This is a genomic window from Pseudomonas brassicacearum, assembly GCF_000585995.1.
Lineage (GTDB): Bacteria > Pseudomonadota > Gammaproteobacteria > Pseudomonadales > Pseudomonadaceae > Aquipseudomonas > Aquipseudomonas brassicacearum_A.
Map to the genome: position 1 here is coordinate 284,496 of NZ_CP007410.1, position 56,935 is coordinate 341,430.

Sequence of the window (56,935 nt, forward strand, 5' to 3'; positions counted from 1 at the left end):
ATCGAGAATGTCGGGGCGCTGAAGAACCTGACCTTTAGCGCCGAAGAACTGGCGCAAATCGATCGGTTTGCCCTGGAGGGTGGGATCAATCTTTGGGAGAAACCTTCGTCGGCTGAATAACACAAACCCCTGTGGCGAGGGAGCTTGCTCCCGCTCGACTGCGCAGCAGTCGTAAAAACCTGCCCACTGTTTTTTCCTGATGCGCCGTGTTGAATGGATTGGGGCTGCTACGCAGCCCAGCGGGAGCAAGCTCCCTCGCCACAGGTGGGTGGTGTGTTCAGCGAAAAAACGGCACATCCCCCAGCACCGTCGCCCGATGCATCACCCGCCGGGCCGGGCGGTAGTCGTCCACGGCGAAATGCTGGGTCACACGGTTGTCCCAGAACGCCACGTCGTTGACCTGCCAGCGCCAGCGAAGGGTGAACTCCGGACGGGTGGCGTGGGCGAACAGCAGTTTCAGGATCACCTCGCTTTCAGTCTCCGACAGTTCGTTGATCCGCGTGGTAAAGCCTTCATTGACGAACAGCGACCGACGGCCGCTCACCGGATGGGTGCGGATCACCGGATGGGACAGCGGTGGGTTTTTCCGTCGCGCTTCCTCCCAGCGCGCCAGGTCTTCGGCGGTGTTGCCAAAACGCTCCAAGGGAAAGGACCGGGTGAAATCGTGGGTCGCCGTCAGGCCTTCCAACAAACGCTTCAACGGCGCCGACAAGGCTTCGTAAGCCGCGATGCCACTGGCCCACAACGTATCGCCACCGAATGCCGGCAGCAACTTGGCGCTGAGCACCGCGCCCATGGCGGGCGTCGGCAGAAAGGTCACGTCGGTGTGCCACACGGCGTTGTCGCGTACATCGGTGACAGCGGTGTCGAGCACCAGGACTTCGGGCTGCTCCGGCACGTTGGGGTAAATGGGGTGAATGTGCAGGTCGCCAAAATACGCAGCGAAACGCGCTTGCTGTACCGGCTCGATTGGCTGCTCGCGAAAGAACAACACCTGATGTTCAAGCAAAGCCTGCTCGATGATATCGCGAGCTTCCAAACTCAGCGGCTGGCGGATATCGATCCCGCTGATCTGCGCACCGAGGGCGGTGCTCAAAGGGGTAACGGTCGGGCGGTTCATCGTCGCGTTCTCGCAGTTGGGCGCCGAATGGTCGGCGTGGTCATTTACTGTCAGTGAGCCTGGCCGTGCCATGGCACCAGTTTGCGTTGCAGGGCGCGCAAGCCTATTTCCATGGCGAAGGCGATCAATGCGATCACCAGGATTCCCAATACCACCACGTCGGTGACCAGGAACTGCGCCGCTGACTGCACCATGAACCCCAGGCCACTGGTGGCGGCAATCAGCTCGGCGGCCACCAGCGTCGACCAACCGACGCCCAGGCCAATGCGAATACCGGTGAGGATGTCCGGCAAGGCGCTGGGTACGATCACATGGCGAATCAACTGGGTCCGTGTCGCGCCCAAGGACTGCGCCGCACGTAACTTGGCCGGATCGACGGTGCGCACGCCGGTGGCGGTGGCGATGGCAATCGGGGCGAAAATCGCCAGGTAAATCAGCAGCACCTTGGACAACTCACCGATGCCGCACCAGATCACGATCAACGGCAGGTACGCCAACGGGGGGATCGGTCGGTAGAACTCGATCAGCGGATCGAATACGCCCCGTGCGACCCGGTTGGCGCCGATGGCGATGCCCACCGGCACGGCCGTCAACACCGCAAACAACAGGCCCAGGCCGATCCGTTCAAGGCTTGCGCCCAGGTGCTGCCAGAGGGTGGAGTCCATGTAGCCACTGGTCGCCAGCAGCCAGCCTTTTTGCAGCACGGCGGACGGCGAGGGCAGGAACAAAGGCTCGATCAGGCCGCTGGCGGTGACGGCCCACCAGATGGCGAGCAGCGCGATCAGGGTCAAGCCGCTGATCCACCGCGTGCTCAAGGTGAGCCTCGAACTGTTGACCGGGCGCTTGGCCGCGGTTGCAGTGACCTCGGCGGGAATTTCATAGCTGCTCATGCGTGCTCCTGTGGCCGTGTGGCGCTGCGTTGGGAGAACACTTTGGCGAGTACATGCTCGCGGGTTTCGATAAAGCGCGGGTCGGACTTGATCGACCGTGCCGATTCCCCGGCGCCGTAGCGCTGGCCGAAATCCAGGCTCAGGCGCTCGACGATCTGCCCCGGATTGGGCGCCAGCAAAATCAAGTCGGTGGCGAGGAAGACCGCTTCTTCAATGTCATGGGTAATCAGGAATACCGGTTTGGCGGTGCGCTGCCAAACTTGCAGCAACAGTTCCTGCATCTGCTCGCGGGTAAAGGCGTCCAGCGCACCGAAGGGCTCGTCCATCAACAGCACGCGTGGCTCGGCCGCCAATGCCCGGGCCAGGCCGACGCGCTGCTTCTGGCCGCCGGAGAGCTGCCAGATGCGGCGTCGCTCGAAACCGGCGAGATCCACCAGGGCAAGCATTTCCCGGGCGCGGGCTTCGCGTTTTTCCCTGGGGATCCCGGCCAGTTCCAGGCCGAAACCCACGTTCGCCAGCACGTCCTGCCAGGGCAGCAGCGCATCGTCCTGGAACACCACACCGCGCTCGGCACTCGGCCCCAAAACAGGCACACCGTCGAGGGTGATCTGCCCGGCGCTGGGCTCGACGAACCCGGCGATCAGGTTCAACAGCGAAGTCTTGCCACTGCCAGACGGGCCGAGGGCGACCAGCAATTGCTGGGGCCCCAGGGTCAGTGAAATGTCCGCCAGCACAGGGGCCGTCGCGCCGGGGTACTGTGCGCTGATGCGCTCCAGCTGTAGCAAGGCCATCGCCGTGACTCCTTCTAGTGTTCGATCACTGGGTGATGTATTTGGCGCTGACAAAAGGCGCGTAGTCCGGCAACACGGATTCGACCTTGCCTTGCTCCTTGAGGAAGGCGGCGGTGTCGGTGATGGCTTTGGTGGTCGGAGCGCCGAGGCTTACGACCTGATCGGCCGCCAGGGGAAAGACGTTGCCTTGCAACAGCAGCGGGATATCACTGGCCTTGGCACCGGATAGCTTCACCAATTTGTCGATGTTGGACGCATCGGCCAGCCAGGCTTGTGGGTCCTTGCGGTACTGGGCGTAGGCATCCAGGGTGACTTTGGCGAAGGCGGTGACAATTTCAGGATGCTTCTGGGCGAAGTCCTTGCGCACGATCCAGGCGTCGAAGGTCGGCGCGCCGAACTGGGCCAGTTCCGCAGACGTGATCAGTACCTTGCCGTTTTCCTTGGCCACACCCAGGGCCGGGTCCCAGACGTAGGTGGCATCGATGTCGCCGCGCTTCCAGGCGGCGATGATGGCCGGTGGCGCCAGGTTGAGGATGGTGACTTTCGATGGGTCGATGTTCCAGTGCTTCAACGCGGCGAGCAGGCTGTAGTGACCGGTGGAAACGAATGGCACGGCGATCTTCTTGCCGATCAGGTCCTGCGGGGTGTTGATCCCGGAACCGTTGCGGGACACCAGGGCCTCGGCGGCGCCGATCTGGGTGGCAATGAGGAAGGTTTCCACCGGGACCTTGCGGGTGATGGCGGCGGTCAGCGGGCTGGAACCGAGGTAGCCGATCTGCACATCGCCCGAGGCGATGGCGGTGATGACGTCGGCGCCGTTGTCGAATTTGCGCCAGTCGATCTTGGCTTGGGTGGCTTTTTCATAGGCGCCGTCGGCCTGGGCGACTTTGGCCGGGTCGACGGTGGTCTGGTAGGCGACGGTCAGGTCGGCTGCCTGGGTAAAAAAGCTGGTGACGGCCAGGGAGGCGGCCGCGAGAAGGCGAAGGGGGAAACTCAATGTCATGGGAAGCTCCTCAACAGGCCGCCGGATGTTCGGCGTTTGAGGAGACTAAATGATCTAAGAATTCAAAAATAAATAACTTTTTCGAATGAGCTTATTTGCGAAAAAAACATCCGGAAACGACTAAGACCTCCGTGGCGAGGGAGCTTACTCCCGCTGGACTGCGCAGCAGGCCCATTTTACGGCTGCTGCGCAGCCGAGCGGGAGCAAGCTCCCTCGCCACAAGAGTATCCCCGCCAAAAAGGGATGTTCAGTTACTGATCGCCAGGATGCTCGCCTGATACGAACCTACAAACACATCGAAATCCCCCACCTCGTTCTGCTCCAGCTCAGCTTGCTGGACCAGCGACTCGCGCGCGGCAGTTTCAAATGCCGTCTGCTCCTGGGCAGGCAAAGGCTCGGCGCGGAAGAATTCGGCGTGGACCTTGCTTTGGCGCAAGGAGAACTGGGCAAAGCTCTCCTGATGCTCGGCCATGGCGGCCAGCACCTGGGCGGAAGGCGTCAGGGATGGATCGCGGACTTTCGCCAGTTGCGCGTCCAGTGCCTGGCGGTGAGCATCGCCACCCTGGCTTTGGTCGAGCAACGAGGCCAGTGGTGCGATTTTTTCCAGCAGTTCGATCGCCCAGGCCTGCATGTCCACCGCTTGGCCTTGGCGCTGCAATTGCAGGCCGGGCTTGCGCCCTTCCTTGACCACGGTCAGGAAGTTGCTCGTGGCGTTGCTGCATTCGTTGTTTTCCAGCTGCGGGCTGTCATTGAGGCCGCAATACAGCAGGAATGCATCGATAAATCGCGACTCGGTGAGGTCGATGCCCATCGGCAGGAACGGGTTGATGTCCAGGCAACGCACTTCGACGTACTGGATACCCCGGGCCATCAAGGCCTGGATCGGACGCTCGCCGGTGTAGGTCACGCGTTTGGGGCGGATGTTGGAGTAGTACTCGTTTTCGATCTGCAGAATATTGGTGTTGAGCTGTACCCACTCACCGTTCTGGTGAGTGCCGACTTCCACGTAGGGCGCGTAGGGCGTTGCCACCGCTTTGCGCAGGCTGTCGGTGTAGCTCGTCAGATCGTTGTAGCACGGCGTCAGGCCGGCCTGGGCGTTGCTCTGGTAACCCAGGTCACTCATGCGCAGGCTGGTGGCATAGGGCAGGTACAAGGTGTCCGGGTCCAGCTGTTCCAACTGGTGCGGGCGGCCACGCAGGAAACCGGCGTCCAGGGCCGGCGAGGCACCGAACAGGTACATCAGCAACCAGCTGTAGCGACGGAAATTACGGATCAGCGCGATATAGGCGGAAGACTGGAAGTCACGGTCGCTGGCCTCGACGCCTTCGGCCTGCCGGAGCAAGGGCCAGAGCTCTTCCGGCAGGGAAAAGTTGTAGTGGATCCCGGCGATGCACTGCATGGTCTTGCCGTAGCGCAGGGCCAGGCCTTTACGGTAGACGTACTTGAGCCGACCGATATTCGAGGTGCCGTAATACGCGATCGGGATGTCTTCCTCTTCCGGCAGCGGGCACGGCATCGAAGGACTCCACAGGTACTCGTCGCCGAGTTTGCTGTAGGCAAACCGGTGGATCTTGTCGAGGCTGCGCAAGGTATCGGCCGGGTCGGCCAAGGCCGGGGTGATGAACTCCAGCAGCGACTCGGAATAGTCCGTAGTGATCTGTTCGTTGGTCAGCGCCGAACCCAGGGCCTTGGGATGCGGTGTCTGCGCCAGGCGCCCATTGTCCGTGACACGCAGGCATTCACGTTCGATACCGTGCAGGCACTGCTCGAGCAGGGAGAGGTTGGCGCGCTCGCCGAGCAGGGCCAGGCGGCGGTTTAAAAGGTCGCTCAAGTTGAATTCCTTCACGCGTCAGTCGCCCCAATATGGGGGTGGGCAAGACGGTCTACAAGGGTGAAGTTGAAACTGGCGTTTTCGCCTGGTTTTATGCGGGTAAAGACTGATCGCCGCACTCCCTGTGGGAGCGGGCTTGCTCGCGAAGAGGCCTTATCAGCCAGCATTGAAGTCGCCTGACACGCCGCTTTCGCGAGCAAGCCCGCTCCCACAGAAAATCTCGACACCGCATTCGCAGCGTCGAAATTAACTCAAATCGATGACAGGGAGCTATAGGACAGCGAACGTGCCTTGCGCTTTTGCGACCAGTTTGTAGCCTTGCAGCACCTCGGCCTCGACCACCAGCGTGCGCCGGCCCGGGTGGATGACCCGGGCGGTGCACAGCACTTCACCGTCGGACACGGCGCGAATGTAGTTGATCTTGCATTCGATGGTCGCGCTCTGCTGGTCAAAGCCGTGGACGCTGGAACAGGCCAGTCCCATGGCAATGTCCACCAGGCTGAACAGCGCGCCGCCGTGCAGCTTGCCGCCACGATTGCGCAACGGCGGCTCAAGGCCCAGGGCGACTTGCGCCACCCCGTCCCCCAGGCTCTGCAGACGACAGCCGAGCAGCTTGAAAAACGCGCTCTCCACCCACCCGGCCGGCACGTCCATCAGCGCTTCTTCAACTGCTTGGCGTTGGCGAACAACGAGGCCATGGCGTTATTCGTCGGGGCCGCAGCAGTGGTTTCCTTGCGCGGCGCGGTGTTCTGCGACTGGCGCGGGGTCGAGCCAGGGCGAGCGCCACGGGCACCGTCGACTTTTTCACCCGGCGTGTCGCTCATGCGCATCGACAGGCCGACGCGTTTGCGTGGGATATCGACTTCCATGACCTTCACTTTCACCACGTCACCGGCCTTGACCGCTTCGCGCGGGTCCTTGATGAACTTCTCCGACAGGGCGGAGATGTGCACCAGGCCGTCCTGGTGCACGCCGATGTCGACGAAGGCACCGAAGTTGGTGACGTTGGTCACCACGCCTTCGAGGATCATGCCGGGCTGCAGGTCCTTGAGGTCTTCGACGCCGTCCTGGAACTCGGCGGTCTTGAACTCAGGGCGGGGATCGCGGCCGGGTTTCTCCAGTTCCTGGAGGATGTCGGTCACGGTGGGCAGGCCGAAGGTTTCATCGGTGAACTTCTTCGGGTCCAGGCGCTTGAGGAATGCAGCGTCGCCGATCAGCGAGCGAATGTCGCGGTCGGTCTGGGCGGCGATGCTCTGCACCAGCGGATAGGCTTCAGGGTGGACTGCCGACGAATCCAGGGGGTTGTCGCCGTTCATGACGCGCAGGAAACCGGCGGCCTGTTCGAAGGTTTTTTCGCCCAGGCGCGGGACTTTCTTCAACGCGGCGCGGGTCTTGAACGCACCGTGTTCGTCGCGGTGGGTCACGATGTTTTGCGCCAGCGTGGCGTTCAGGCCGGAGATACGTGCCAACAGCGCCACCGAAGCGGTGTTCACGTCCACGCCCACGGCGTTCACGCAATCCTCCACCACGGCGTCCAGGCCACGGGCCAGTTTCAACTGGGAAACGTCGTGCTGGTACTGACCGACGCCGATGGATTTCGGATCGATCTTCACCAGTTCCGCCAACGGATCCTGCAAACGACGGGCAATGGACACCGCGCCACGGATCGACACGTCCAGGTCCGGGAACTCCTTGGAGGCCAGTTCCGACGCCGAATAAACGGAAGCACCGGCTTCGGAAACCATGACCTTGGTCATTTTCATGGCTGGGTATTTTTTGATCAGCTCGGCGGCCAGTTTATCGGTCTCCCGGCTGGCGGTGCCGTTGCCGATGGCGATCAAGTCCACCGAATGCTTGGCACACAGGGCGGCGAGCACGGCGAGGGTCTGGTCCCACTTGTTGTGCGGCACGTGGGGGTAGACCGTGGCGTGGTCCAGCAGCTTGCCGGTGGCGTCCACCACCGCGACCTTGCAACCGGTGCGCAGGCCCGGGTCCAGGCCCAGGGTGGCCCGTGGGCCGGCCGGCGCGGCCAGCAGCAAGTCGTGCAGGTTGTGGGCGAATACGTTGATTGCCTCGGTCTCGGCGTTATCGCGCAACTCGCCCAGCAGGTCGGTTTCCAGATGGGTGTAGAGCTTGACCTTCCAAGTCCAACGCACCACCTCGGCCAGCCATTTGTCGGCGGCGCGATTCTGGTTCTGGATGCCGAACTGCTGGCCGATCATGCCTTCGCACGGGTGCATGGCCCCTGGCAGCTCTTCACCGACCTTCAGCGCGGAGCTGAGAATGCCTTCGTTGCGACCACGGAAAATCGCCAGGGCCCGGTGGGAGGGCATGCTCTTGAGCGGTTCGTCGTGTTCGAAGTAGTCGCGGAACTTGGCGCCTTCCTCTTCCTTGCCGGCGATCACCCGGGCGCTGAGGGTGGCTTCCTGCTTGAGGTAGTTGCGCAGTTTTTCCAGCAGGTTGGCGTCTTCGGCGAAGCGCTCCATCAGGATGTACTTGGCGCCTTCCAGCGCCGCTTTTACGTCCGCCACACCCTTTTCGGCGTCGACGAAACGCGCGGCTTCGGTTTCCGGGGCCAGGGTCGGGTCGTTGAACAGACCGTCGGCCAGCTCGCCGAGGCCGGCTTCCAGGGCGATCTGGCCCTTGGTGCGGCGTTTTTGTTTATAGGGCAGGTACAAGTCTTCGAGACGGGTCTTGGTGTCGGCCAGCTTGATGTCACGCTCGAGTTGCGGGGTCAGCTTGCCCTGCTCCTGGATGCTGGCCAGGATGCTGATGCGCCGTTCGTCGAGTTCTCGCATGTAGCGCAGGCGCTCTTCCAGATGACGCAATTGAATGTCATCGAGGCTACCGGTGACTTCTTTCCGGTAACGGGCGATAAAAGGCACCGTGGAGCCTTCATCGAGTAGCGCGACGGCCGCTTCGACCTGTTGTGGGCGTACACCGAGTTCCTCGGCGATGCGGCTGTTGATGCTGTCCATAAAACCACCTGACAAATTGTGAAATCAGGCTCGCCACCGCGCAAACGGGGCTCGGCGAGACTGGTTGAGCGGCCTGGCATGCGCCGCTGCCTGGGTCAAAAGGCTGCCTGTTGACCCGCGAAATTCAAAAAGTGCTGCCACACCAGGAGGAAAAAAACGATACGCCGGGATAACGATCCGACATTCCCTGGCACAAAAGGCCGCGCATTATAACCGGCGTTCCGTCCTTCGGGGGCGTCGTGGTCTGTAGGCTCGATACCCGGATTTGTGGAGATAGAGGAAAAATCTGCTAACAATGCACACGGTGCGTATAACGGCAGCTAGGCCATAATGCGCGCCGAGATCAAAGGAGCTTCCTATGAGCAGCACTGCACAAACTGCTGAAGGCGAAAAAATTCTTATTGTTGACGACGATCCAGGGCTGAGCAGCCTGCTGGAGCGTTTTTTCGTCAGCAAGGGCTACCGCGCCCGCACCGTACCGAACACCGAGCAAATGGATCGGCTGTTGGCCCGCGAAGTTTTCAACCTCGTGGTGCTCGACCTGATGTTGCCCGGTGAAGACGGCTTGACGGCCTGCCGTCGCCTGCGCGGCGCCAATAATCAGATTCCGATCATCATGCTCACCGCCAAGGGTGACGAGCTGAGTCGTATCAAGGGTCTCGAACTGGGTGCCGACGATTACCTGGCCAAGCCGTTCAACCCCGACGAGCTGATGGCCCGGGTCAAGGCGGTACTGCGTCGTCAATCGGCTCCGGTGCCTGGCGCGCCGGGCAGCGAAGACGAAAGCGTGACCTTCGGCGACTATGAACTGTCCCTGGCCACTCGCGAGCTCAAGCGCGGCGACGAGATCCACATGCTCACCACCGGTGAGTTCGCCGTGCTCAAGGCCCTGGTGATGAATGCCCGTCAGCCGCTGACCCGCGACAAGCTGATGAACCTGGCCCGTGGTCGTGAGTGGGATGCACTGGAGCGCTCCATCGACGTGCAGATTTCCCGCCTGCGCCGGATGATCGAGCCCGATCCTTCCAAGCCGCGGTATATCCAGACGGTATGGGGCGTGGGTTATGTATTCGTGCCGGATGGCGCCGCCAGCAAGTGATCGGCGATTTGTAGGAGCGGGTGGCCTGGCGGGTTGAATGCGTTCTTCCAGGCGACTCGCGGTCCGTCATTGTGCGAGCATCGCTCGCTCCTGCAAGTGTGTAGCGGTTATCCATGAAAACCCCCGTTTGGTTCCCCCAGAGTTTCTTCTCCCGCACCCTCTGGCTGGTGCTGATCGTCGTGCTCTTTTCCAAGGCACTGACGCTGGTCTACCTGCTGATGAACGAAGACGTACTGGTGGATCGGCAGTACAGCCACGGCGTTGCCTTGACCCTGCGGGCCTATTGGGCGGCCGACGAAACCAATCGAGCGAAAATCGCCGAAGCGGCGACTCTGATCCGGGTGGTCGGTGCCGGTGTGCCGGAAGGCGAGCAACATTGGCCTTACAGCGAGATCTATCAACGGCAGATGCAGGCGGAGCTGGGCGCCGATACCGAAGTGCGACTGCGCATGCACTCGCCTCCGGCGTTGTGGGTGCGTGCCCCAAGCCTGGGTGATGGCTGGCTGAAAGTGCCGTTGTACCCGCATCCGTTGCGCGGTCAGAAGATCTGGAACGTGCTTGGCTGGTTCCTGGCGATCGGCCTGCTGTCGACGGCTTCGGCGTGGATCTTCGTCAGCCAGCTCAACCAACCGTTGAAACGCCTGGTCTATGCGGCCCGCCAACTGGGTCAGGGGCGCAGCGTGCGCCTGCCCGTCAGCGATACCCCCAGCGAGATGACCGAGGTCTACCGCGCCTTCAACCAGATGGCTGAAGATGTCGAACAGGCCGGACGCGAGCGTGAACTGATGCTCGCCGGCGTCTCCCACGACCTGCGCACACCGCTGACCCGCCTACGGCTGTCGCTTGAGTTGATGGGCGAGCACACCGACCTGACCGACGAAATGGTCCGCGACATCGAGGACATGGACGCGATTCTCGACCAGTTCCTGGCGTTCATTCGCGACGGTCGTGACGAATCGGTGGAGGAGGTGGACCTCAGCGAATTGGTACGGGAAGTGGTTGCGCCCTATAACCAGAACGATGAAAAAGTGCACTTGCGCCTGGAGCCGATCCAGCCCTTCCCGCTGCGTCGGGTGTCGATGAAGCGCTTGTTGAACAACCTGATCGGTAATGCCTTGAACCACGCCGGTACCGGCGTCGAGGTGGCGGCCTATGTTTCCGGCGACACCAATGCGCCTTATGTGGTGCTGAGTGTCATGGACCGTGGCGCCGGCATCGATCCGTCGGAGCTGGAAGCCATTTTCAACCCCTTCACCCGGGGCGACCGCGCCCGAGGCGGGAAGGGGACGGGGTTGGGCCTGGCCATCGTCAAGCGCATCGCCTCGATGCACGGCGGCAACGTCGAACTGCGCAACCGTGTGGGTGGCGGGTTGGAAGCGCGGGTGCGGTTACCGTTGGGGCTGATGCTGCCAAGGGATGCGGTGTAATCGATCCGAATGCAGGGCACCTGTGGGAGCGAGCTTGCTCGCGATGGCGGTGTTTCAGTCAACATCGATGTGGCTGATCCGACGCCATCGCGAGCAAGCTCGCTCCCACAGGGTTTGTGTTGAGTCAGCCCTTGCCCTTGGTCCGGGTCATGTTCGGCCCGCCATTCTTTTCCAGGTGTTCGATGATGATCCCGGCCACGTTCTTGCTGGTGGTGGTCTCGATCCCTTCCAGGCCTGGCGAGGAGTTCACCTCCATCACCAGTGGCCCGTGATTGGAGCGCAGGATATCCACGCCGGCCACGGCCAGGCCCATGACTTTTGCAGCGCGCAGGGCGGTCATGCGTTCTTCCGGGGTGATCTTGATCAGGCTGGCGCTGCCGCCGCGATGGAGGTTGGAGCGGAACTCACCGGGCTTGGCCTGGCGTTTCATCGAGGCGATCACCTTGTCGCCGACCACGAAGCAGCGAATGTCCGCGCCACCGGCTTCCTTGATGTATTCCTGGACCATGATGTTCTGCTTCAGGCCCATGAACGCTTCGATCACCGACTCCGCTGCCGTTGCGGTTTCACACAGCACCACGCCGATGCCCTGGGTGCCTTCCAGCACTTTGATCACCAGTGGCGCGCCATTGACCATTGCGATCAGATCGGGAATGTCGTCGGGAGAGTGGGCAAAGCCGGTCACCGGCAAGCCGATCCCACGCCGCGACAGTAATTGCAGCGAGCGCAGCTTGTCCCGGGAGCGGGCAATGGCCACGGACTCGTTGAGGGGAAACACCCCCATCATTTCGAATTGACGCAACACCGCGCAGCCATAGAACGTCACCGAGGCGCCGATCCGCGGGATCACCGCGTCGAAGCCTTCCAGCGGCTTGCCACGGTAGTGGATCTGCGGCTTGTGGCTGGCAATGTTCATGTAGGCGCGCAGGGTGTCGATCACCACCATTTCATGGCCACGTTCGGTGCCGGCTTCAACCAGGCGACGAGTGGAATACAGACGCGGATTACGCGACAGCACAGCGATCTTCATGCAACACCTGTGGCAGAGGTAGTGGACACCGGGAACACCGGTTTGTCTTGAACGTATTTGATACCCGGATTGACCACCAACTGGCCGTCGATCAGGGCTTTGGAACCCAGCAAGAGGCGATATCGCATGGATTTGCGGCAGGCCAGCGTGAACTCGACCCGCCAGATCCGATCACCCAGTGCCAGCGTGGTGCTGATCACGTAGCGGACCTGAGCGTGGCCGTTGGAGCTTTTTATCGTCTTGCGCGCCACCAGCGGGGCTTCGCAGCGGCGATGACGCAACTGCACCACCGTGCCCAGGTGCGCGGTGAAACGCACCCATTTTTCACCGTCGCGCTCGAATGGCTCGATGTCGGTGGCGTGCAGGCTGGAGGTACTGGCACCGGTGTCGATTTTTGCCCGTAGGCCCGCGACTCCCAGATCCGGGAGCGCCACCCACTCGCGCAGACCGACAACGGTCAAATGGTCAAAAGTTTTCAATAAAAACAACCTGCGATCAGTACATCGGATCGTTGAGTCCGCGAATCGCGGTATTCACGCAGAATAATCACAAAATGGCGACAGTTATCTACACGCCTGTGTCCGCCCGTTACCAATATCGCCCCATGCCCGTGAAAGTGTTCCGGCAGGCATTCTATCTGTCGGGCCGAATTCGTGTTCCCGACAAAAACGGTAGTACAGTTCTGACCATTGGCAGGAAAGAGGAATTGCAGTGGCACAAAAACAGGAAGAAGACGACAAGGTTCGTCTCGATAAATGGTTGTGGGCGGCGCGTTTCTATAAGACGCGTGCCTTGGCCAAGGCCGCCATCGAAAGCGGCAAGGTCCATCACCGGGGCGAGCGCTGCAAGCCGGGCAAGGAACCTCGTATCGGCGACGAATTTGTCATCCGCGCCGGGTTCGATGAAAAAACCGTGGTGGTAGAAGCGCTGTCGATCGTGCGTCGCGGCGCCCCTGAAGCACAGGCCCTGTATCGCGAAACCGAAGCCAGTATCGCCAAGCGCGAAGCCGCCGCCGCGCAGCGCAAGGCTGGCGCCCTGGGTGTCAGCACCGATGGCAAGCCAAGCAAGAAGCAGCGCCGGGATCTGTTCAGGTTTCATGGCAGCAATAGCGAATAAAAAGGCTGGCGCAAGGCCCGTGGCGAGGGAGCTTGCTCCCGCTGGGCGGCGTAGCGGCCCCAGAATCTGACGGTCGCTGCGCAACCGAGCGGGAGCAAGCTCCCTCGCCACAATGACCATTCAGATCGAGTCATCGGTCTCTTCCGGTCAGACAAACCCTCGCCTTGCTTGGAACCCACCGGCAATGCCCATAAAATGCCCACGATCAATTGTCATCACTTCAGATACCAGATCCTATGACTGATTTACCGGATACCGACTACACCCAGCGTTTCATCTTCGATGACAGTGACACTCGTGGCGAACTGGTGGCGTTGGAGCGTAGCTATGCCGAAGTCCTCGCCAAGCACCCCTATCCAGAGCCGGTCGCGCAGATGCTCGGCGAATTGATGGCAGCTGCTGCGCTGCTGGTCGGCACCTTGAAGTTCGATGGCTTGCTGATTCTCCAGGCCCGTTCCGAAGGCCCGGTGCCGTTGCTGATGATCGAGTGCTCCAGTGAGCGCGAGATCCGTGGCCTGGCCCGTTATGACGCCGAGCAGATCGCACCCGACGCGACGCTGGCCGACATGATGCCCAATGGCGTGCTGGCCCTGACGGTCGATCCGACCCAAGGTCAGCGCTACCAGGGAATTGTCGACCTCGACGGCGCGACCCTGGCCGATTGCTTCACCAACTACTTCGTCATGTCCCAGCAGACCAACACCCGTTTCTGGCTCTATGCCGACGGGCGGCGCGCCCGTGGTCTGCTGCTGCAACAATTGCCCGCCGACCGGCTCCGTGACCCGGAAGAACGTGACGCCAGCTGGCAGCACGTCACCGCTCTGGCCGGCACCTTGAGCGCCGACGAGCTGTTGAGCCTGGACAATGAAACCGTGCTGCATCGCCTCTACCACGAGGAGGCCGTGCGCCTGTTCGATGGCCAGCCGTTGCGCTTCCAATGCAGCTGCTCCCGTGAACGTTCCGGCAATGCGCTTGTCAGTCTGGGTCTGGAAGATGCGCAGCAACTGGTGATCGAGCATGGCGGTGCCATCGAGGTCGATTGCCAGTTTTGCAATGAGCGCTACCTGTTCGACGCGGCAGACATTGCACAATTGTTCGCCGGTGCGGGTGTCGACACACCGTCAGATACTCGTCACTAAAACGGTTCAGCGCAGGTAAATCTCCTGGCAAACGCCGGATTTACGCCGTACTGACGGGAGGGCCCTACTATTTTTGGGCTTTTCTGGCATAATCCGGCCCACTTTTTTCGGGTAGTAGTGCGCGACTTCCTACTACAAAACGTTTGGAGCACTCGGCCACGGGCCGACGGGGAACCTCATGACGCAAGCCAATAACGCCGTGTACACCGATCTGAGTGTCGATGATCTGGTCAAAGAAGCCCTGAGTCGCGGTGAAGGCGAGCTTGCCGATACTGGCGCGCTGGTTGTGCGTACCGGTCATCGTACCGGTCGCTCGCCAGTTGACCGCTTCATCGTAGAAGAACCGACCACCCAGGACGCTATCGCCTGGGGCCCGATCAACCGCAAGTTCCCGGCCGACAAGTTCGATGCCTTGTGGAACCGCGTTGAAGCCTATCTGGGCGAGCGCGAGCGTTTCGTCTCCCACGTGCATGTAGGTTCTGATCCTGCGCACTACCTGCCGGTCAAGATGACCACCGAGACTGCCTGGCACAACCTGTTCGGCCGTTGCCTGTTCATCAACCCAGAACAGTACAACGCCGGCGGCAAGGATGAGTGGCAGATCATCAACGCACCGAATTTCGTCTGCGAGCCTGAGCGTGACGGCACCAACTCCGACGGCACCGTGATCATCAACTTCGCGGCCAAAAAAGTGCTGATCGCCGGTATGCGTTACGCCGGTGAAATGAAAAAAGCCCTGTTCTCCGTGCAGAACTTCTTGCTGCCAGCCGTTGATGTGCTGCCGATGCACTGCGCTGCCAACATGGGCGAAGAGGGCGACGTGACCCTGTTCTTCGGTCTGTCGGGCACTGGCAAGACCACCCTGTCTGCCGATGAGAGCCGTTACCTGATCGGCGACGACGAGCACGGTTGGGGCGTGGGCGTGGTCTTCAACATCGAAGGCGGTTGCTATGCCAAGTGCATCGACCTGTCCGAGAAGAACGAGCCGGTCATCTGGAAAGCCATCCAGCACGGCGCCGTACTGGAAAACGTTGTCCTGGATCCGGTTACCAAGAAAGCCGACTACGCCGACGACAGCCTGACCCAGAACAGCCGCGCCGCCTACCCGCGTGAGCTGATCGAAAAACGTGCTCCAAAAAACCTCGGTGGCGAGCCTAACGCCGTGATCTTCCTGACGTGCGACCTGACCGGCGTATTGCCGCCGGTGTCGATCCTCAGCGAAGAGCAAGCCGCCTACCACTTCCTGTCTGGCTACACCGCACTGGTGGGCTCGACCGAAATGGGTTCGGGCAGCGGCATCAAGTCGACCTTCTCCACCTGCTTCGGCGCGCCGTTCTTCCCGCGCCCTGCCGGTGAATACGCAGAACTGCTGATCAAGCGCATCCGTGGCTTCGGCTCCAAAGTCTACCTGGTCAACACTGGCTGGACTGGCGGCGGCTATGGCGTCGGCAAGCGCTTCAACATCCCGACCACCCGTGCGGTGATCGCGGCGATCCAGAGCGGCGCGCTGATCGGTGCAGAAACCGAACACCTGGACATCATCAACCTGGACGTGCCGCTGGCTGTTCCAGGCGTTGAGACTGGCCTGTTGAACCCACGCAACACCTGGGCCGACAAGGCTGCGTACGACGAAGCTGCCAAGGCGTTGGCCGGGTTGTTCACCGAGAACTTCAAGAAGTTTGATGTGAGCGATGCGATCAAGGCTGCAGGGCCACAGCTGTAAGGCTCGGTTAGCGAATGAAAAAACCGCCCTTTGTGGGCGGTTTTTTTATGGGCGGCTAATCAACGCAACCGCTGCCGCACCACCTCCAGCAACTCGCTGCCATCCTGGGTCAGCAGATAAAGCGCATGAACGATGTTGGGAATGTCTTTCACATCGGCGTGTTTGAAGCATAGGCAGTGAAGGGGTTCGAGCAGGTCGCTGGACGCGCGGATTCGTTGGGCGGCGGCGTCGCAGAGGTCGTGGAGGTTGGCCTCGGTGTCGATGGCCAGAATCGGTGTGCTGTTGAGTCGCTGGTATCGATCGATGGGCGGATTGTCTTCCTACAAACTGGCTGTAGGGCAGGCTTAGGATGCGGCAGGTCATTTCCGACGGGCTAGTCATCTCCCGTTACGAGAGTTCATGAAAAACAAGCGGTGAAGCGAGTTCCACGACGAAGGCATAAGTACTTTAATCTGTCATGGCGTCAGGGGCTCGTCGGGAGGCCGCTTCCAAATCCATCAACCCCCGGCCATAGGCCTCACTGTTGGCATAGATGCCCGTGCGGTTGGCTGTCGCCAGCAAATGTTCGCGCACTTGCTGCGGGCTGAGTTGTGGGTAAAGGCTCTGTAGCGCAGCCAGTGCGCCGCTGACCAGGGCCGCAGCGGGAGACGTGCCGGCGGTTTGCACGTAACGGCCGTCCTTGCCCACTGTGAGCAAGCCGGCCTGGGCACCGGCATCGCCGCCGGGTACGGCGATGCACCAGGCGGCAGCGACGCCGCAATAATTGGATTTGCCATTGATGGCGCTGCCGTCGTTTTTGAGTGCAACCACCGCGATCCATCCTTTTTCCAGTTCAGGCAAGGCCACCGGTAACCCCGGTTCGGCCAAAGGCTCACGCTTGAGTTCGTTGCCTGTCGGGAAGACAAACACAGCACCGTCTGAGACCAGTTTTCGAGCAACGGCCAGGGAGTCGGGCATTACTTGGTTGTAACGCGCCTCGTTGATTTCGGTGGCGGGGATGGCGTTGGCCCACGAGTTGTTGAACAGCCGGGCGCCCTTGTCGAAACCGTTTTGCCACGATTGTGCGATCTCGCTATCGAAGGAAAATGGCTCGTTGTCGTCGCCAAAGCGAAAGGGGATCAACTGAGCGTTGAACGCGATGCCGTGCATGCCCTGGTTGTCCTTGTTGGCGGCGAGGATGCCGGCCATTTGCGTGCCGTGGCCGATGCGGTCAATTGTGCCTGGACGGTTTTCGACGTAATCGAATCCGGGATCGCTCAGTCTGCCTTCGAACTCCTTCAGGCGGGTGTCGAGCCCCGAGTCGATCAGTGCGACGACCACATCCTGTCCGGTGCCTCCACGGGAATATAACGCCGAAGCCTTTACGACGGCCAAGCCCTGCTGAGCGTGATACTCCGGTGTTTCGAACACGGCAGGTTCCACGCCGGATTGTTCAGCAATGGTCAGGCAGCCGGCCAGCAATGAGGCTGACGCTATCGCCAGGGCGCGTAGCACGCACGGAAGATGGGTGTGGCATTGTTCGGTCCTTGAATGGAGTATTGAGCGTCAGGCTTCCTGGCCTTGCTCATGAATTGACGGCACACCTTAACCCGCAAACGAAGTCGGAACGAGGCATCAAAGTGCCCGGATTTGTATCTCCTCGTGGCAAAGCAAAAGGGCGTTGAGGCTGTATCATCCGGTATCGTTTTTTACCCCGACCTTTTCTCGACGCGCTGCGCCGTCCCGCTAGGCTTTGGGTCTCGCAGCAGTCAAAGGAGCGACCGCTTATGCACAGCACCCTGGAACAGGTTTTCGGTTATCCACAGTTTCGCCCCGGTCAGGAAACGGCCATCAGCGCAGTACTGGCCGGTCGGTCGGCGGCGGCCATTTTTCCCACCGGTTCCGGCAAGTCCCTGTGTTATCAATTGCCAGCCCTGCTATTGCCGCACCTCACCTTGGTGGTCTCGCCCCTGCTGGCGCTGATGCAGGACCAGTTGGCGTTCTTGCAGCGCCACGGCATCGCGTCGGCCAGTATCGACTCGGCCCAGAGCCGTGACGAAGCCAATGACGCCATGGCGCGGGCTCGCTCGGGTGAGTTGAAGATTCTGATGATTTCCGTGGAGCGGCTGAAGAACGAGCGCTTCCGCAACTTCCTGCAACAGGTGCCGATCTCGTTGCTGGTGGTGGACGAGGCTCATTGCATTTCTGAATGGGGGCATAATTTTCGCCCGGACTACCTCAAGCTTCCCGACTATCAGCGTCAGTTCGGTATTCCCCAGGTATTGCTGCTGACGGCCACCGCAACACCGAAGGTCATTGCCGACATGCAGGCGAAGTTCGCCATTGCCGCCGACGATGTGGTGACGACCGGTTTCTATCGGCCCAACCTCAATTTGCTGGTCGAGCCGGTGCGCGGTGCGGACAAGCGCGCCCGGCTGGTGCAATGGCTGGGCGAGCGTCCCGGGCAGCCGAGCATCGTCTACGTCACCTTGCAGCGAACCGCCGAGCAGATAGCTGAGCACCTGAGCCAGCACGGTATCGGGGCCGAGGCCTATCACGCCGGCTTGCCCCATGAGCAACGCGAAGCCATCCAGCGGCGGTTCATGGGTGGGCAGTCCAATTGCATTGTCGCGACCATCGCTTTCGGCATGGGCATCGACAAGAGCGATATCCGCAACGTGGTGCATTTCGACCTGCCCAAATCCATTGAAAACTACAGTCAGGAGATCGGCCGGGCCGGACGGGACGGGCAGCCATCCGATTGCCTGGTACTGGCCAATCGCGACAGCCTCAACGTGTTGGAGAACTTTGTGTATGGCGATACGCCCGAGCTGGAAGGCATTCGCTGCGTGCTCGAAGAGCTGAAGGCCGCTGCTTCCGATGGGCAATGGGAGTTTTTACTGAGCCCCCTGGCGGACCAGAGCAACATCCGGCAACTGCCGCTCAAGACGTTGCTGGTCCAGCTGGAGCTGCGTCGGCTGATCGCGCCGCGTTATGCCTATTTCGCGGAGTATCGCTTCAAGTTCTTGACCGAGCCACAAGCGCTGCTTGAGCACTTCGAAGGTGAGCGAAGGGACTTCGTCTCGGCCATCATCCAGACCTCCAGCCGTGCCCGGAGCTGGGCCACGGTGAATTTCGACGGGATGTACCAGCAATATCACGCTGAACGGAATCGCGTGGTCAAGGCGCTGGATTATTTCCAGGAAAAAGGCTGGATCGAGCTGGAAAGCAAACAGATGACCGAGGTGTACAGCGTGCTGGAAGCCGGCCTTGATGCGCAGGTCTTGAGTGCCGAGCTACACGCCTACTTCACTCGGCACGAACGCGGTGAAATCGCGCGGATCCATGCCATGCTCGAGCTGTTTGCCACTGACCGTTGCCTCGGCTATCGATTGGCGCAGTATTTCGGCGATGACAACGCGCCGCAGCAGTGCGGTCATTGCTCGGTGTGTCACGGAAAAGTCGCTCAACTGCCGGAGCCACCTTCGTTGCCGGCACTTGTGGATAAAAGCTTCGAGACACTGTGTGGTGATTTTATCCACAGGCATGAGGAGCACACTGGTAACCCACCTTCTGCCGAGCGGTTGACCCGGTTTCTGTGCGGGATCAGCGTGCCGTTGTTCACCCGGTTGAAGGCGCGAAAGATCCGTGGATATGCCGCACTGGAGGAGTATCCGTACGCTGAGGTTCGCCATTGGGCTCAGGCGCAGCTGTGAGCTGCATCCATCTGATGAATGCCCTTCATCACACGAATAAATTTCAAAAATATTCGAGGGCTGACTAAGGTGAAGGCTGTCTTTGGATCGCCAATAAGAGAGCAAACATGAGCCAGACACCCTTCGATATCCAGCGCGCCGCCGTGGTCGGTGCAGGCACCATGGGGCGAGGCATTGTGATGTGCCTGGCCAATGCCGGCGTGACGGTGCTGTGGGTCGACAACAACCCGCAGATGCTCGAGCAGGCGCTGGCTGCCGTGGCCGAAACCTATGGCCATAACGTGCGCCAGGGCCGTATCGACCAAAGCGAAGCCGATGCACGGATCGCACGGGTGACGCGCGCAGATGATTACGCGGCGATCCGCAATGTCGATCTGGTGATCGAAGCGGTTTACGAAAACCTCGAACTCAAGCAGAAGATTTTTCGGGAGTTGGACGGTCTGCTCAAGCCCGAGGCGATCCTGGCGAGCAACACCTCGGCGCTGGACATCGATGCAATCGCCGCGGCTACTCGCCGGCCTACCCAGGTGCTGGGCCTGCATTTCTTCAGCCCGGCGCACATCATGAAGCTGCTGGAAATCGTTCGTGGTGCGCAAACATCCAAGGCGGTGCTGGACGCAGCCCTCGCACTGGGTAAGCGCATGGGCAAGGTCAGCGTGGTATCGGGCAATTGCCATGGTTTCATCGGCAACCGGATGCTTCACCCTTATGTGTTGGAGGCTCGCAAGATGTTGCTGGAGGGGGCGTTCCCCCATCAGGTCGATGCGGCGTTGCAAGGCTTCGGCTTCGCCATGGGACCGTTCCGCATGTACGACGTCGTCGGGATCGACCTGGAGTGGCGCGCCCGAGAGCTGGCGGGAAAAGGCCAGGATGCGCCTGAGGTGCAGGTGGATAACCGGCTGTGCGAACTGGGGCGGTTCGGCCAGAAAAGTGGCAACGGGTACTATCACTACGAACCCGGCAGTCGACAGGCTGAACATGATGTGGAAGTCGACGCGCTGGTGCAGCGGGTCAGCGAAGCGCTGGGCTTCCAGCGTCGCGAGATTGGACCTGAGGAAATCCTCGAGCGTTGTTTGCTGGCGCTGGTCAACGAAGGCGCGAAGATCCTGCAGGAAGGCATTGCCGAGTCGGCCCACGATATCGACCTGGTCTATCTCAACGGCTACGGTTTTCCCGCCGACAAGGGTGGCCCGATGGCCTGGGCCGATGGACAGGGACTCGAGGATATCCATGCCCGCCTGCTGGAGCTCGAAACGAAGCAGGGGGACCAATGGAAGCCCGCGCGTCTGATCGGCGAGCTGGCCGCGCAGGGCAAGGGCTTCGCGCATCGGTAGACCCAGTCCTGCGCCACGTACGAACCAATGATCAACCGTAAAGGACAGCTAATGCCCCAACGTAGTGAATACCCGCACCTGCAAGCCATCACCACGCGCTGGCATGACAACGATGTGTACGGTCACGTCAACAACGTCACCTACTACAGCTTTTTCGATACGGCGGTGAACACCTATCTGATCGAGGTCGGTGGCCTGGATATCCATGATGGAGAGGTGGTGGGGTTCGTAGTGAGTTCGGCCTGCGACTACTTTGCGTCAATCGCTTTTCCTGACCGGATTGAAATCGGGCTGCGGGTTGGAAAGCTGGGCAGCAGCTCGGTGCAATATGAACTGGCGGTGTTCAAGGCGGACGAGGAGGAGGCCTGCGCGGCCGGGCGCTTTGTGCACGTGTTCGTGGACCGGGCGTCGAATCGGCCTGTAGCGATACCCGATCGGCTGCGCGGGGCTTTGGAGCGGTTGGTGGTCTGAAACGAAAAATCGCAGCCTGCGGTCAGGCTCTGGGAAGAGCTGCCGCAGGCTGCGATCTTTTATCGCTGATGCTTAAAACCAGCGATTAGTCGCGATAGCGATGATGATGCTTGCGATGCCCGTAGGCATGGCCACGACCCGGGTGGCCGTCACGGTAGTAGCGACGGTCCCCACGGCGACCTTCATAGCGACGGTCATCGTCATCGTCCTTACCCATGTAGTTACCCAGTGCGCCGCCGGCGCCGCCGCCCGCTGCAGCACCGATCAGGCTGCCGGTGCTACCGCCCACGCTACGACCGACCACGTTACCGCCGGCTGCGCCCAGCGCACCGCCGATTGCCGCTTCGCCGCGGCTGTGTTTGTCCGCGCCTACCGCACTACCGCCCGCGCCGCCCAGGGCCGCGCCGATGGTGGAACCGGTGTTGCCGCCCAAGGATTGGCCGACGACCGAACCCAAAACCCCGCCCAATGCGCCGCCAACACCTGCTTCGGCAGTGCCGCCAGCAGAAGCGACGCCACTGATCAGGCCAAGGGACAACAAGAGAATGGAGGAGAACTTCATAGAGGAGCCTCAAAGGGATGACGGCGCGATCCTGAGGCTGGCTTCGCTTGGTTACAATCGAAATCCGACGAGTAACACGACTTGTGCACAATTCGATAAGTTATTGTTTTTTGTAAGGAACTTAAGATGTTTTCGCCGGTCTTTAGCTACTTCGGACAGGCCGTTTTCTATGGAAAACGGCCTTTTTTGTGGGCGTATGAAAAGCGTGGGGTAAGGAGACAGGCTCCCTGGCCCCAGGCACTGGCTCAGGCCGATTTGGCCAGGATCAAGCCAGTCTCGCTCGCAGCTTCCAGGCGGATCGCCACGAATTTCGAGGTGGGCGTGTGGCTACCGTCGCCGGTACTTTCCAGCGGCACCAGCGGGTTCACTTCAGGGTAATAGGCGGCGGCCTGCCCGGCAGGAATGTCGAACGCCAGCAGGGTAAAGCCCTTGACCCGACGCTCACGACCATCGTCCCAGAGCGAGACGATGTCGGCCTTCTGCCCCGGTTTGAAACCCAGGCGAATGATGTCTGCTTCGTTGACGAACAACACGTCACGCTGGCCCTTAACGCCGCGATAGCGGTCATCCAGGCCATAGATGGTGGTGTTGTACTGATCGTGGGAGCGCATCGACTGCATAATCAGATCGGGCAACTGGCCGGTGGCGCGGGTGCGTTCATGCACCAGGTCGCCGGGTAGCAGATTGGGCTTGAAGTTGGCGCGACCCGACGCAGTGGCCCAGCGACGCGAACCGGCGCTGTTGCCCAGGTAAAAACCGCCAGGATTTTGGAGCTTTTCGTTGAAACTCTTGAAGCCGGGAATGGTGTCGGCAATCAGGTCGCGGATACGGCTGTAGTCGGACACCAGCCAGTTCCAGTCCACCGGGCGGCTGCCCAGCGTCGCGGCAGCGATACCGGCGATGATCCATGGCTCGGAGCGCATCTGGTTCGACAGCGGCTGCAGCTGGCCCATGGAGGCGTGGACCATGCTGAAGGAGTCTTCGACGGTCACCGCTTGCGCGCCCTCGGTCTGCAGATCGATGTCGGTCCGACCCAGGCACGGCAGGATCAAGGCCTCTTTACCGTGAGCCAAGTGGCTGCGGTTGAGCTTGGTGCTGATCTGCACGGTCAGGTCGCAATTGGACAGTGCCTGGAAGGTCCGGTGGCTGTCCGGTGTGGCTTGGGCGAAGTTGCCGCCCAGGGCGATGAACACTTTCGCCTCACCGTTGGCCATGGCGTGGATTGCCTCGACCACGTTGTGGCCGTTTTCGCGCGGCACCTTGAACTGGAAGCGCCGCTCCAACGCATCAAGGAACGCCGTTGGTGGACGTTCGTTGATACCCATGGTGCGGTCGCCCTGCACGTTGCTATGGCCGCGTACCGGGCACAGGCCGGCGCCTGGCCGGCCGATGTTGCCGCGCAGCATCATCAGGTTGGCGATTTCCTGGATGGTCGCCACTGAATGGCGATGCTGGGTGATGCCCATCGCCCAGCACATGATCACATTCTTGCTTTTGGCATACATGCGCGCCGCTTGCTCGATTTCGACCAGGGGCAAGCCCGATTGCTCGACGATCTGCTCCCACGACGTATCGTCGACCACGGCCAGGTAATCGAGCACGTTGACGCTGTGTTCGTTAAGGAACGCATGGTCGAACACTGCCGCCGCGCCAGCGTTCTGCGCTTCACGCTCCCATTGCAGCAGGAATTTCGCCATGCCCCGCAATATCGCCATGTCGCCGCCCAGGGCCGGACGGAAATACGCGGTATTGGTCGGTTTATCCCCGTTGGTGAGCATTTCGAGCGGGTGCTGCGGATGCTGGAAACGCTCCAGGCCCCGCTCCTTGAGCGGGTTGATGCACACCACCTGGGCGCCGCGTTTCACCGCCTCGCGCAGCGGCTCGAGCATCCGGGGATGGTTGGTGCCGGGGTTTTGGCCCCAGACGAAAATTGCATCGGCGTGTTCGAAGTCGTCGAAGGTCACCGTGCCCTTGCCCACGCCGACACTCTGGGACAGCGCCACGCCGCTGGCCTCGTGGCACATGTTCGAGCAGTCGGGGAAGTTGTTGGTGCCGTAGGCGCGTACGAACAGTTGATAGAGATAAGCCGCTTCGTTGCTGGCCCGGCCCGAGGTATAGAACTCGGCCTGGTTCGGGCTGGAAAGCCCCTGCAGGTGTCTGCCGATCAGGGCAAACGCAGCTTCCCAGCTGATGGGCTTGTAACGGTCGGTTTCTGCGTCGTAGCGCATCGGCTCGGTCAGGCGACCCTGATATTCGAGCCAGTAGTCGCTCTGTTCCAGCAACGAAGTCACGCTGTGCTTGGCAAAAAACGCGCCGTCGACGCGGCGCTTGGTGGCTTCCCAGTTCACCGCCTTGGCGCCGTTCTCGCAGAACTTGACCATGCCGCTTTCCGGGGAGTCACCCCAGGCGCAGCCTGGGCAATCGAAGCCGCCGTTCTGGTTGGTCTTGAGCATCATGCGGATGTTTTTCAGCGCGTTGTCGCTGGTCAGCCAGGCCTGGGCGACGCTGATCAGGGCACCCCAACCACCGGCCGGGCCCTTGTAGGGCTTGTAGCGCGGTACGGATTTCTGGTCGGCTTGTTGATGCTTGCTCACGCTTGATTCTCCATCGCAGGGCTGTAGACCCGCGGCGCACTTTTTTGCGGCAGGTGGATGAGATTTAGGTTGTGTTGGCGGGCCCATTGCACCGCCAGGCTGGTGGGCGACGACAGGCTGACCAGGGTCTGGATACCGGCGCGCAGCACTTTCTGGATCAGTTCGAGGCTGCAGCGACTGGTGACGATCGCCATGCCGCCGGCCACTGGGATCTGTTGCCGGATCAGTGCGCCGATCAGTTTGTCGAGGGCGTTGTGCCGGCCAATGTCTTCGCGGCCCAACAGCAGCTCGCCCTGGGCGTTCATGAACAGTGCCGCGTGCACCGCGCCGCAGAACTGGCCCAGGGGTTGGAACTGGCCAATGCGTTGACGCAGGCCATCGAGCCATTGCGCCGGTGGCAGCGGTGCGCCGGACAATGCCTTGAGGTTGGGCAGGGCCTGTTCCACCGCTTCCACGCCGCACAACCCGCAGCCGCTGGTGCCTGCTAGCTGCCGGCGTTGCTGCTTGAGGTTCCAGAAGGCGCGGTTGGCGATGGTTACCTGGGCATATTGCGCAGAACCTGTGCCGCTCAGTTGCAGGTCATAGATGTCCGATGGGTCTTCGATGATGCCACTGCCCAGGCTGAAGCCGACGACGAAGTCTTCAAGATCCGTGGGGGTGACCAGCATGACGGCCTGGCTGATGCCGTTGTAGGCAATCGCCAACGCCACTTCCTCGGCCAGCGCGGTGCTGTCCGATTGAGAGTGGTCCAGATTGCAGTAGCGATAGCTCTGGCTGGCGGCCGGCGCGGATGTTTCCATCGCTGGCGCTGGACTGACCGGAGGCTTGTCGTTCATAGGCATCACTGAAAGTAGGAATAGTGTTAAGACTAAATGCGGCAATCTGCCACGTCTAATCGCTATTACTGATCTCTCAATAGATGACGTCGATCAAGATACTGCTGGTGATTTCTGGTAGAGGGCAAAACAAGCTTCTGCCAAGGCCGAGCGCGGGGCACCGCGTCGCATGATCAACCCCAGCGGGACCAGCGTTTGCGCGCCTTCGATGGGCTGGATGCGCAAGTCTTCGGTCAACACGTCCAGGCCATTGTCCAGAGGCATCACCGCGCAACACAGCCCGCCGTGCACAGCTTGTAACAATTGATGCACCGCGTCGGTTTGCAGCAGCGGTCGAGGCGTGAGCCCGCGGCTGTGGAAGTGATGGTCGATGGACTGGCGAAAATGCATGCCGCTGGTGAGCATGCCCAGGGGCAATTCGATCAGCGCTTCCCAGCTCAGCGGTTGTTCACCGAAAAAGAAAAAACGTTGGTCGTAAAGCAAGCCCATGCGGGTTTGGCTCAAGGGCAGGGCATCGAAGCGTTCGTTGTCCAGGCGTTCCAGATAGGAAATGCCCAGGTCGATACGGTTGTTTGCCAACTGTTCGAGGACATGTTCGGAGCTCAAGGACGACAATTCAAAACGCAGGTTGGGGTGCTCGGCATGCAAGCGCTGCATCATCGCCAGCGGGTCGAAGTCCGACAACGGCACCACGCCCAGGCGCAACGTACCCACCAGGTTGCCGCGACAGGCCGCGGCTTCGGCCTGCAGCCCGTCATAGGCCGCCAATACCGTGCGCGCCCACGCCAGCACCCGTTCACCCGGCGCGGTAAAGCCTTCAAAGCGCTGGCCGCGGTTGACCAACGGCAGGTCGAGTTCCTCTTCAAGGCTGCGCAGGCGCATCGACAGGGTTGGCTGGGTGATGTGGCAACGTGCGGCGGCTTGGCCGAAGTGGCGGGTTTCGTCGAGCGCGATGAGAAATTTCAGCTGCTTGATGTCCATCTTCGCTCCAGGGCGCGGGAAGATTCGGATTCTAGCGCTTGCGCGTGGCGGGGTCATTGGTCGGCTGGGAACCGGCCTCATCTGGCCTGGTCTAGTCTTTTGCGTCAGGACACATAACCCAAGGAGCGCGCACCATGAGTCTTTTTAGCTTTGTGAAGGAAGCAGGCGAAAAACTGATCGATCTGCTTACCCCCGGCAACGCAAATGCCAGCGAGCAGTTGAAAGAACACATCAGCAAGGTTGGCCTGGGTAATCCGAATGTTCAAGCGACCATCGAGGGCGATAAAGTCATCGTCACCGGTGAAGTAGGGAGTCAGGAAGAGAAGGAAAAAATCCTGCTAGCCGTGGGCAATATCGCAGGTGTAGGCAGTGTTGACGATCAGATTACGGTGACCGGTCCGGTGGCAAAAGCCGCACGTTTCGTGACCGTGAAAAAAGGCGACACCCTCAGCGCCATCTCCAAGGCCGAGTACGGTGACGCGAACAAGTACAACAAGATCTTCGAGGCCAACAAACCGATGCTGTCGCACCCGGACAAGATTTATCCGGGGCAGGTGCTACGGATTCCCGAGTAAGTTTCAGGACCGCGTCGCTTTCATCGCGAGCAAGCTCGCTCCCACACTGATCTGTGGCGAACCAAGATCCCTTGTGGGAGCGAGCTTGCTCGCGATTGAAGACGACGCAGTTCAAAGCCCCTCAATCAAGTCCCGGTAATCCCTCAACGCTTCAAACTCCCCCGTGTCCTTCGGCCCCTTGCGGCTGTCCGGTTCGCTGACGGCCAGCAGGTGCGCGACGCCGAAATCCCGGGCGCTGCGCAACACCGGCAAGGTGTCGTCGATAAACAGGCTGCGGGCCGGGTCGAAGTTCAGTTCCGCTTGCAGGGCGTCCCAGAACTGCTGGTTTTCCTTGGGAAAGCCGTAGTCGTGGGAACTGATCAAACGCTCGAAGTAGGGCGCCAGTTCGATGCGCTCCAGCTTCAAAGACAACGAGTCGCGGTGGGCGTTGGTGATCATCACCACCCGTTTGCCGGCCTGCTGGATCGCCGCGAGGAAGGTATCGGCGTCCGGGCGCAAGGCGATCAGGTGCGCAGTTTCCAGTTTCAGTTCGCGCACCGGCAGTTTCAGCTCGGTGCTCCAGAAATCCAGGCAATACCATTGCAATTGGCCGGCGTTGCGTTCGAACAGCGGTTGCAGCTCCATCTCGGCCATCGCTCGGCTCACACCGTGCAGTTCGGCGTAGCGCTGGGGCAGGTGTTCCATCCAGAAATGGTTGTCGTAATGCAGGTCCAGCAAGGTGCCGTCCATGTCCAGCAGAACCGTATCGATCTCATGCCAGGGCAGCAAGGCCATAAAACTTCTCCAGCGGTAATCGGATATCCGACACAAACAATCAGAATAGGCCGGGTATAGTAGCCCGCTATCGCCCAGGGAGCCGTTTATGCGCCAGAAACCCACCATACTCGATCGCCGGATCGTCGCCACCAGTCGCTTGTTTTGCGTGGAAGAACTGAAATTGCGTTTTTCCAACGGTGTGGAGCGCACCTATGAGCGTTTGGCGGGCAAGGGCGCAGGCTATGGCGCGGTGATGATCGTGGCGATGCTCGATGCCGACCACGCGGTGTTGGTGGAGGAGTATTGCGGTGGTACCGACGCCTATGAACTGTCCTTGCCCAAGGGGCTGATCGAGCCGGGTGAAGACGTGCTGGCGGCGGCCGAGCGGGAGCTCAAGGAGGAGGCCGGTTTTGGCGCGCGTCAATTGGAGCACCTGACCGAGCTGTCGCTGTCCCCCGGCTACATGAGCCAGAAGATCCAGGTGGTGCTGGCAACCGATCTGTATGAAGAACAGCTGGAGGGCGACGAGCCGGAGCCGATGCGCGTGGACAAGGTCAATCTGCGCGAATTGTCTGCCCTGGCGCAAAACCCTCAGTTCACGGAGGGGCGTGCCTTGGCGGCGTTGTACCTGGCCCGTGACCTGCTGACCCAGCGCGGAGCGTTCCTGTCATGAACTTTCCCCATCCCCTGATGGCCCCTGTGATTGAACTGGCGCTCAAGGCCGGCGAGGCGATCCTGCCGTTCTGGCGCGCCAATGTGCAGGTCAACCACAAGGCCGACGAGTCGCCGGTGACTGCTGCGGACATGGCGGCTCACGATGTGATCGTGGCCGGGCTGACGGCACTGGCGCCGGATATTCCGATCCTCTCCGAAGAGGACGCCAATATCGCCCAAGACGTGCGGGCCCGCTGGCAACGTTGGTGGCTGGTGGATCCGCTGGACGGAACCAAGGAGTTCATTTCCGGCAGTGAGGAGTTCACCGTCAACATTGCACTGGTCGAGCAGGGCCGGGTGGTGTTTGGCGTGGTGTCGATGCCCACCAATGGCCGCTTCTACGTCGGTGGCGCGGGGTTGGGCGCCTGGCGTGCCGACCAGGGTGACAAACCCTTGCCTATCGCGGTGCGTAACGTATTGGCTCCGCACGAAACCTTCACCGTCGTCGCCAGCCGCCGGCATACCAGCCCCGAGCAGGAACGCCTGTTGGGCGGCTTGAGTGAGAGCCTGGGTGAGTTGCAGTTGACCAGCATTGGCAGTTCGTTGAAGTTTTGCCTGGTGGCCGAAGGCGCGGCGGATTGCTACCCACGGCTGGCGCCGACGTCCCAGTGGGACACCGCCGCTGCCCAAGGCGTGCTGGAAGGGGCGGGTGGCGAGGTGTTGGATTTGAGCGGCGAGCCGTTCTGTTATCCGCCGCGTGAATCGCTGCTGAATGCGTCGTTCCTGGCGTTGCCGGCGAAAGCGCCGTGGCGGGGCAAGCTATTGGAGCTCGCCCGTTCCTGAACCGTACCTGCTTTTGTGGCGAGGGAGCTTGCTCCCGCTGGGCTGCGCAGCGGCCCCAAAAACTTGCGGTCGCTGCGCAACCGAGCGGGAGCAAGCTCCCTCGCCACAGGGGCCGCGTTGCTTTAGCGGTGCAACACGTACTGCCCCTCAAACTGCACCGCCGCTTCCTCGCTTCCGGCATTCATCACCCGCGTCTGCAACGCCAGCCGCGCCCGGCCGTAGCGCCGATAGGTGGCCAGGAAGCGTTTCCAGACCTTGTCCTCAGGCGCATCGCAGACGACAGCCGCGTCGTGTGTCACCGGCAGTGGATAGCTGATCTGCCCTTCCTGAATCACGATATGCCCGTCTTCGATGCCTTCTTCGCGCAAGGCCAGGTGCAGCCAGCCCCAACCGCCGAGCACCGCGCCGCAGTACAGGCTGCCGCCGAACATGGTGCTCTTGTGATTGACGTTGGCCGCAAGCGGCAAGAACAGGCGCAGTTGCCGGGCCTGCCAATCGAGCACCTTGAGGCCCATGTCCCGTGTCAGTGGGATGTCGTGGTGCAGGATCGATTCCAGGTAACGACTGTCGCGGTTCATCGCGGGGCCTCTTGCTTGAAAGGAAGGTGACAGTAACTCAATCGGAATCATCGGCTGGGCCATGATGGCTGTCGCCGAAGTTCAGCCCATGCTTGCGCAACTTGTCGTGCAAGGTCTTGCGCGGAATGCCCAGGGCTTCGGCGAGGCTGCGTACCGAGCTGTGAGGACGGGCCAGTTCGGCGGCGATCAGGGTCTTCTCGAAGTTCTCCACCTGCTCGCTCAAGCCGCCACTGACCAGTTCCACCGGTGCCGCGGGGCTGCCGTCCGGGGCGCTGTTGTCCAGGGCCAGTTCCAGGCCCAGGGCGAAGCGTTCGGCGGCGTTCTGCAACTCGCGCACGTTGCCCGGCCAGGTATGGCGCAGCAGCAGCGCCCGTTGCGCCGGCTGCAGTTCGTGGGGCGGCAGGCCGTGGCGGGCGCTGGCTTCGTCGGCGAAATGCTGGAATAACATCAGCGCATCTTCACCCCGTTCGCGCAAGGGCGGGATGCGCAGCGGCGCAACGTTCAGGCGGTAGTACAGGTCGGCGCGAAAACGCCCTTGATCGGCGGCCTGGCGCAGGTCTTCCTTGGTGGCGGCGATGACGCGAATGTCCAGCGGGATCTGTTGATTGCCCCCCAGCCGCTCCACCATGCGCTCTTGCAGCAGACGCAGCAACTTGACCTGGACATCCAGGCTCATGCTTTCGATTTCATCGAGAAACAGCGTGCCGCCATTGGCGAACTCGAACTTGCCGATGCGACGCTTTTGCGCACCGGTGAACGCGCCGGGCTCGTGTCCGAACAGTTCGCTCTCCACCACCGATTCGGCCAGGGCCCCGGCGTTGATGGCCACGAACGGCCCGTTACGTCGGCTCGAAAGGTCGTGCAGCGCCCGGGCGACCACTTCCTTGCCGGCGCCGGTTTCACCGAGGATCAACACGTCGGCCCGAGTGGCCGCCAGTGCGCCGATCTGCTCGCGCAGGCGCAGCATCGGCGTTGACTGGCCGACCAGGCGGGCACTGAGTTCATGGCGGTCACTGAGGGCCAGGCGCAGACTGCGGTTGTCCAGCACCAACCGGCGCAAGGCCAGCGCCCGGCGCACGCTGTCGAGCAGATGATCGCTGGCGAAGGGTTTTTCCAGAAAGTCATAGGCCCCGGCGCGCATCGCTTGCACCGCCAGCGGCACGTCGCCATGGCCGGTGATCAGCAGCACGGGCAGCTCCGAGTCTTGGGCGTGGAGCTCGTTCAACAACTCGAGGCCGTCCATGCCGGGCATGCGGATGTCGCTGACCACCACCCCCGGCCAATCCCGGGGCAGTTGCCCGGCCAGGCCCATGGCCTCGGCCAGGGGCAGGATTTTCAGGCCGGCCAGGTCGAGGGTCTGGCTCAAGGCCTGACGCAAGTGGGGGTCGTCATCGATCAGCACCACCTCAATCCGGTTATCGATGGTCATACGCTACGGTCCTCGGACGGTTGCAGGCTCACTCCGGGGGCGCCGGCGCGCAGCTTCAGAGTGATCAGGGCGCCGCCTTCCTTGTGGTTGGCGAACGACAATTCGCCGCCGAAGGCGCGCATCAGGGTGTCGCAGATCGCCAGTCCCAGGCCAAGGCCCTGGGTGCGGGTCTTGGTGGTGTAGAAGGGCTCACCGGCGCGGCCGAGGGCCTCCATGCAAAACCCCGGGCCGTTATCGCGGATGTACAGGTTGACGCCGGTTTCGGTGGCCTGGGCACTGAGCCAGAGTTTGCGCGGTGGGCCTTTTTCGGTCAGGGCGTCGAGGGCGTTGGCCAACAGGTTGCCGAGCACTTGGCGCAACCGGGTTTCCCCGGCCTCGACCCACAACGTGGCGGCCGGCAGGTCGCGGATCAGTTCCACTTCCATGCCGCGCCGGCGCTTGGCGAGCAGCGCCAGGGCATCGTCCAGCGCCGGTTGCAGGGCAACGCTTTCCGGGGCATGCCGGTCGCGGCGGGCGAAGGCTCGCAGGTGGGCGATGATCGACGCCATGCGTCCGGTCAGTTCGCTGATCAGCTTGAGATTGCCCCGGGCGTCCTCGGTGCGTTGATGGTCGAGTAAAATCTCGGCGTTTTCCGCGTAACTTCGGATCGCCGCCAGCGGCTGGTTGAGTTCGTGGCTGATGCTGGCCGACATGGTGCCCAGGGCCGACAGTTTACCGGCCTGCACCAAGTCATCCTGGGCGCGGACCAGTTCCTGCTGGGCCTGCTCGCGCTCCAATACTTCCTGCCTCAAGCGCCGGTTAAGCCCTTCCAAGTCGCTGGTGCGTTCGGCCACCCGGCCTTCCAACTCTTGGCGAGCCTTGCCTTCGAAAGCGATCCGATCCAGGTAATGGCGCCGGCGCTGCATCATCAACCCGAGCAGCAGCATCAAGACCAGCAACGCCGCGCCGCCGATGGCGACCACGGTGCGCACCGGTCGGTCGATCAGCGTGCGTGGGGCAAGAATGCTGACGCTCCAGCCAGTCTCTTCGATGGACTGTGTCTGGGTTAGCCAGGCATTGGTGTCCAGGTTCAACGGCTTGGGATCGCGGGTCGGGTAAGGTTGCACGGCGCTGATGGCCTTGCGTTCTTCGTCACTTAAGGGGCGGGTCGCGCGGAATCGCCACTCCTGCCGTGACGTGAGAATGACCACGCCATTGTGATCGGTCACCAGCAATTGTTCGGGGGTTTTGCCCCACAGGCTTTCGGTGTGGTCCAGGTCGACCTTGACCACCAGTACGCCAATGACTTTCTCGCGGTCGCGCACGGCGGCGGCGAAGAAATAGCCCCGCTTGGCCGAGGTGGTACCCAAGCCGAAGAAACGTCCCAGGCGCCCGGCCATGGCTTCGATGTAGTAAGGCCGGAAGGCGAAATTGCGCCCGACGAAACTGTCGTGTTTGTCCCAATTCGACGCGGCCAGGGTCTTGCCGGTGGCGTCCATCAGGTACATGACTTCGGCGCCGGTCTGGGCGCTGATATTTTTCAGCAGCCGGTTGGCGTTGCCTTGGATGATGCCGTCGTCCGGAGTCAACAGTGCGGCGCGCAGGGCTGGTAGCTCACCAAGAATCTGCGGCAGTACTTCATAGCGGTGCAAAGTGCCCAGCAGGTTGGCGACGTAGAGATCGAGGGTCTGGCGGTTCTGTCCGGCCAGCTCGCTGCGGTAATAACGCTCGGCCAAATGCTCCAGCGGCCACAACAACGGCGCCAGGCACAGCGCAAGCAACGCCAGGCTGCGCCAACGGGGTCTGCGGGGAAGGGTGGAGTTCATAAGCATCAGGCGCCTGTGGGAACAGGCGCATTATGCCTAGTGTCCCGCCTCACCAATACTATTTGTGAGGCAGGACACTAGCTTGCCTGGCAAGACACTGCTGCAACGCGTTTTTCCAGTCTGGCTGGCTCACGCCCCATTCCTGGAGCAGATGTGTGCAATCAAGGCGCGAATTCAGCGGGCGTGGGGCCGGCGTCGGGTAGGCGCTGGACGGGATGGGCTCGATCTCGGCACAAGGCTTGTGCTGCTCGATCAGGTGTTCGCCGATGGCCTGGGCAAAACCGAACCAGGAGGTCTCGCCCCGGGCCGTCAGGTGATAAGTGCCCCAGGCGCCGCACTGGCCGGCCTGCCAACGCTCGATGAGCCTCGCGGTGCTGTCGGCGATCGTGCCCGCCCAGGTCGGTGCGCCGATCTGATCGGCCACCACGCGCAGCTGCGGTTTTTCCTGGAGAAGACGTTGCATGGTCAGCAGGAAATTGCGGCCTTCGGTGGAGTACACCCAACTGGTGCGCAGAATCAGGTGCTGGCCTGCGGCTTGGCGGATGGCGTTTTCACCGGCCAGTTTGCTGCGTCCGTAGACGCTCAGTGGGTTAGGGGTGTCGTCTTCGGTGTACGGCTCGGGTTTGTGGCCGTCGAAGACGTAGTCGGTGGAGTAGTGAACCAGCGGGACGCCCAGTTCAGCCGCCGTTTGAGCCAGGATGCCCGGCGCAGTGGCATTGATGGCGAACGCCAGCTCCGGTTCGTGCTCGGCCTGGTCGACGGCGGTGTGGGCGGCGGCGTTGATGATCAGGTCGGGCCGTAGAGCGTCGATGGGCGAACGGATGAGCTCCGGGCGCGCCAGGTCGAGCTGGTCACTGCCGCGCACGATCAACTCGCCCATGCCGGCCAGGCGGGACTGGAGTGCCCGGGAAACCTGACCGTTCTGGCCGATGATCAGGATGCGTAAGGAGGCGCTCATGGGAACAGGTCAGCCTCGCTCAGGGCCTTGCCGGCCTGGTCCTTGGGCGACAGGATTGGCGCGCCTTGCAGCTCCCAATCGATGGCCAATTGCGGGTCGTTCCAGCGAATGCAGCGCTCGGCCGAGGGGGCGTAGTAATCCGTGGTCTTGTAGAGGAAATCCGCGGATTCGCTCAACACCACGAACCCGTGGGCAAACCCCGGCGGAACCCACATTTGCCGGTGGTTCTGCGCCGACAGGCGCACGCCGACCCATTGGCCGAACGTGGCCGAACTACGGCGAATATCCACCGCCACGTCCAGGACCTCGCCTGCGGTGACACGCACGAGTTTGCCCTGGGCTTGTTCGATCTGATAGTGCAGGCCGCGCAGGACACCCTTGGCCGAGCGCGAATGGTTGTCCTGGACGAACTGCAGCGCGCAGCCCGTGGCTTCGGTAAACGCCCGGGCATTGAAGCTTTCGTAGAAAAAACCGCGATCGTCACCGAAGACCTTCGGCTCGATGATCAGGACTTCCGGCAAGCGGGTGGCGATGACGTTCAATGGGTTTCTCCTGCGATCTTGAACAGGTACTGGCCGTAACCGGTCTTGCCGAAGTATTTGGCACGCTCAAGGACATGCTCGCGGCTGACCCAGCCCTGTTGGTAGGCAATTTCTTCCAGGCAGGCGACTTTCAGGCCTTGGCGGTGCTCAATGGTTTGCACGTATTGCGAGGCTTCAAGCAGGCTGTCGTGAGTGCCGGTGTCGAGCCAGGCGAAACCACGGCCAAACCGCTCGACGTGCAGGTCGCCGCGTTGCAGGTAGGCGTTGTTGACGTCGGTGATTTCCAGTTCGCCCCGAGGGGATGGCTTGATGGTCTTGGCGATCTGGATCACGTCGTTATCGTAGAAATACAGGCCGGTCACCGCATAACTGGATTTGGGCGCACTGGGTTTTTCTTCGATGGAAATGGCTCGCCCTTCTGGATCGAAGTCAATCACGCCAAAGCGTTCGGGATCCTTGACCCAGTAACCAAACACCGTTGCACCGCTCTGTCGGTTGACGGCGGTCTGCAATTGCTCGCCGAAATGCTGGCCGTGGAAAATATTGTCACCCAGGATCAGGCATACCGGATCGCTGCCAATAAATTGCTCGCCGATCAGGAACGCCTGGGCCAGGCCATCGGGTGAGGGTTGTTCGGCGTAGCTGAACTGCACGCCGAACTGGCTGCCGTCGCCCAACAGGCTGCGGTATTGCGGCAAGTCCTGCGGGGTGGAGATCACCAGGATGTCCCGGATGCCGGCCAGCATCAGTACCGAGATCGGGTAATAGATCATCGGTTTGTCGTAAATCGGCAATAACTGCTTGGAAACCCCAAGGGTGATGGGGTGTAGACGTGTGCCGGAACCGCCGGCCAGAACAATACCTTTCATCATGCAATCGCATCCTTGTTGTCGAGCGAGCCCAGGCGCTCGCCCTGGTAGCTACCGTCCTGGACACGCCGGCACCACAGCAGGTTCTCGAGGTACCACTGCACGGTTTTGCGCAGACCTGTCTCGAAGGTTTCCTGGGGCGTCCAGCCCAGTTCCCGCTCAATCTTGCCGGCATCGATGGCGTAGCGCAGGTCGTGGCCGGGGCGATCCTTGACGAAGGTGATCAGGTCGGCATAACCCTCGACCCCTTCGGGCTTGCGTGGCGCCAGTTCTTCGAGCAGCGCGCAAATGCTGCGCACCACCTCGATGTTTGTTTGTTCATTGTGGCCACCGATGTTGTAGGTCTCGCCGACCACGCCTTCGGTAACGACCTTGAACAGCGCCCGGGCATGGTCTTCGACGTACAGCCAGTCACGCACTTGCTGGCCATCGCCGTACACCGGCAGCGGTTTACCGGCCAGTGCGTTGAGGATCACCAGCGGAATCAGCTTCTCGGGGAAGTGGAACGGCCCGTAGTTGTTCGAGCAATTGGTCAACAGCACGGGCAAGCCGTAAGTGCGCTGCCAGGCGCGGACCAGGTGGTCGGACGCCGCCTTGCTGGCCGAGTAAGGGGAGCTTGGGGCATAGGCGGTGGTTTCGGTGAACAGGTCGTCCACACCGTGCAGGTCGCCATACACTTCGTCGGTGGAAATGTGATGGAAGCGAAACGCGCGTTTTTGCGCCTCGGGCAGGGTCTGCCAATAGGCGCGGGTGGCTTCCAGCAGGCTGTAGGTGCCGACGATGTTGGTCTGGATGAAGTCTGCTGGACCGTCAATGGAGCGATCTACGTGGGACTCCGCGGCCAGATGCATGATGGCGTCGGGTTTGAACCGCGCGAGTATCGCGCTGACTGCTGGTTGATCGACGATATCGGCCTGCACGAATTCGTAGCGGCTGTCGTGATCGATGCTGCTCAGCGATTCGAGATTGCCGGCGTACGTCAGCTTGTCGAGGTTCAGGACCTGGTGTTCGGTGTCCAGGATCAAGTGCCGTATGAGTGCCGAGCCGATGAAGCCGGCACCGCCAGTGATAAGAATGCGCATCCGGTTAAGCCTTTTTCCGTGAGAACCCAAAGCGTAGGCGCATAGCTTGTCGGCATGTCGGAGGCGGTGCAAGCGAATATCCCCTGGACACACCCTTCCCGTACAGCGTCTCAGGAGGGCTGTGCATATTTTTGAACAGAGGGGTTGCTTATCCTCCGACTCAGTGGCGAGATAGTCATCCGAACAAAACCACCTCAGGGGTCCTTGTATGCCACTCGCTACGTTGGTTCACCGTGCCAGTTTGCCAAGCCCACAGATCAGCGCCGAGCAAGCGCTGGTGCTGCTGCGCTCGAATTATGGACTGAGCGGCGACCTGCGACCCCTTGGCAGCAACCAGGACCTCAACTACCGCGTCGACAGCGAGCGCGGCCGCTTTGTGTTGAAAATTTGCCACGGCGACTACGCTGTCCCGGAAATACAGGCCCAACACGCTGCCCTCAAACAGTTGGCCGGACACGACGCGGTAAAAGTGCCGCGGGTCATCGCGGCCAGCAATGGCCAGGACCTGCTGACATTGGACGTCGACGGCCAAGCGGTTCATATGCGCCTGCTGGAGTACATCGACGGCCAGTCCCTCACGCAGCTCAAGCACCTGACGCCCGAGCTTGTCACTGGCCTGGGCCGCCTGTGCGCGGAAATGGACCTGGCCCTGGCGACATTCGATCACCCGGGCCTGGAGCGCACCCTGCAGTGGGATGCGCGCCACGCCCCGGCCCTGGTCGATTACCTGTTGCCTGTCATCGAGGATGAACAACGGCGCCATCTGGTCGCCGAGGTCGCGCAACAGGCCGAGCGGCGCTTGCAGCCACTCAAGGCCAACCTGCCGGTACAGGCGATTCACATGGACATCACCGATGACAACGCGGTCTGGCAACGCGATGCCCAGCGCCAGTGGCAATTGCAGGGGGTCATTGATTTCGGCGACCTGGTCCGCACCTGGCGCATCACTGATCTGTCGGTGACCTGCGCGGCCCTGCTGCACCATGCTAACGGGGATCCGTTCTTTATATTGCCGGCGATCAAGGCCTATCACGGGGTCAATCCGTTGCAGCGCGACGAATTGCTGGCGCTTTGGCCAATGATCGTCGCGCGCGCCGCCGTACTGGTGCTCAGCGGTGAACAGCAGGTTGCCATCGACCCGCAGAACCAATACAGCCGTGACAATCTGGAACATGAGTGGGAAATTTTCCGTGTCGCCCACTCGGTGCCTTTCGAGCTGATGGAAGCGGCGATCCTCACCGCCGTCGGCCACAGCCTGCCAGCCATTGCCAGCGAAGGCTTCGCGCCGTTGTTGCCGACCCTGGTGGGCCGAGAGTTCGCCCTGATCGACCTGGGGGTGCTGAGCGCGCATTTCGAAGCCGGTAACTGGGAGCAGCCGGAGATCGACCAGCGCCTGCTGAGTGAAGCGGCTGGCGTCCATGGCCTGGCGGCCAGCCGTTACGGGCAGTACCGATTGTCCCGTACCCGGCCGGACAGTGCTGTTGAACCGGATACTTATCCGTTGCACGTGGAGCTGAGCGTACCTCAGGGCTCTCCCCTCGAATCACCCTTCGCCGGTGTGGTGCACAAGGGCGCCGATGGCCTGCTGCAACTGGACAGCGCTCAACTGAGTGTGCGGTTGTGGGGCGTGTCCTCGCCGCTGCACTCGGGGGCCGCCTTGGTCAAGGGGCAGGTCCTGGGCGAAGTCTCGGGGCTGCTGCGCGTGCAGCTGTGCCGGGGGGCACAAGTCAATCCACCACTGTTCTGCACGCCTTCGAGGGCTGCGGCCTGGCAGGCATTGTGCCCTTCGCCGGCGGTGCTGCTGGGGCTGGCGTGCGATGCTGAGCCGGAGATCGATCCCGAGGCGCTGCTGGCCCGTCGCGATGCGAGCTTCGCCCGGTCCCAGAAGCACTACTACGTCGACCCTCCTCGCATCGAGCGCGGCTGGCGCAACCATCTGATCGACATGCAGGGGCGCTCCTACCTCGACATGCTCAACAATGTCGCGGTGCTGGGGCATGGGCATCCGCGCATGGCCGCGGTGGCCGCTCGGCAATGGTCGCTGCTCAATACCAATTCACGTTTCCACTATGCGGCGGTTGCCGAGTTTTCCGAGCGTCTGCTGTCGCTGGCTCCGTCCAACATGGACCGGGTGTTCCTGGTCAACAGCGGCACCGAGGCCAACGACCTGGCGATCCGCCTGGCCTGGGCCTACAGCGGCGGGCGAGACATGCTCAGTGTGCTGGAGGCGTACCATGGCTGGTCGGTGGCCGCCGATGCGGTGTCGACGTCCATCGCCGACAACCCCCAGGCCCTGAGCAGTCGCCCGGACTGGGTGCATCCGGTGACCGCCCCCAATACCTATCGTGGCGAATTTCGTGGGCCCGACAGTGCGCCGGATTATGTGCGTAGCGTCGAACACAACCTGGCGAAAATCGCCGAAAGCAAACGCCAACTTGCCGGTTTCATCTGCGAACCGGTGTACGGCAATGCCGGCGGGATCGCGCTGCCGCCCGGGTATCTGAAGCAGGTCTACGCCATGGTGCGCGAACGCGGCGGGGTTTGCATCGCCGACGAAGTGCAGGTCGGTTACGGGCGCATGGGTAAGTTTTTCTGGGGCTTTGAAGAGCAAGGCGTGGTGCCGGACATCATCACCATGGCCAAGGGCATGGGCAACGGCCAGCCACTGGGAGCGGTCATCACCCGCCGGGAAATCGCCGAGGCCTTGGAAGCCGAGGGCTATTTCTTCTCGTCGGCCGGTGGCAGCCCGGTCAGTTGCCGGATTGGCATGGCGGTCCTGGACGTCATGGAGGAAGAAAAACTCTGGGAAAATGCCCAAGTGGTAGGCGGGCATTTCAAGGCGCGGCTTGAGGCCTTGATCGACCAATATCCATTGGTCGGTGCGGTGCATGGTTCCGGGTTCTACCTGGGCGTGGAGCTGATCCGTAATCGCGAGACCCTGGAACCGGCTACCGAAGAAACCATGGCGTTGTGCAATCGTCTTCGGGAGTTGGGGATCTTCATGCAACCGACTGGCGATTATCTGAACATCCTCAAGATCAAGCCGCCGATGGTGACCACGCGTCAGAGTGTGGATTTCTTTGTCGATATGCTGGCGAAGGTATTGGACGAGGAGCTGTAATCGATCTGGAACGCCAAGCTGTTCCTCTGTGGGAGCGAGCTTGCTCGCGATGACGGTGTCCAAGCCAATATTAATGTGGCTGAACAACCGCTATCGCGAGCAAGCTCGCTCCCACAGGGTTTGGCGTTACTTTTTAAATCGATTTTTGTCGGTGTTTTTCGCTTTTTTTTGATGGTGTTTAGTTTTTGTGACTTTATTAGCCGATATTTATCGTTTATAAAGTTGCCACTGCCCATCGCCCAGGAGATGACCCATGACAACGTTGCACAGCACTCCCCGCGCGGATGGTTTCCACATGCCTGCCGAGTGGGCGACCCAGACCCAGGTCTGGATGATCTGGCCCGAGCGTCCGGATAACTGGCGCTTGGGCGGCAAGCCCGCGCAGGCCGCCCACGTGGCGCTAGCCAAGGCCATCGCCCGGTTCGAGCCGGTGACTGTTGCGGTGTCTGCGGCCCAGTACGAAAACGCCCGGGCGCGCCTCGACGTACCGAATATCCGCGTGGTGGAGATGTCCAGCGACGACGCCTGGATCCGCGACACGGGCCCGACGTTCGTGATCAATGACAACGGTGAAGTGCGCGGTGTCGACTGGGATTTCAACGCCTGGGGCGGTTTCGACGGTGGCCTGTATGCGCCCTGGAACCGGGATTCGCAAGTGGCCAGCAAGGTCCTCGAGATCGAGCGCAGCCCGCGTTATCGCACCGAAGGTTTTGTGCTCGAGGGCGGTTCGATCCATGTCGATGGCGAAGGCACCCTGATCACCACCGAAGAATGCCTGCTCAACCGCAATCGCAACCCGCACCTGAGCCGCGAAGACATTGAGGCGGTGCTCAGCGCGCAGTTGGCGGTGGATAAGATCATCTGGCTGCCAAATGGTCTGTTCAATGACGAAACCGACGGCCATGTGGATAACTTCTGCTGCTACGTGCGTCCAGGTGAAGTATTGCTGGCCTGGACCGACGACCCGCAGGACCCGAACTACAGCCGTTGCCACGCGGCGATGGAAGTGCTGCAAAACAGCACCGACGCCAAGGGGCGCCCGTTCGTAGTGCATAAGATGCCGATTCCGGGACCGTTGTACGCCACCGAAGAAGAATGTTCGGGCGTGGATGCGGTGGAAGGTTCCCAGGAGCGCAATCCGACCGTGCGGCTGGCCGGTTCCTACGTGAACTTCCTGATCGTCAACGGCGGCATCATCGCGCCAAGTTTTGACGATCCGCTGGATGGCCCGGCCAGGGAGCTGCTGCAAAGCCTGTTCCCGCAGCATGAAGTGGTCATGGTGCCGGGGCGCGAACTGTTACTGGGGGGCGGGAATATTCATTGCCTTACCCAACAGCAACCTGCGCCGCGGGCAAAATGAGTGGTGATGTAACAGCCGGGTGATATCGACTGCACCGGCTCTACGCCGGCGTTTTTGGATCCATCCTGGCAAGCCCGCGGCCCGATTGGCGCGCGGGCTTTTTTGTGCCTGTTTATTGGCGCCGCGGATACATTGGCATAGCTCTTGTATCTGGATTTCAGCAGTTCTGGGGAGAGAACTGAGTTGTTTTGTCATAAACCTTGGATAAATTGGCCGCTCATCAACCAGGAGAGGGCGCTGGAATGAATATGATTAGCGAGCGCACATGCCATCCCTTGGCCGTTAATGGTGAGTCGCTTCAAGCCCTGGCGCAGTGGTTGAAGTCCAACGGAACGCGTCAGATCAGAGAACCTGATCCGCGGCGGATAATCGTTGAACGCTACCCTGCTGGCCTGTTCAGCGAGGCGGAGCTGGAAGCGTTGTGGGATGTGATGCAAGGATAGAATTCGACGGATTGATAAAAAGCGCTGGCCGGGATGGCAGCGCTTTTTTTGTGCCCGCTGGATTTCAAGTTCACATCAATGCTTGTGGGAGCGAAACTTCTTAGACGTTTTTCGCTTGATCACAGACGATTCATGAAATTGACACGCTGTTGAGGGCGCGACTAGGATTCGTCCACGCCTGTGGCTAACAGCCATGACTCTTAAATAATAAAAAGGCCCGACACGATCGCTCGTGGGCGGGCCTTTTCATTATTTCAGGAGCAAGAGTCCGAAAAAGAGCGCAAAAGCGCCATTTCGGCTGCCAGTCGCAGTGCGTATCAACCCGTACAAGGAAAATAAACATGTTGAACAAGCGCATTGGTTTGATCGCACTGGGGATTTTGAGCACGACACACGCCATGGCCAACGACCAGGCCGAGTCCAAGGGGTTCGTTGACGACAGCAGCCTGAAAGTGCTGTTGCGCAACGCCTACATGAACCGCGACTACAAAGATGGCAACCAAGACAAAGCCGAATGGGGCCAGGCGGCCATTGGGACGTTCTCGTCCGGTTTCACCCAGGGCACCGTGGGTGTGGGCGTGGATGCTTTCGGCCTGTACGCGCTGCGTCTGGACGGCGGCAAGGGTCGCTCGGGGGCACAAGGCATCGACTTCTTCAAGCAAGGCGACAGCGGCAACGCGGCCGATGACCTGTCCAAGTTTGGTGCAGCGGTCAAGTTCCGTGTCTCTAATACGGTGCTGGCCTACGGTGACCAGATGCCGGCCCTGCCGGTGCTGAGCTATGACAATTCGCGCCTGCTGCCGGAAAGCTACACCGGCACGCTGATCACTTCCAAAGAGATCAAGGGCCTGGAATTGAACGCTGGTCGTTTCACTGCCGAATCGCGCAAGAGCGCCGAAGGTCGTGACAGCGGTGGCTTGAAGTCGATCAACGTATTGGGCGGCAGCTATCAGTTCACCGAGCAGTTCAAGGCTTCGCTCTACGCCTCGGATGTCGAGGACGTATTGAAGAAGCAATACGTAAACGCCAACTATGTGTTTCCACTGGCCAAGGATCAGTCCCTGACCCTGGACTTCAACGGTTATCGCACCAAGCTGGACAACGGCTACGTTCGCGAAAACAACGTCACCGGCGACGACAACAAGATCTGGAGCCTGGCTGCCACCTTCGCCACAGGTCCGCACAGCTTCACGCTGGCTCACCAGCGCAGCACCGGCGACAGCAACCTGGGCTACGCCTACGGCGGTTATCAGCGCGGACAGAATCGTGTGGGTGACGGTGGTAACACGATCTACCTGGCCAACTCCTACTGGTCCGACTTCAATGCTGAAGACGAACGCAGCTGGCAGCTGGGCTACGGCCTGGATTTCACCACCTTCGGTGTACCGGGCCTGACCTATAACGTCGCTTACGTGCGTGGCGATAACATCACCACGTCCACCAGCGAAGGCGGCACCGAGCGCGAGATCTTCAACCAGTTCAAGTACGTGGTCCAGGGCGGTCCGGCCAAGGACTTGAGCGTAAGGTTGCGCAGCTCGATCCTGCGTGTGTCGCAGAAATCCAGCGAGTACAACGTCAGTGGCAACGAAGTGCGGGTGTTCGTGGATTACCCGATCAGCGTCTTCTGATACTTGATCGCGTGATAAGCGCCTGATGAAACCCCCGACCGCAAGCTCGGGGGTTTTTGGCTTTCAAGGTCAAAAATATCGCTGAAACCGGCTCTTTTCTCGAAAAAAAGTCGTACTAATTGCGCTTCATCCACCGTTTCAAGCATGGCTTGAAATGCCTCAAATTCTTTCTCATGGACGTAAATCCTGAACCCACTAGATTAGGCCGCTCAACGCAGTGGAGACCTATAAAAAATGATCGTTCTGAACAAGGAAGTGGGCGAAGCGCTACGACGTGACAAGTTCGTCAACGTCCGCGGTGGGGACTTCAACCTCTACGGTCATTTCGGCGACTTTGTCCGGCTGACCAAAAGCTGGGAAAACATGGAGCCCGACAGTTACTACGGCCAGGCCGAGTCAGGCATGCGTTTTCGCCGCTACAGCGACTTCGAGTACAACCCCACGACCCGTGAGCTCAAGCAGCTCGAGCACCGGGCCTACGTTCAGTCCAAGGCCAACAACAGTTATGTTGGCGGACTGGAGCGGCACTTCCAGGACTTCTCCAACGAAGTGATCAACTCGCCCGTGATGCGTAGCCTGATCGACACGGACTTCGAGGTTTACAAGAACGTCCTGCCGCAGGAGTTACACGATGAAATCTGGCAGTGCCAGATCCATCAGATCCGGATCGAGATCAAACCGGGCAAGCAGCTGGAAATCACCCCGGAAGGCATTCATTGCGACGGCTATCCGTTCAGCGGCGTGCACTTCTGGGGCCGCCATAATGTGGCGGGTGCCGAAAGCCGTTTGTACACCGCCCAGGAAGAACAGCTGGCGGCGACGACCTACGAGGATATCCTCGACACCACGTTCTTCCTTGATCGTGACATGCGCCATTACGTGACGACGGCGCGCAATGTTCACGCCCATGAAATGGCGTTCAGGCAAATCCTGGCCATTTCCTTCTCGCGGCCCGGGACCGCTTTCGACATTGTTCGCTGAACGGATCGAACCCATGGAGGACTCGGTGCAGCAGGTTCTGTTGCGCCGGGCCCTGGTCAAGGATGCCGAACGACTGGAGCAGTTTTTTCGCGGATTCAACGAAGTGTCGTTCTGCGAATGGCAGGATGCCCGATTCTTGCGGGGTGTATTGTTGCAGGACACCACCACTGCATACCTGGCGATCGATGCCTGCGGTGAAGTGGTCGGCGCGGTCATCGGTGGCGTGCTTGGCACCCGCGGTACGATCAATCACCTGGCCGTCAGCCCGGCGCATCGCACCCGCGGCCTGGGCCAACGCTTGGTGGAAGCGGCTTCGGCCGACATGAAACGGGTGGGCGTGCTGCGCATGTTCCTGTTCGTCGACGATGCTAATCTGGCCGGCAAGCGCTTCTGGGCTGCCCAGGGGTTCTGTGAGCCCCAGGGTGAAATCACTTTCGAGAGGGATTTATGAACAAGACTTCCAGCCAGCCGCTGGCGGTCGAACCACAAGCCTCGCGTACCTTTGCTGAAGCCAGTCCGGTGGTAGCGGGTTATTTCACGGTTTCGTTTGTGTTCGGTCTGATGGCGGTCAACGCCGGGCTGCCCTTGTGGTTGCCCGTGGCGATGTGCCTGTTCGTCTATGCGGGCGCTTCGCAATTCGCGGCGTTGGCGTTGATCTCCAGTGGCGCTTCGCTGACCACCATCGTGCTCACCACGTTCTTGATCAATGCGCGGCACATGCTGATGTCGGTCTATATGGCCAAGGCTTTGCGGGCGCTGGGGCTCAGTCGTTTCGAGCGCTGGTGCTACGCGGCGGGGCTCACGGATGAGTCGTTTGCCTTTCACAGCGTCAAGCTCGGCAGCGGGGCGCCGGTGAGTGTGCGTTACCTGATCGGCTTCAACCTGTTTTGCCACACTTCATGGGTACTCGGCGGTTTGCTGGGCGCCGTGTGCGCGCAATACGCGGCGCACCTGATCAAGTACCAGCTCGATTATGCCCTGACGGCAATGATGCTCTACGTGCTGGTTTCGTTGTGCAACACCCGTAACAAGTTGATCGCGGCCCTGGCGGCTGTCGTCTGCATGGGCGCGCTGAGCCTGCTGGGCAGTTCGCCGTTCAATGTGTTCATTGCCACATTCGTTGGCTGCGGGGTGGGCGTATGCCTGACCAAACGTTCCTGATCCTGGTCGTCGTGCTGATGATGGCCGTGACGTTCCTGCCTCGCGCCCTGCCGTTGCAGGTCAACACCGAAAACTGGCCGCCTTTCGTCGCTCGAGCCTTGGAGTACCTGCCGGTGGCGATCGTGGCTGCCATCAGCCTCACCCCACTGTTGATCAAGGATCAGCAGATACAACTCGATCGCCCGGAATTTTATGCCGCGATTCCGACGCTGTTATGTGCGTATTTCAGCCGCAACCTGTTTCTCAGTGTGGCGGTGGGCACGGCGGCGTACATCGCGCTCGGTTCGTTCCTGTAGCGTCAGGTCTACTACATCGTGCAACGCCTGGCCGGACAGCTCCGAATTGTTCACCGCCAGGCGGACTTCGAGGAAGTCCTCGAAGTCAGGGAAAATCGCCAGACCGTTGCGCAGCGCCGCTTCCCGGGACACCAGCCCCAGGCCATCGAGCTGGGTGATCAACGACAGCGTCAGCGTTTCACTGCAGGAATACACCATCCGTTGGCTCGAGCCGTATTCGCCCAGGCCAGCGTCGAGAAAACGAAGGAAGCTGTGGGAATAGGGACATTCTTCTGCCGGACGCACCTGAAACTTGTCGCCGAGCAAACCGAGGGAATCGTCCTCATCGCCACAATGGGCACCGACGACCCGCACCTGCACGTCTGGCATGGTGATACTGGAAAAACCGCTCTGCTGTGCCCCGATCAGGATCGCCAGGTCAAAATCTTCGTTCTTGAGCTTGCTCAAGTTTTCCATCGACTCGGCGTAACTGAACTCCAGCTGATACTGGGGGAACACCGCGATCAACCGATCGATCATCCGCCGGTTGAACTCCGCCGGCAGGGTGGTATTGAGCGCCGCTTTCAGCGTGCGCTGCCGGGGCGTCTTGAGTGCCGCGACTTTCTCTTCCAGCTGTCGCGTGGCCACCAGCACCTGATCCATAAAAGGGGTCAGTTCCGAGCCCTGGCTCGTCAACGTCAGGCCCTTGTTCGAGCGTCGGAACAATCGGAAACCGAACTGTTCCTCGACCTTGTTCAACTGCGCCGCCAATGCCTGCACCGTGAGGCACGAATGCTCGGCAGCCGCCGACAACGAGCCGGTCTGCACGATGCGCATGAGGTTGCGTAGAATTCTGCTATCCATGGGGTAATGCCCTCTGCATAAGTGGGCTCGCTATTGTTGTGCCTGGTCGGGTCAGACAGTGCACGCTGGCTATCATCATGCACCTTGCCACGGTTGTCGCGAATTTGTGCTGAAAAGCGCCGGCTGGCGATGGTTGGAGCTTATGCGGGATTTGGGGGTTTTGCCCAGTCGATGCTGACTGGGACCAGCGAGTAGCATCGTATTCGGCAAAACAAGCCGAACTTCAAGTGAGGGTGTAGGGGGATTGAAATATCAGCTCTATTAGTTCGCTTGCGAATTAAATATTAAAAAATATCCGTATCTGTACTATTCTCTACGCATCACCCCGCTACAAAGGAGCCCAAACCCCATGGCTACTTCATCGATCAACCTCAACGCACAGCAACAATTGGACTCCCCGGACGCGGGTCGAGTCGCGTTGAAGTTTTTCTTCAACCTCATGGAGCTCTGGGGTTGCAGCGTCGAGCAGCAGCGCATACTGCTGGGCAAGGTGGGAAACACGACCTTCTACAAATACAAACAGCTGCCGGAAAACGTCAGGTTGCCTCGCGATACGCTGGAGCGGATTTCCTACCTCATGGGCATCCACAAGGCGCTGAGCATCATCTTCAGCAACAGCCGGGACCGTGCGTACCAGTGGGTCAGCAGCCCCAACACTGCGGCACCCTTCAATGGCCAATCGGCACTGTCCTACATGCTGGCCGGTCGAGTGGTGGACATCGCCGACGTGCGCCGCTACCTCGACGGAGTGCGCGGTTGATGATGCCCCCCTTGGCTGACCCGCAATGGAAGCGGGCCTATCGGATCGTCAACAGCAGCTTTCCGCCGATCTCGCTGTTCGAAGACGTACTCGATCCTGAGGATTTGCCCACGGCCTATGCCTTGGAAGCGCTGACCAATGATCGATTGATGGAAGAGGCTGGCGTGCTGTCCCGGGTTCGCCCCGAGGACCGTATTTCCGGGCCCGGCTCCTCACCCGTGATGGCGGCGTTTACCCACATTGGCAAAAGCAGCCGCTTCAGCGACGGCACCTTCGGCGTCTACTACGCGGCCAGCAGCCAGGAAGCCGCCATCGCCGAGACCTGTTACCACCAGGCCCGATTTCTCGGGGCGACCAACGAGCCGGACCTGGAATTGACCATGCGTACCTACGTCAACAAAGTCGTCAAACCCTTGCACGACGTCCGCCACGACTACCCGCACCTCCACAACCCGGACCCCACCGCCTACGGCCCGTCCCAGGTGTTCGCCCGGCAGCTGCGGGAAACCTTGTCCTGGGGGCTGCTGTACAACAGCGTCCGCCTGCCCGGCCACGAATGCGTAGCCGCGTTTCGCCCGCCAGCGGTGTCGGTGCCGGTGCAGGGCAAACATATCCGGTATGTCTGGAACGCCCAGAAGCGGGAGATTTCGTTTGTGTTTGAGGTGAGCGAGGTTTGAAAAGGGCTGCTACGCAGCCCAGCGGGAGCAAGCTCCCTCGCTACATAAGTGAATGCAGGTCGGATTGATCAAATCTTGAACTGCTGCACCGAAGCCTGCATTGAGCCCGCTGCGTCGTTCAGTTGATCCGCCGTTTGCGTCAGGTTGTGAATCGAGCGAGTGTTTTCCCGGGATTGCTCGGCAATCGACTCTACCCGCTTAGCCATCTCATCACTGGCCTTCGATTGCTCGGCAATGGTCTGGGAAATTTCCTCTACCACTTCGGCGGCATGCCGGGCGCCGGTGCGGATTTCGCTGATGGACACCCCGGCCTGTTGGGCCAGGTTCACGCCTTCGTCCACCCGGCTGACGCAAGCCTGCATATTCGCCACCGCATCCCGTGCGCTGGACTGGATGCGCTCGATCATCGCGGTGATTTCCTGGGTCGACTGGGTGGTACGCGCCGCCAGGTTGCGCACTTCGTCCGCCACCACCGCAAAGCCACGGCCCGCCTCGCCAGCACGAGCGGCTTCGATGGCAGCGTTGAGGGCCAGCAGGTTGGTCTGTTCGGCGATGCTCTTGATCACCTGGATGATGGAATGAATGTCTTCCGAAGAGGCGTCCAGCGCGGTGATCTTGCCGGAGGACTGGTTGACCACCTCGGCGATCCGATTCATGCCTTCCACCACCCCGAGAATCACCTGGCCACCGCTGCTCGCCAGTTGTTCGGACTGCGCCGATATCGTCCGTGCGCTGTCGGCGTGCTGATGGATCTGGCTGATGTTCGCGATCATCTGCTCCATGCTCGCCGCCATGCTGGTCGCGCTATGCGCCTGATGGTCGGCGCTGGAGACAATGTGCCGTGCCGTATCGCCCAAGGTCCGGGACGTGCCATGCAACTCATCGCTCTGGCTGCGGATTGTGGCGATCATCTGCCGCAAATTGCCCTGCATCTGCTCGATCACGCTCTGCAATTGACCCAATTCGTCCTTGCCATGCGCGCCCATCGACCGCTGCAAATCCCCTTGGGAAATCGCCTGGGTATTGAGGATGATTTTATTCAGCGGCGTGAGGACCGCCTTGAGCAAGCTCCACGATAACAAGGCCAGCGCCACGCAGGTGGCCAACAACGTAACGATCAGCCAGGTTTGCGAGGTCTGAATGCTATTGTCCTGATACTCGCGAGAAGACTGTGCCTGGTTTTCGATCAGCTCACTGACCGCTTCGTTACGCTCTTCCAGCGCCGAAAACGCCGTGTCGAACTCTGCCCGCAACGCCCGGCCATCCTGAGCCCCGCTCAGGGCCTTGGCGATCACCTGCTTCGCCTTATCAATGTAGGTATCGGCTTGTGGCTTCAACTCGGCAATCGCCTGGGCGACCTCCTTCGGCAACTTTGCCTCGGCGTTCTCGGCGATGACCTTGCGCATCCGCTGCGTATGCTCGTCGAACGCCTCCGTCACCTCCTTGGCTGCCTGAGTATCCCCCGGTGCCACCAGCAACGCAGCCAACACATCGGCACGAATGGCGTCATGCATCATGTCCGCCTCCATGTGCTTGCGCATGGCCGAAATACTGGTCTCGTTCTGCACCAGGGCCTCGGTCATGGAGTGATAACCCCACAGGCCAATGCCTCCGAGCAAAAGGGCAAAGAAAAGGCTGACAAACCCCGAGCCTATGATCTTGGTGCGGATCTTCATCGCTTACTGCTCCTGGAGCGGGGATGTCTGGGCAAGTGTAGTCGAGTGACAGCAGTGCCTTGGACGGGCAGTGCTCTTACCTGAGGCTATCGGCGGGGAAAACGATTAGCTGAATATTCCACAAAACCCCGTGGCGAGGGAGCTTGCTCCCGCTGGGTTGCGAAGCAGCCCTTCTTTTACCTGCGTCCGGATTTTTAGGTTCAGACCCAATGCCGCCCCGCTCAAGTGGACAGCATTGGGCTATGAGAAACCCTAAACGCAATGGCTCCCCGGCGCCTCCAGCACTTTAACCACGTCATCGATAACGGCCTTGCTCATGTCCTGCAAATAACACGAGGCCCAGGCATAACGATCCGTGTTGCGAATCATCGCCGCGTCTTCGGCCAAGAGCTTGGCGACGTGGAGCAGGTCGGAGCGTGGGACAGGGCTTCGCCGAGTGGAACGCCGGCGTTGACGCGGAAGAGTGGACGGTCGGAATGGTAGGAGAAGGGGGTTAGGCCTATGGTTTTGAGGTCTTGCGGGTTTGGCATTGTCTGGCTCCTTGACTGTGAGAGCCGCAACCGTCCTTTCCTACGGGATTGGGTGGCGGCCATGCACGGGGTAGGAAAACCGGGAATCAAGGCACCCGGCACACCCGAAGGTGTCCCGCGCACAGCCGCCATAACGCATTATCGCAGACACAAAAAAAGCGCCTGCAATAGTAAGCGGGGCGCTGCTGTCGCGCCTTGATTACTTCGGGTTTCCTACGCCCGGTCGCTGAATTTGCAGCGACAGATGGAGAGTAGCGGGCGGATGTGAAGGCCGCAATCGTGGCGCGATGCTGGCGGAGGGTGGTTTAGGTATTTTTATGGGTGAGCAATAATTTCGTGCTTCCGGTCATGCATCGACATACCCCGCAAGGAGACCCTGATGGCCACTGCCCATGTTTTCATAGCCACCAGCCTAGATGGTTTCATCGCCCGGCCTGATGGTGATATCGACTGGCTTTTGCAGCGCGACGATCCAACCGAGGACCATGGCTACTCAGACTTCATCGCCGATAAAGACGTGATTGTGATGGGGCGAGGAAGCTACGAGAAGGTACTGACCTTTGATACTTGGTTCTATGAACGACCCGTGGTGGTGTTGTCGGAACGGCTGGCGGATTCGCCGGTGCCCGAGGCACTGAAGGGCAAGGTGCGTTTCTCCAACCTCTCACCCAGGGATGTGATGGAGGAACTGACGAGGCAAGGTGTGCATCGTGTCTATGTCGACGGCGGGCAGGTGGTGCAATCATTCCTGCGCGATGGATTAGTCGCCGATATGGTGATTACCACTGTTCCTGTGCTGATCGGGGCGGGCAGGTCGCTGTTCGGGGCCCTTCAGCAGGACGTTGAATTGAAGCTGGTATCCAGTCGGTGCTTTCCCTCGGGGTTGGTGCAGTCCGCTTATCGACTGGGTTCATAAACCCGCTGCGTAGAGCGAAAAGGGAGAAGCTGATTTGCCATCGATCAGCCAGTTCAGGGCGCGGAAATATGCTGCTCACGCAATTACGTCTTTTTATGGGTACGCCATAATTATTGCCAATCCATAATTTGGCATAAAGATGGGGCTGTGAGCCTTTGGTGCGAGTCGGTGCTTCGAGGCGTGTCGAAAGATGGTGGGCGACGATTAGGCGACTGGTGGGGGATAGGAGCCGCCCACATATCAATACCCCAGAAACAACAAAGCCCCCGCATTTCTGCGAGGGCTTCGTTTTGTATGGTGCGGCACCAGGAGTCGAATCTGAAAAAATATGTCGGAAAAATCATGGAGTTAAAAAATATTGACCTTGCTCTCTATCTCTAAAAGTATCCTGAAGCATTGTTCCTAAATTGAATTCATAGGCTCAGGCTAAGCGTGGAGCAATGTGAAATATTAACTAAAACTCGATGGTGTAAGTCCATAAGCGCTTCAATCCACTGCTAGTTTCCCTGCTGTAAGTTATGCACTCGGGCAACAGCAACGTCACACCCTGACGAGACCTCCCTTCATAAAGCCAATAAAGGGAAAATCCTAGAGTTTGGATTTTTGTTGAGAGAGGTGATAAGTATATGTTCGCTTCTGTAACATTGCTGTCAATGCCATTTACGATTTTTGAAATGATACCGGCCGTTGTGAACGGATCATTTGCGGGGGCGAAATGACGATTGTTTATCCAAGCACTATCGAGCGCTGAACCACCGCCATCCGATGCTCTCAGTGCACTTTGTTGATACATATCCGGGCTAAGAGACGGAAATGAAAAAATCGGATAAATTACCGCCCCTTCTTTGTTGTCGGCAACTTCACCAATTAATTTGTGATCATACCCTACGTTAATTATTAAGTGATCTTGACCACTTTTGTTTCCATACATTCCTCTAACCGGACGGGGCACTCCAGTGGTGGCCGTGCTAAAAGATGTGTCCTCCTGCTTGGTATAGTACATAGGCTCGGAGTATAGGGCTGTGAATTCTTTCACACCCATAAAGGCCAGTTTTGCAGTTAAAAATATTAATACATGCCGCATGAACCCCGTAGTATCGATACAAATCTGCTTATCCGTGACGTCACCAATTTCCTCTAGAATAGCATTTACTTGAGCGATTTCATTATGATCATCAGGGCACACCTTTGGATTTTCGTCTGGATATTCCAACGGTAGGTACTGATACTCTGGATGTATCAGCCAGATTTTTTTCTCTGACCGCACTTCAGCGAAGACCTTTCCAACTCGATAGCTCGAATTGTATGCAGAAACAAATATGTCGAACTTTTGAAGTTCTTCCGGGATTCTATCGGTACGAATCGGGCGCCTGTAAAATAGTGAATAGTCAATCATTTAGAATAAAGCTCCCTGAGGAGTGTCATCCACGGCTGCTTTGGAAATAGTATTCCATTTTTGCTCTAGGCGTTTTAAGAGTATGTCAAAGTCCTCAGAGCCTTGGGCATCAAAAACCGCCGAAAGAAGTTCTTTATTTAGGCTTATATCTCCTCTTCTCGAAATGGGGAGCGACCATTTAGGAGATAGGAGAGGATTAAGCTGAATTTTTCGATTAAGCTTCTGGCTGTTTCTATCTGGACGCCCATCCGTCATCTCAAAAACAAGCGAGTAGTTCAACGCATTTTGCAGTACTTTTTTTGCTCTAGCTGTTAAGTCATCGTCTGAGAAGCTAAAAGCAAGAGGAGAAACTTCAGGTATATTTATCGAAAAACGTGCGGTTCGAAGAATAGAAGCTAAGCGACTAATTGCCGCTAAAGCTATATCTGAGTCCTGACCAAAATTGGTATCTGACTCATACATGAAACGGGCGGCATCGGACGCAGCCTCGGTTTGCAGTTCCAAAGATAGTTTCTGGCCGGATACAAAGTCCACGCCCCGGAATGTAGCTATGTCATACGCTTTGCCTAGAATAATTAGCAGATTTCTAGGATTGCCTGAAGCCATTTTTACGAAGTTTTCAAATCCCGCGTACAACACTCCTCTACCAGAGGGCGCCTCTTTACAGATTTGAGCAAATAGATCGGAAGCGTAATGGCCGTATGCATTCGAGTAATAATTTTTTGTCCGGGTTTCAGGGTTTATATATGAGCGAGCGTCAACTTGAATACTTTCAGCTAAAGCTAGCGGCTGGGCACCTTTCTTACATTTCTTCATAAATAACAATACATTTAGCTTTTGTATTATTAAGGGGAAGTCTTGAGTCAGTAACTCAGCTATTTGTTCGGCGCTTCGTTGAGCCCCTGGCTTGTCGCTGGTAGCGTTGTAGAGTGCAGAAACGAATGCGTGTACGAATGAACGCTCTGGTGAGGGGCATTTTAGCTTTTCGATGACCTCCGCATAAAAATTGCTATTCGGAATATCCTCGAAACAAAGCGCTGGATTAAATACCTGTCCAGTTGTAGTGGGCGAATTTGGTTTCATCGCAATGTTGGCAGATTGTAGTCTCTTGATTACAAATCTTTTTGCGAAGTCCTGAAATTTTATATCTTCACTTAACAGAATATCGTCAAGAAAGGTCGTCTTGAACTCAGCGCCTTCGCGATTTTCCTCGCCATCGGCCAGAGTCTTTAACGTCTTGACTGCGTATCGCCGGCCTGTTACTCGAAAGGTTGCTAGAGATTCACCATACCGAATGAGTGAGTTTACTACTTGTTGTTGGTGAAGTGAAAAATTCTCTATTTCATCTATCAAATATAATAAAGGTATTTCCGCAAGCTGGGGGTGCCATTTGTGCATTGCCTTACTTATAGGAAGGCAGAGAGAGCCGATAGAAAAGGGCGCCTTCAGTTCAAGATTTCCACTAAACGCCGCATTATTTACCGCTTCGTCAATATTTCGGCGCTGCAATATTACCCAGTTACGAAACTCGTGAATTGTTCGGCATTCGTCAAGTCCGGTTCCGAATAGAGTTGACTTTATTTCATTGAGAAATAAATCGTCATTGAACTCTGACGCTGTGGATGTCAGCTTTATATCGCACAAAGCTTCTAGAACACCCTCTGCGAGTCTTAGTTCTAAATATACGCCGAAGAGTTGCTGCCAGTTTATAGAGATGCCAGAGCTAGCTTCAAATCTGGTAGCATCAACACCTGTTGCTCTTAAGAATACTGCAAGAAATTTTTGTCTTTTTAATATCGATATTCCGCTCTCATTCGGTGAGCGCAATCGAATCACGGGGTAGGAATAGTATCTTAAAAGATGAGTTTTTCCCGTGCCTTTCCCACCGAGTATGAACTTGGAAACTCTAGACTTGGGCTCGATAATGGTATTAATTATCTCAGGTGTGCCCAACTCCGTCCAAAGGGAATTGATCTGCTTGTCAGTGAAGTCTGACGCACGAGCCAGAGTAAAAGGATTTTCTGTGGCCATTTGAGTCCGCCCTTAACGTTACTGTTTATGGTAGCGCACGAATGCAGGTGCCCATGGTATTTGTCCACTTACTGCCCAGAATATCGGTGGAACGTTATCAGGTGTATTGTGTGAGAAACTTATTAATAACTGCCCATTCTTATAACCGAACGGATGATTCGGCCACAGTTTTTTTCCATAATCTTCAGTAAGATCGAACATTTTTTGTCTATCAAACCAGGGAGGACTTGTCGAAAAATAGCGCGAGTCGGCGTCGAAAGCCTTAAACGAGTTGTCGAGCTCGAAAAGACACATCGCTTTTCCATCAAATAGCTTCGACTCGTTTAACTTGGATAAACCTGCAGAAGTAGCGAACAGCGACATAAATCGTATGTCGATCGATGGGTTAGTGGCTTTTATACCACTGAGATACGGCGTTAGATATTCGCTAGCTTGTGTCCCAGACCCAACGATGTCATCAAAAAAGACGAGGCGAGTTATTTTCTTTTCGCGTATATCATAGAGAATCTCGCTTCTGTCTCGGCTCACTTGATAGGTTAAAGCGGCAGCAAGATCTACAAATAAGTCTCTGGATAAGTAATTGACTTGTCTGAAGTAATAAAGCAAATGGGCGCCGCTCTCTGACGGATTGCCTACACCGATGAATCGAGTGCTATTCAACTCGAGTGTGTAAGCATTATCAATAATCCGGTGATCATGCGTGCCGTTAAAATTTCGGCGAATTCTTTGCCGCATAGGAGAGTAGAAGTGGTCTCGGTAAAGAGACTTTAACATTTCCCTCACTAGCCGTTTTCCAAAGTACATATATCTGGAGATTGCAAAGATCGCGTAAAGCTGTTCCTCTGATTTTTCGAGAAAGCTTCCATCAAAATTATTGAGCCAAGCTTCGATTTCAGCCCAGGTCACCTCGCTATCCCAAGCGTGATTGATTAAGGTGCGAATTTTTGACTCTAGTAAAATCTTTTCCATGATTGAAAGGCTCTCACTTTGAGAAGACCAGAACACTTTCTCTTGAGATGACAGATGCGGTTTTATTTCGCTTTGTCATCAATCCCCGAGATTTTATATGATCGATTAAGCTTAGCTCTAATTTTAATCCCAAGGAAGATAGGGTTTGGATGGTGAACTCATCATTCCTCAAGACCTCTTCACATACCTGGTTGTTTCCAGTTACTAGGACGATATGGCCACCTTTTTGGGTGACTCTTGCCATCTCTGTCAGAGCCTGCTTCATTTCGAAAAGATATTGCCGAGTAATAAATGAACGTAGTTCATTTCGAGCGTTGATCTTTATCAAAAGATCCTCGAATGTGTCCGGGAGCTCACCCTCGTACAACTTTTTTCTGATTGCAGGTGCGTGCTCTCGACCGATGGATTTATCTTCCAATGTAGTAAGCTTTGCTGGCTCGACAAAACCAAGCCAATTCAATGAAATACTTGACGCGCGGATATATTTTTGCGCGCTACCATAGGGGGGCGATGTGACTATAAGCGGGACTTGGGAACTGCTGTCCTGCAGGAAATCACTGCTAGAGAGATTTCTCGCGTCGTTACTTATTATCTGTGCAGATTGTCGACTTGGAAGCGCAAAATTTGCCGCGGTTACACGGTCAATATTTGAAAGCGATACTTTTACAAATTCTCCCAGAGGCGATGCTTCTTCTATCCAAGTAAGTCGAGAGTTTATTCTAGCGTTCGTCACATCGCTAAATGTTGGCCTAGTTTTCAAACGTACAGGTACCGAAATGGCTGGATCAGCATTACTAAAGCGTCTAGCAGTTACCGAGAAGCAAACTCTAAAAAAGTCTCTAATTTCGACTTCTTCGATATCCATTACGGCCCGTAGTATTAACTCTAGCGCTTTCTTTCTCTCTGAAGAATACCAGAGATGGCTATTTACTATGGCGATTTCAGGTGCGGACTTATATCGTTTGCACTTGCGCGCGATTTGCTGCAAGACGTCTGTCAAATATGCGCTGTCGTAGTTTTTGGTTTTGACTTTTGTGATGAGCAATGCAAGTGGGTTTGCATCTGCTACATAAGGTAAACATCCTGCTAGCGAAGCCTCCAATGCAACGGTTCCAGAACCGCAGAAAGGATCTAATACCACTTTTTCTTGCTGAAAAAAAACAGACGACCGAATAAAAAAGTTAGCGATATGCGGGATTAGCTTCGCTGGGTATGGATGAATTTGATGTGTAAACTGATCGCCGAGCTTTACCCAATCGACGAGAGACCTAAAATCTACTTCGAGAGGAGTCCCGGTTAGTTGGAAATCGTCCTTTAGGGACATATAGATCGCTGAAGAGTCTAGCGGCGCTTCCCCGGACGTAGATATTGAAGAATTTAGACTCTCCTCTATGGCCAAGACTGAATGTAATGTGCCCAATGTATTGCCTCTGAGT

General features: G+C 59.1%; 52 protein-coding genes and 1 pseudogene (2 of these 53 only partly in view). 23 read left to right on the forward strand and 30 right to left on the reverse strand.

Annotated elements, in window-relative coordinates:
- On the forward strand, positions 1-120 hold the end of the coding sequence (gene mgrA / locus CD58_RS01200) for an L-glyceraldehyde 3-phosphate reductase (RefSeq protein ID WP_025211276.1). 918 nt of this gene lie to the left of the window's left edge; 120 of the gene's 1,038 nt are visible here — the last part of the coding sequence; its start codon lies off the left edge, out of view; it ends in the stop codon at positions 118-120.
- Between the two features lie 157 nt (positions 121-277).
- Here mgrA and tauD read toward each other — a convergent pair whose 3' ends face one another.
- The 7 genes from tauD to CD58_RS01235 all read right to left on the reverse strand — a co-directional run bounded on the left by tauD (position 278) and on the right by CD58_RS01235 (position 8,613).
- Positions 278-1,120 (reverse strand): taurine dioxygenase, encoded by an 843-nt coding sequence (tauD, locus tag CD58_RS01205; protein ID WP_025211277.1) that lies wholly within the window; start codon positions 1,118-1,120, stop codon positions 278-280.
- Between the two features lie 50 nt (positions 1,121-1,170).
- On the reverse strand, positions 1,171-2,010 hold the full coding sequence (gene tauC, locus CD58_RS01210; protein WP_025211278.1) for a taurine ABC transporter permease TauC: 840 nt from the start codon (positions 2,008-2,010) through the stop codon (positions 1,171-1,173).
- Positions 2,007-2,801 (reverse strand): taurine ABC transporter ATP-binding subunit, encoded by a 795-nt coding sequence (gene tauB / locus CD58_RS01215; protein ID WP_025211279.1) that lies wholly within the window; start codon positions 2,799-2,801, stop codon positions 2,007-2,009. Before tauB ends, tauC begins: the two co-directional genes overlap by 4 nt.
- A 25-nt stretch (positions 2,802-2,826) precedes the next feature.
- Positions 2,827-3,804: a taurine ABC transporter substrate-binding protein gene (gene tauA, locus CD58_RS01220; RefSeq protein WP_025211280.1), complete on the reverse strand. Its 978-nt coding sequence runs from the start codon at positions 3,802-3,804 to the stop codon at positions 2,827-2,829.
- A gap of 247 nt (positions 3,805-4,051) precedes the next feature.
- On the reverse strand, positions 4,052-5,635 hold the full coding sequence (gene gshA, locus CD58_RS01225; protein ID WP_025211281.1) for a glutamate--cysteine ligase: 1,584 nt from the start codon (positions 5,633-5,635) through the stop codon (positions 4,052-4,054).
- Between the two features lie 270 nt (positions 5,636-5,905).
- Positions 5,906-6,289 carry a PaaI family thioesterase gene (locus tag CD58_RS01230; RefSeq protein WP_025211282.1) on the reverse strand — a complete coding sequence of 128 codons (384 nt, stop codon included), beginning with the start codon at positions 6,287-6,289 and terminating at the stop codon, positions 5,906-5,908.
- The gene (locus CD58_RS01235) at positions 6,289-8,613 is read right to left on the reverse strand and encodes a Tex family protein (RefSeq protein ID WP_025211283.1); all 2,325 of its coding nucleotides are present in this window, start codon (positions 8,611-8,613) and stop codon (positions 6,289-6,291) included. The genes CD58_RS01230 and CD58_RS01235 overlap by 1 nt, the downstream gene beginning before the upstream one ends.
- A 358-nt stretch (positions 8,614-8,971) precedes the next feature.
- Here CD58_RS01235 and ompR point away from each other — a divergent pair, with 358 nt between their 5' ends.
- On the forward strand, positions 8,972-9,712 hold the full coding sequence (ompR, locus tag CD58_RS01240; RefSeq protein WP_025211284.1) for a two-component system response regulator OmpR: 741 nt from the start codon (positions 8,972-8,974) through the stop codon (positions 9,710-9,712).
- Between the two features lie 113 nt (positions 9,713-9,825).
- A complete protein-coding gene (locus CD58_RS01245) occupies positions 9,826-11,139 on the forward strand; it encodes an ATP-binding protein (protein WP_025211285.1) in 1,314 nt (437 codons plus the stop codon).
- Positions 11,140-11,263: 124 nt separating this feature from the next.
- On the opposite strand, the gene rimK is transcribed toward CD58_RS01245, so the two are convergent.
- Positions 11,264-12,169, reverse strand: a complete 906-nt coding sequence (rimK, locus tag CD58_RS01250) for a 30S ribosomal protein S6--L-glutamate ligase (RefSeq protein WP_003196697.1) — start codon at positions 12,167-12,169, stop codon at positions 11,264-11,266.
- Positions 12,166-12,630, reverse strand: coding sequence for an ATP-dependent zinc protease (locus tag CD58_RS01255; protein ID WP_171061301.1), 465 nt, complete (start codon positions 12,628-12,630; stop codon positions 12,166-12,168). Before CD58_RS01255 ends, rimK begins: the two co-directional genes overlap by 4 nt.
- 250 nt (positions 12,631-12,880) lie before the next feature.
- Between CD58_RS01255 and CD58_RS01260 the strand changes: the two genes are divergently transcribed.
- The 3 genes from CD58_RS01260 to CD58_RS01270 all read left to right on the forward strand — a co-directional run bounded on the left by CD58_RS01260 (position 12,881) and on the right by CD58_RS01270 (position 16,147).
- The gene (locus CD58_RS01260; protein ID WP_025211287.1) at positions 12,881-13,285 is read left to right on the forward strand and encodes an RNA-binding S4 domain-containing protein; all 405 of its coding nucleotides are present in this window, start codon (positions 12,881-12,883) and stop codon (positions 13,283-13,285) included.
- A 236-nt stretch (positions 13,286-13,521) separates the two neighbouring features.
- Positions 13,522-14,424 carry an Hsp33 family molecular chaperone HslO gene (gene hslO, locus CD58_RS01265; protein ID WP_025211288.1) on the forward strand — a complete coding sequence of 301 codons (903 nt, stop codon included), beginning with the start codon at positions 13,522-13,524 and terminating at the stop codon, positions 14,422-14,424.
- A gap of 178 nt (positions 14,425-14,602) precedes the next feature.
- On the forward strand, positions 14,603-16,147 hold the full coding sequence (locus tag CD58_RS01270; protein WP_025211289.1) for a phosphoenolpyruvate carboxykinase: 1,545 nt from the start codon (positions 14,603-14,605) through the stop codon (positions 16,145-16,147).
- Between the two features lie 59 nt (positions 16,148-16,206).
- On the opposite strand, the gene CD58_RS01275 is transcribed toward CD58_RS01270, so the two are convergent.
- Together CD58_RS01275 and CD58_RS01280 are read right to left on the reverse strand one after the other, a co-directional pair.
- Positions 16,207-16,452 carry a hypothetical protein gene (locus CD58_RS01275; protein WP_038436381.1) on the reverse strand — a complete coding sequence of 82 codons (246 nt, stop codon included), beginning with the start codon at positions 16,450-16,452 and terminating at the stop codon, positions 16,207-16,209.
- 142 nt (positions 16,453-16,594) lie between these two features.
- The gene (locus CD58_RS01280) at positions 16,595-17,641 is read right to left on the reverse strand and encodes a S8 family peptidase (RefSeq protein WP_038436382.1); all 1,047 of its coding nucleotides are present in this window, start codon (positions 17,639-17,641) and stop codon (positions 16,595-16,597) included.
- Positions 17,642-17,913: 272 nt separating this feature from the next.
- On the opposite strand from CD58_RS01280, the gene CD58_RS01285 reads away from it, so the two are divergent.
- The 3 genes from CD58_RS01285 (at position 17,914) to CD58_RS01295 (ending at position 21,647) form a co-directional block, all read left to right on the forward strand.
- Positions 17,914-19,842 carry a RecQ family ATP-dependent DNA helicase gene (locus CD58_RS01285; protein WP_025211291.1) on the forward strand — a complete coding sequence of 643 codons (1,929 nt, stop codon included), beginning with the start codon at positions 17,914-17,916 and terminating at the stop codon, positions 19,840-19,842.
- A 107-nt stretch (positions 19,843-19,949) separates the two neighbouring features.
- On the forward strand, positions 19,950-21,176 hold the full coding sequence (locus tag CD58_RS01290; protein WP_025211292.1) for a 3-hydroxyacyl-CoA dehydrogenase: 1,227 nt from the start codon (positions 19,950-19,952) through the stop codon (positions 21,174-21,176).
- A gap of 51 nt (positions 21,177-21,227) precedes the next feature.
- Entirely contained in the window at positions 21,228-21,647 is a 420-nt protein-coding gene (locus CD58_RS01295) for an acyl-CoA thioesterase (protein ID WP_025211293.1), read from the forward strand.
- Positions 21,648-21,732: 85 nt separating this feature from the next.
- On the opposite strand, the gene CD58_RS01300 is transcribed toward CD58_RS01295, so the two are convergent.
- The 4 genes from CD58_RS01300 to CD58_RS01315 all read right to left on the reverse strand — a co-directional run bounded on the left by CD58_RS01300 (position 21,733) and on the right by CD58_RS01315 (position 26,620).
- Positions 21,733-22,209, reverse strand: coding sequence for a glycine zipper domain-containing protein (locus tag CD58_RS01300; protein WP_025211294.1), 477 nt, complete (start codon positions 22,207-22,209; stop codon positions 21,733-21,735).
- 245 nt (positions 22,210-22,454) lie between these two features.
- Complete coding sequence (locus tag CD58_RS01305; RefSeq protein WP_025211295.1) at positions 22,455-24,803, reverse strand: FdhF/YdeP family oxidoreductase; 2,349 nt, start codon at positions 24,801-24,803, stop codon at positions 22,455-22,457.
- Positions 24,800-25,639 (reverse strand): formate dehydrogenase accessory sulfurtransferase FdhD, encoded by an 840-nt coding sequence (gene fdhD / locus CD58_RS01310; RefSeq protein ID WP_025211296.1) that lies wholly within the window; start codon positions 25,637-25,639, stop codon positions 24,800-24,802. The genes CD58_RS01305 and fdhD overlap by 4 nt, the downstream gene beginning before the upstream one ends.
- A gap of 93 nt (positions 25,640-25,732) precedes the next feature.
- Entirely contained in the window at positions 25,733-26,620 is an 888-nt protein-coding gene (locus tag CD58_RS01315) for a LysR family transcriptional regulator (protein WP_025211297.1), read from the reverse strand.
- 134 nt (positions 26,621-26,754) lie between these two features.
- On the opposite strand from CD58_RS01315, the gene lysM reads away from it, so the two are divergent.
- The gene (gene lysM, locus CD58_RS01320; protein WP_025211298.1) at positions 26,755-27,195 is read left to right on the forward strand and encodes a peptidoglycan-binding protein LysM; all 441 of its coding nucleotides are present in this window, start codon (positions 26,755-26,757) and stop codon (positions 27,193-27,195) included.
- 111 nt (positions 27,196-27,306) lie between these two features.
- Here lysM and yrfG read toward each other — a convergent pair whose 3' ends face one another.
- Positions 27,307-27,969 (reverse strand): GMP/IMP nucleotidase, encoded by a 663-nt coding sequence (gene yrfG, locus CD58_RS01325; protein WP_025211299.1) that lies wholly within the window; start codon positions 27,967-27,969, stop codon positions 27,307-27,309.
- A gap of 88 nt (positions 27,970-28,057) precedes the next feature.
- On the opposite strand from yrfG, the gene nudE reads away from it, so the two are divergent.
- Both nudE and cysQ read left to right on the forward strand, forming a co-directional pair.
- The gene (gene nudE, locus CD58_RS01330) at positions 28,058-28,624 is read left to right on the forward strand and encodes an ADP compounds hydrolase NudE (RefSeq protein WP_025211300.1); all 567 of its coding nucleotides are present in this window, start codon (positions 28,058-28,060) and stop codon (positions 28,622-28,624) included.
- Entirely contained in the window at positions 28,621-29,448 is an 828-nt protein-coding gene (cysQ, locus tag CD58_RS01335; protein ID WP_025211301.1) for a 3'(2'),5'-bisphosphate nucleotidase CysQ, read from the forward strand. The genes nudE and cysQ overlap by 4 nt, the downstream gene beginning before the upstream one ends.
- A 122-nt stretch (positions 29,449-29,570) precedes the next feature.
- Here cysQ and CD58_RS01340 read toward each other — a convergent pair whose 3' ends face one another.
- The 7 genes from CD58_RS01340 to rfbB are packed head-to-tail and all read right to left on the reverse strand — an operon-like array spanning position 29,571 to position 36,711.
- Positions 29,571-30,026: a YiiD C-terminal domain-containing protein gene (locus tag CD58_RS01340; protein WP_025211302.1), complete on the reverse strand. Its 456-nt coding sequence runs from the start codon at positions 30,024-30,026 to the stop codon at positions 29,571-29,573.
- A 37-nt stretch (positions 30,027-30,063) separates the two neighbouring features.
- Positions 30,064-31,455, reverse strand: coding sequence for a sigma-54-dependent transcriptional regulator (locus CD58_RS01345; RefSeq protein WP_025211303.1), 1,392 nt, complete (start codon positions 31,453-31,455; stop codon positions 30,064-30,066).
- Positions 31,452-33,260 (reverse strand): sensor histidine kinase, encoded by a 1,809-nt coding sequence (locus CD58_RS01350; RefSeq protein ID WP_025211304.1) that lies wholly within the window; start codon positions 33,258-33,260, stop codon positions 31,452-31,454. Before CD58_RS01350 ends, CD58_RS01345 begins: the two co-directional genes overlap by 4 nt.
- 58 nt (positions 33,261-33,318) lie before the next feature.
- Positions 33,319-34,218, reverse strand: a complete 900-nt coding sequence (gene rfbD / locus CD58_RS01355) for a dTDP-4-dehydrorhamnose reductase (protein ID WP_025211305.1) — start codon at positions 34,216-34,218, stop codon at positions 33,319-33,321.
- Positions 34,215-34,760, reverse strand: a complete 546-nt coding sequence (rfbC, locus tag CD58_RS01360) for a dTDP-4-dehydrorhamnose 3,5-epimerase (RefSeq protein WP_025211306.1) — start codon at positions 34,758-34,760, stop codon at positions 34,215-34,217. The genes rfbD and rfbC overlap by 4 nt, the downstream gene beginning before the upstream one ends.
- The gene (gene rfbA, locus CD58_RS01365; protein WP_025211307.1) at positions 34,757-35,632 is read right to left on the reverse strand and encodes a glucose-1-phosphate thymidylyltransferase RfbA; all 876 of its coding nucleotides are present in this window, start codon (positions 35,630-35,632) and stop codon (positions 34,757-34,759) included. The genes rfbC and rfbA overlap by 4 nt, the downstream gene beginning before the upstream one ends.
- Entirely contained in the window at positions 35,629-36,711 is a 1,083-nt protein-coding gene (gene rfbB, locus CD58_RS01370; RefSeq protein WP_025211308.1) for a dTDP-glucose 4,6-dehydratase, read from the reverse strand. Before rfbB ends, rfbA begins: the two co-directional genes overlap by 4 nt.
- A 208-nt stretch (positions 36,712-36,919) precedes the next feature.
- Here rfbB and CD58_RS01375 point away from each other — a divergent pair, with 208 nt between their 5' ends.
- The 8 genes from CD58_RS01375 to CD58_RS01410 all read left to right on the forward strand — a co-directional run bounded on the left by CD58_RS01375 (position 36,920) and on the right by CD58_RS01410 (position 45,701).
- Entirely contained in the window at positions 36,920-39,832 is a 2,913-nt protein-coding gene (locus CD58_RS01375; protein ID WP_025211309.1) for an aminotransferase, read from the forward strand.
- Between the two features lie 253 nt (positions 39,833-40,085).
- Positions 40,086-41,192: an agmatine deiminase gene (gene aguA, locus CD58_RS01380; RefSeq protein WP_025211310.1), complete on the forward strand. Its 1,107-nt coding sequence runs from the start codon at positions 40,086-40,088 to the stop codon at positions 41,190-41,192.
- A 242-nt stretch (positions 41,193-41,434) separates the two neighbouring features.
- On the forward strand, positions 41,435-41,635 hold the full coding sequence (locus CD58_RS01385; RefSeq protein ID WP_025211311.1) for a hypothetical protein: 201 nt from the start codon (positions 41,435-41,437) through the stop codon (positions 41,633-41,635).
- 341 nt (positions 41,636-41,976) lie between these two features.
- On the forward strand, positions 41,977-43,263 hold the full coding sequence (locus CD58_RS01390) for an OprD family porin (protein ID WP_025211312.1): 1,287 nt from the start codon (positions 41,977-41,979) through the stop codon (positions 43,261-43,263).
- Between the two features lie 234 nt (positions 43,264-43,497).
- Complete coding sequence (locus CD58_RS01395) at positions 43,498-44,244, forward strand: 2OG-Fe dioxygenase family protein (protein ID WP_025211313.1); 747 nt, start codon at positions 43,498-43,500, stop codon at positions 44,242-44,244.
- Positions 44,245-44,257: 13 nt separating this feature from the next.
- Complete coding sequence (locus tag CD58_RS01400; protein ID WP_200868900.1) at positions 44,258-44,695, forward strand: GNAT family N-acetyltransferase; 438 nt, start codon at positions 44,258-44,260, stop codon at positions 44,693-44,695.
- Entirely contained in the window at positions 44,692-45,405 is a 714-nt protein-coding gene (locus tag CD58_RS01405) for an AzlC family ABC transporter permease (protein ID WP_025211315.1), read from the forward strand. The genes CD58_RS01400 and CD58_RS01405 overlap by 4 nt, the downstream gene beginning before the upstream one ends.
- On the forward strand, positions 45,384-45,701 hold the full coding sequence (locus CD58_RS01410) for an AzlD domain-containing protein (RefSeq protein ID WP_025211316.1): 318 nt from the start codon (positions 45,384-45,386) through the stop codon (positions 45,699-45,701). The genes CD58_RS01405 and CD58_RS01410 overlap by 22 nt, the downstream gene beginning before the upstream one ends.
- Here CD58_RS01410 and CD58_RS01415 read toward each other — a convergent pair.
- Positions 45,618-46,544: a LysR family transcriptional regulator gene (locus tag CD58_RS01415; protein WP_025211317.1), complete on the reverse strand. Its 927-nt coding sequence runs from the start codon at positions 46,542-46,544 to the stop codon at positions 45,618-45,620. The genes CD58_RS01410 and CD58_RS01415 overlap by 84 nt on opposite strands.
- A 349-nt stretch (positions 46,545-46,893) precedes the next feature.
- Here CD58_RS01415 and CD58_RS01420 point away from each other — a divergent pair, with 349 nt between their 5' ends.
- Together CD58_RS01420 and CD58_RS01425 are read left to right on the forward strand one after the other, a co-directional pair.
- A complete protein-coding gene (locus CD58_RS01420) occupies positions 46,894-47,304 on the forward strand; it encodes an MbcA/ParS/Xre antitoxin family protein (RefSeq protein ID WP_025211318.1) in 411 nt (136 codons plus the stop codon).
- Complete coding sequence (locus CD58_RS01425; protein ID WP_025211319.1) at positions 47,304-47,981, forward strand: RES family NAD+ phosphorylase; 678 nt, start codon at positions 47,304-47,306, stop codon at positions 47,979-47,981. The genes CD58_RS01420 and CD58_RS01425 overlap by 1 nt, the downstream gene beginning before the upstream one ends.
- Positions 47,982-48,049: 68 nt before the next feature.
- Here the strand turns inward: CD58_RS01425 and CD58_RS01430 are convergent, their stop codons facing one another.
- Positions 48,050-49,657, reverse strand: a complete 1,608-nt coding sequence (locus tag CD58_RS01430; RefSeq protein WP_025211320.1) for a methyl-accepting chemotaxis protein — start codon at positions 49,655-49,657, stop codon at positions 48,050-48,052.
- A gap of 252 nt (positions 49,658-49,909) precedes the next feature.
- Positions 49,910-50,187, reverse strand: a pseudogene (locus tag CD58_RS28875) (DUF3077 domain-containing protein).
- A 379-nt stretch (positions 50,188-50,566) separates the two neighbouring features.
- On the opposite strand from CD58_RS28875, the gene CD58_RS01435 reads away from it, so the two are divergent.
- Positions 50,567-51,103 carry a dihydrofolate reductase family protein gene (locus CD58_RS01435; protein ID WP_025211321.1) on the forward strand — a complete coding sequence of 179 codons (537 nt, stop codon included), beginning with the start codon at positions 50,567-50,569 and terminating at the stop codon, positions 51,101-51,103.
- 454 nt (positions 51,104-51,557) lie between these two features.
- Here CD58_RS01435 and CD58_RS01440 read toward each other — a convergent pair whose 3' ends face one another.
- The 4 genes in view from CD58_RS01440 to CD58_RS01455 are tightly spaced (at most 18 nt apart) and all read right to left on the reverse strand, a layout consistent with a single transcriptional unit that may run on beyond the window.
- A complete protein-coding gene (locus CD58_RS01440; protein WP_025211322.1) occupies positions 51,558-52,499 on the reverse strand; it encodes a hypothetical protein in 942 nt (313 codons plus the stop codon).
- On the reverse strand, positions 52,500-54,530 hold the full coding sequence (locus CD58_RS01445; RefSeq protein ID WP_038436383.1) for a hypothetical protein: 2,031 nt from the start codon (positions 54,528-54,530) through the stop codon (positions 52,500-52,502). It abuts the gene before it with no gap.
- Positions 54,531-54,548: 18 nt separating this feature from the next.
- Positions 54,549-55,499: a hypothetical protein gene (locus CD58_RS01450; protein ID WP_025211323.1), complete on the reverse strand. Its 951-nt coding sequence runs from the start codon at positions 55,497-55,499 to the stop codon at positions 54,549-54,551.
- Positions 55,500-55,512: 13 nt separating this feature from the next.
- Positions 55,513-56,935, reverse strand: partial view of a hypothetical protein gene (locus CD58_RS01455; RefSeq protein WP_080712487.1) — the 3' portion only. It continues 32 nt past the right edge of the window; only the last 1,423 of its 1,455 coding nucleotides appear in the window; its start codon lies off the right edge, out of view — the gene reads right to left on this strand; the stop codon is at positions 55,513-55,515.

Excerpts from the sequence above, each read along its gene's own strand:
- ompR (WP_025211284.1), top strand. The coding sequence starts at position 8,972 with ATGAGCAGCACTGCACAAACTGCTGAAGGCGAAAAAATTCTTATTGTT.
- aguA (WP_025211310.1), top strand. The coding sequence starts at position 40,086 with ATGACAACGTTGCACAGCACTCCCCGCGCGGATGGTTTCCACATGCCT.
- hslO (WP_025211288.1), top strand. The coding sequence starts at position 13,522 with ATGACTGATTTACCGGATACCGACTACACCCAGCGTTTCATCTTCGAT.
- CD58_RS01445 (WP_038436383.1), bottom strand. The coding sequence starts at position 54,530 with ATGGCCACAGAAAATCCTTTTACTCTGGCTCGTGCGTCAGACTTCACT.
- CD58_RS01450 (WP_025211323.1), bottom strand. The coding sequence starts at position 55,499 with ATGGAAAAGATTTTACTAGAGTCAAAAATTCGCACCTTAATCAATCAC.
- CD58_RS01420 (WP_025211318.1), top strand. The coding sequence starts at position 46,894 with ATGGCTACTTCATCGATCAACCTCAACGCACAGCAACAATTGGACTCC.
- CD58_RS01425 (WP_025211319.1), top strand. The coding sequence starts at position 47,304 with ATGATGCCCCCCTTGGCTGACCCGCAATGGAAGCGGGCCTATCGGATC.
- CD58_RS01300 (WP_025211294.1), bottom strand. The coding sequence starts at position 22,209 with ATGAAGTTCTCCTCCATTCTCTTGTTGTCCCTTGGCCTGATCAGTGGC.
- CD58_RS01390 (WP_025211312.1), top strand. The coding sequence starts at position 41,977 with ATGTTGAACAAGCGCATTGGTTTGATCGCACTGGGGATTTTGAGCACG.
- CD58_RS01230 (WP_025211282.1), bottom strand. The coding sequence starts at position 6,289 with ATGGACGTGCCGGCCGGGTGGGTGGAGAGCGCGTTTTTCAAGCTGCTC.
- CD58_RS01410 (WP_025211316.1), top strand. The coding sequence starts at position 45,384 with ATGCCTGACCAAACGTTCCTGATCCTGGTCGTCGTGCTGATGATGGCC.
- CD58_RS01285 (WP_025211291.1), top strand. The coding sequence starts at position 17,914 with ATGCACAGCACCCTGGAACAGGTTTTCGGTTATCCACAGTTTCGCCCC.
- CD58_RS01415 (WP_025211317.1), bottom strand. The coding sequence starts at position 46,544 with ATGGATAGCAGAATTCTACGCAACCTCATGCGCATCGTGCAGACCGGC.
- rfbD (WP_025211305.1), bottom strand. The coding sequence starts at position 34,218 with ATGAGCGCCTCCTTACGCATCCTGATCATCGGCCAGAACGGTCAGGTT.
- rfbA (WP_025211307.1), bottom strand. The coding sequence starts at position 35,632 with ATGATGAAAGGTATTGTTCTGGCCGGCGGTTCCGGCACACGTCTACAC.
- CD58_RS01345 (WP_025211303.1), bottom strand. The coding sequence starts at position 31,455 with ATGACCATCGATAACCGGATTGAGGTGGTGCTGATCGATGACGACCCC.
- tauB (WP_025211279.1), bottom strand. The coding sequence starts at position 2,801 with ATGGCCTTGCTACAGCTGGAGCGCATCAGCGCACAGTACCCCGGCGCG.
- lysM (WP_025211298.1), top strand. The coding sequence starts at position 26,755 with ATGAGTCTTTTTAGCTTTGTGAAGGAAGCAGGCGAAAAACTGATCGAT.
- CD58_RS01295 (WP_025211293.1), top strand. The coding sequence starts at position 21,228 with ATGCCCCAACGTAGTGAATACCCGCACCTGCAAGCCATCACCACGCGC.
- CD58_RS01245 (WP_025211285.1), top strand. The coding sequence starts at position 9,826 with ATGAAAACCCCCGTTTGGTTCCCCCAGAGTTTCTTCTCCCGCACCCTC.
- tauC (WP_025211278.1), bottom strand. The coding sequence starts at position 2,010 with ATGAGCAGCTATGAAATTCCCGCCGAGGTCACTGCAACCGCGGCCAAG.
- CD58_RS01235 (WP_025211283.1), bottom strand. The coding sequence starts at position 8,613 with ATGGACAGCATCAACAGCCGCATCGCCGAGGAACTCGGTGTACGCCCA.
- CD58_RS01435 (WP_025211321.1), top strand. The coding sequence starts at position 50,567 with ATGGCCACTGCCCATGTTTTCATAGCCACCAGCCTAGATGGTTTCATC.
- CD58_RS01375 (WP_025211309.1), top strand. The coding sequence starts at position 36,920 with ATGCCACTCGCTACGTTGGTTCACCGTGCCAGTTTGCCAAGCCCACAG.
- CD58_RS01270 (WP_025211289.1), top strand. The coding sequence starts at position 14,603 with ATGACGCAAGCCAATAACGCCGTGTACACCGATCTGAGTGTCGATGAT.
- CD58_RS01395 (WP_025211313.1), top strand. The coding sequence starts at position 43,498 with ATGATCGTTCTGAACAAGGAAGTGGGCGAAGCGCTACGACGTGACAAG.
- CD58_RS01405 (WP_025211315.1), top strand. The coding sequence starts at position 44,692 with ATGAACAAGACTTCCAGCCAGCCGCTGGCGGTCGAACCACAAGCCTCG.
- CD58_RS01340 (WP_025211302.1), bottom strand. The coding sequence starts at position 30,026 with ATGAACCGCGACAGTCGTTACCTGGAATCGATCCTGCACCACGACATC.
- yrfG (WP_025211299.1), bottom strand. The coding sequence starts at position 27,969 with ATGGCCTTGCTGCCCTGGCATGAGATCGATACGGTTCTGCTGGACATG.
- fdhD (WP_025211296.1), bottom strand. The coding sequence starts at position 25,639 with ATGAACGACAAGCCTCCGGTCAGTCCAGCGCCAGCGATGGAAACATCC.
- CD58_RS01290 (WP_025211292.1), top strand. The coding sequence starts at position 19,950 with ATGAGCCAGACACCCTTCGATATCCAGCGCGCCGCCGTGGTCGGTGCA.
- rfbB (WP_025211308.1), bottom strand. The coding sequence starts at position 36,711 with ATGCGCATTCTTATCACTGGCGGTGCCGGCTTCATCGGCTCGGCACTC.
- cysQ (WP_025211301.1), top strand. The coding sequence starts at position 28,621 with ATGAACTTTCCCCATCCCCTGATGGCCCCTGTGATTGAACTGGCGCTC.
- CD58_RS01430 (WP_025211320.1), bottom strand. The coding sequence starts at position 49,657 with ATGAAGATCCGCACCAAGATCATAGGCTCGGGGTTTGTCAGCCTTTTC.
- CD58_RS01400 (WP_200868900.1), top strand. The coding sequence starts at position 44,258 with ATGGAGGACTCGGTGCAGCAGGTTCTGTTGCGCCGGGCCCTGGTCAAG.
- tauD (WP_025211277.1), bottom strand. The coding sequence starts at position 1,120 with ATGAACCGCCCGACCGTTACCCCTTTGAGCACCGCCCTCGGTGCGCAG.
- rimK (WP_003196697.1), bottom strand. The coding sequence starts at position 12,169 with ATGAAGATCGCTGTGCTGTCGCGTAATCCGCGTCTGTATTCCACTCGT.
- CD58_RS01385 (WP_025211311.1), top strand. The coding sequence starts at position 41,435 with ATGAATATGATTAGCGAGCGCACATGCCATCCCTTGGCCGTTAATGGT.
- CD58_RS01315 (WP_025211297.1), bottom strand. The coding sequence starts at position 26,620 with ATGGACATCAAGCAGCTGAAATTTCTCATCGCGCTCGACGAAACCCGC.
- CD58_RS01440 (WP_025211322.1), bottom strand. The coding sequence starts at position 52,499 with ATGATTGACTATTCACTATTTTACAGGCGCCCGATTCGTACCGATAGA.
- tauA (WP_025211280.1), bottom strand. The coding sequence starts at position 3,804 with ATGACATTGAGTTTCCCCCTTCGCCTTCTCGCGGCCGCCTCCCTGGCC.
- CD58_RS01350 (WP_025211304.1), bottom strand. The coding sequence starts at position 33,260 with ATGAACTCCACCCTTCCCCGCAGACCCCGTTGGCGCAGCCTGGCGTTG.
- nudE (WP_025211300.1), top strand. The coding sequence starts at position 28,058 with ATGCGCCAGAAACCCACCATACTCGATCGCCGGATCGTCGCCACCAGT.